This window comes from Kushneria pakistanensis, assembly GCF_014652795.1.
Lineage (GTDB): Bacteria > Pseudomonadota > Gammaproteobacteria > Pseudomonadales > Halomonadaceae > Kushneria > Kushneria pakistanensis.
In genome coordinates this window covers 114675-172345 of sequence record NZ_BMZM01000002.1, presented here as the reverse complement: position 1 = coordinate 172345, position 57671 = coordinate 114675, and the positions used below count along the sequence as shown (strand labels likewise).

Here is a 57671-nt window from a genome sequence, read left to right as displayed (position 1 = left end):
ATTGAGCATTCTGCCGAAGGGCGGTCGCAGGATGTGGCCCGTATACGCGGTACCACCGAATCGCAGGGTGCCAAGGCGATGCTGTGTAAAAGCCGGCACGATGATGAGTTTTTTATGCTGGCCGTGCTGCCGGGCAACAGGAAGCTGGATTTTCGACAGGTGGCTGACGCTGTCGGCATCAAAAAGGCGACGCTTGCCAGCGCCGAGGACGTCATGACCGAGACCGGCTGTGTCGTCGGTGCCGTTCCCCCCTTCGTATTTTCATCGCGGATTCGATTGCTGGCCGACCCGGCACTTGTCGAGGAACATGACGAGATTGCCTTCAATGCCGGCAGGCTTGATCGTTCGATCGTTTTAAGCAGTGAAGATTATCTGCGTATTGCCCAACCAGAGGTCCGAAGCCTTTGTATCTGAACGACGTGGCTGCCCTGTCGCTGGATCTGGACGATACGCTCTGGGATTTCGACGCTGCGGTACGCGGCGCTGAGACAATGCTTTATCACTGGCTTTTACAACATGCGCCATTGACGGCGGCAGTGCTGCCGGAGCCTGCGTCACTGCAACAGTATCGACAGCGCATGGCCATGCTCAGGCCCGATCTTGTCGACACACCGGCACGGCTTAGAAAAGCGTCGATTCATGAGGTGCTGCGTCTGGCCGGTGAGGATCCGGCGCTGAGCGAACGGGCCTATGCGGTATTTTATGCCGCACGTCAGCAGGTCACGTTTTTTGAAGATGCCCTGCCGGCGCTTGAATGGCTGAGTCAGCGCTACCCCATGGCGGCCATTTCAAACGGCAATGCCGATCTGGACATGATCGGCATCCGCCATTTTTTCAGTGTCATCCTGTTCTCCAGGGATTTGGGTATCGCCAAACCCGACCCGCAAATCTTCCACGTCGCTGCTACCGCGCTCGATGTTGCGCCAGCGCAGATACTGCATATAGGCGATGACTGGCAGCTGGATGTCCAGGGGGCCCTGTCAGCGGGGTTTCGGGCTGCCTGGCTGGTGCGAACGGCACAAGGCACCACGCCAGCCAGAATGGAAGGCGCCGCCGATGCATGGCTGACCCTCAACAACCTGCACGAACTCTGCCTGATGGCCGATGCTCATGAGCATCCGGTTTGCGGGCAAGGCTCGGCTTCGTTGTCATTGCCATCATATTTTTCCTAAAAGATCCGCCGATCGATGCCAAGCGTGTCCATCAAGCGCGTGGCGATCTCCTCGACCGAGTAGTTGGTGGTGTCCAGATAGGGAATGCGCAGGCGGCGATAGAGCGCCTCGACCTCGGACAGCTCCAGCCGGCACTGTCGCAGCGAGGCGTAGGTGCTGGCGTTGCGCCGTTCGTTGCGAATGTTGGACAGGCGTTCGGCGTTGATGGTCAGCCCGAACAGCTTGCCGCGCTGCTCGCGCAGGGCCGGCGGCAGCGCCAGGCGGTCCATGTCGTCGGCAATGAAGGGGTAGTTGGCAACCCGCAGGCCGAACTGCATGGCCAGATAGAGGCTGGTGGGTGTCTTGCCGCAGCGCGACACGCCAATCAGGATCACCTGGGCCTGTTCGAGATGGCGCAGCGACAGGCCGTCATCATGGGCCAGGGCGTAGTCGATCGCCGCGATGCGCTCGTCATAGCGGGCCACGTTGCGCTGATTGAGACCATGGGTGCGGTGCAGCGTCGGGTGCGGCGCCATCTGGAGTTCTTCACTGAGCGGGGCAATGACGGATTCGATCACGTCATGGCAGAAGCCGTGGCTCGACAGGATGATCTGGCGGATCTCGTCGCTGACGATCGAGTAAAAGACGATCGGGCGCTCGCCGGTCTCGGTAAAAATCCGGTCGATGCGCTCGCGAATCTCGACGGCGCGTTCCCGGGTGTCCACGAAGGGCCAGGTCCGCTGGGCAAATTCCGTATCAAACTGGGAGAGAACGGCGTGGCCCAGCACTTCCATGGTAATGGCCGTGCCATCGGAAATATAAAACACTGTTTTTGGCATAAAAGCCTCTCTGCCCGGCATAAAAGACACGATTTATCAGGCATTAAACCACGGTAATGGTCAAAATGTTGTGATGCCATTGCGACCTCATTTGTCAAATTTGCGCAGGCGCTACAAAACATGTAGTGATTTTTTGTGCCGAATTTTTTTTGGGTTTATCCATTTATTTCAAAAACATGCGTTGCCAATTTAATACTTTGTGTTAACGCCATGTCGTAGTCTTTCAAAATGTTCCTGGCCTTAAAACTTGTCATAAAGGCTATGGCGGACCGCGGAAAATGATTACGCTCTGCTCGACTGTCCAATGACAGGAAGGATTTTAAAAGCGTCGTTTTTATTCGGTCGTGCGATGGATCTACACGCCCTGAACGACGTTTTTTTACGTTGTTTATTTTTGGGTATGGCACTGCCGGGCACCTTCAAAGGGGCCGGCGGCGTAAAGGATTGCCGGGAGAGACGAGAAATGAGTGATCGCATGGTGACAGACGACAATCGCCTGAATGACGCTGACCCGGACGTGCTCTGGTACGACCAGGTCGGCATGCACGATGTCAATCGTGTCGGGGGCAAGAACGCCTCACTGGGCGAGATGATCAGCCACCTGGCGAGTCTGGGTGTCCAGGTGCCCAACGGCTTTGCGACCACCGCTGACGCATGGCGGCGTTTTCTGGAACAGAGCGGTCTGGATGAGCGTATCCATGCCCTGCTGGATGAAACCGATATTGACGATACCCGCGCCCTGGCAGCTGCCGGGACGCGCATTCGTCAGTGGGTCATCGATACGCCCTTTACGGCCGAACTCGATGATGCCATCGCCACGGCCTACGAGAAGCTGGCCGGCGATAATCCGAACGCTTCCTTTGCGGTGCGCTCCTCCGCCACGGCCGAGGACATGCCGGATGCCTCCTTTGCCGGCCAGCAGGAGACCTTCCTCAACGTGCAGGGGCTGGACGCCGTGCGCGAGGCGATCCACCACGTGTTTGCCTCACTGTTCAACGACCGCGCCATTTCCTACCGCGTCCACCAGGGCTACGACCACAAGGGCGTGGCCCTGTCTGCCGGCGTGCAGCGCATGGTGCGCTCGGATCTGGCCACCTCGGGTGTCATGTTCACCATCGACACCGAATCGGGCTTTGATCAGGTCGTGTTCGTCACTGCTGCCTGGGGACTGGGTGAGATGGTGGTGCAGGGCGCCGTCAACCCGGACGAGTACTACGTGCACAAGCCCACGCTGGCCGCCAACCGTCCGTCGGTCGTGCGTCGCAGCATGGGCACCAAGGCCGAGCGCATGGTGTACGCCGATGATCGCAGCCACGGCAAGCAGGTGCGCATCGAGCCGGTCGACGCCGCGGATCAGGACCGTTTCTGCCTGAGTGATGACGAGATCGAGGCGCTGGCCCGTCAGGCCATGCTGATCGAGCAGCACTACGGCCGCCCGATGGATATCGAGTGGGCGAAGGATGGTCATACCGGCGAGCTTCTGATCGTTCAGGCACGTCCGGAAACCGTACGCTCGCGCAAGCAGGTCATGGAGCGCTATCAGCTCAGCTCCCGCGGCCCGATTCTGGCCGAGGGCCGTGCCATCGGTCAGCGTATCGGCGCCGGTGCGGTGAAGATCATTGCCGACATCAGCCAGATGCATGATGTGGCACCGGGTGACGTTTTGGTCACCGACATGACCGACCCCGACTGGGAACCGATCATGAAGCGCGCCGCGGCGATCGTCACCAACCGCGGCGGGCGTACCTGCCACGCGGCGATCATCGCCCGTGAGCTGGGTATTCCGGCGGTGGTGGGCTGTGGTGATGCCACCGAGCGTCTGGCCTCCAACCAGCACGTTACCGTCTCCTGCGCCGAAGGCGATACCGGCTACATCTACGAGGGCGAGCTGGAGTTCGAGGTCAAGAGCGCTGCCATTGATGATCTGCCGGAGCTGCCGCTCAAACTGATGATGAACGTCGGCAACCCGGATCGCGCCTTTGACTTTGCCACGCTGCCCAACGAGGGCGTGGGTCTGGCGCGACTGGAATTCATCATCAACCGCATGATCGGCATTCACCCGCGCGCCCTGCTGGAGTTCGATCGCCAGACGCCGGCGCTGCAGGCCGAGATCACCAGCCGGATTGCCGGCTACTCTGACCCGGTCGAGTTCTACGTGGCCCGTCTGACCGAAGGGATGGCAACCTTGGCCTCTGCGTTCTGGCCCAAGCGCGTGATCGTGCGGCTGTCGGATTTCAAGACCAACGAATACGCCAACCTGGTGGGCGGTGAGCAGTACGAGCCGCACGAAGAGAACCCGATGCTGGGCTTCCGCGGCGCCGGTCGCTACGTGTCGCCGGACTTCCGCGACTGCTTCGCACTCGAGTGTCAGGCGGTCAAGCGGGTGCGTGATGTCATGGGGCTTGAGAACGTCGAGATCATGATTCCGTTCGTGCGCACCCTCAAGGACGCCGCCGCCGTAATCGAAACGCTGGAGTCCCACGGGCTCAAGCGCGGCGAGAACGGGCTCAAGGTCATCATGATGTGCGAGCTGCCCTCCAACGCGCTGCTGGCCGATCAGTTCCTTGAGTACTTCGACGGCTTCTCGATCGGCTCCAACGACATGACCCAGCTCACACTGGGGCTGGATCGTGACTCCGGTACCGTCTCCGAGCAGTTTGATGAGCGCAACGACGCGGTACTGGCGCTGCTGTCGATGGCCATTCGTGCCGCGAAGCGTCAGGGCAAGTATGTGGGTATCTGCGGGCAGGGCCCGTCTGATCACCCGGACTTCGCTGCCTGGCTGATGAGCGAGGGCATCGACAGCCTGTCGCTCAACCCGGATACGGTGATCAACACCTGGCTCTCGCTGGGCGAGCAGGCCGACAAGGGTGCGCCCCAGGAAGGCAACGGTGAGCCAGCGTCACTGATCAACAAGTAAAAGCGCCTCACGGCGTCATCGACCGTCCGGCCCGCAAGGGGCGGGCGGTTTTTTAATGCGCCCGGTATGGTCTTTTTCCTGCTTCAGCGCGTGAACGCGACCTATGTCCAATGTCGTTGTATTAGACACCGGCGGAAACTGCCCTCCGAACAATGACATTTGATCGGACGTTGGCGTCCTTCAGGCGCGGTCTGTTCCGATTCGGGAGACAGCATGAGTACTGCGATCTATCCCGACCTTTCCGGTCGGCGCGTCGTGATTACCGGTGGCGGCTCCGGCATCGGTGAAGGCATTGTGCGTGCTTTCGCCGAGCAGGGCGCCGAGGTGCATTTTCTCGACATTATTGCTGAGGCCGAGCAGCTTGCCGGGTCGCTTGGTGAGCACGTGCACTTTCACCGCTGTGACCTGACTGATCCCGGCGCGCTTGAGCAGGTGCTTTCTGATATCGGCACGGTGGATGTGCTGGTCAACAACGCGGCCAACGACGATCGCCATCGGCTTGAAGATGTGACCGCCGAATACTGGGACGATCGCATGGCGGTCAATCTGCGCCATCAGGCGCTGGCGGCGCGCGGTGTGGCGGACGGCATGCGCGCGCAGGGACGCGGTTCAATCATCAACATGGGGTCGATCAGCTGGCATCTGGGCCAGCCCGGTCTGGTGCTCTATGAAACCGCCAAGGCCGCCATCGAGGGGCTGACGCGGGCGCTGGCCGCCGAGCTGGGCGGTGATGGCATCCGGGTCAACTGTGTGATCCCCGGCAATGTGAAAACGCCGCGTCAGTCACGCTGGTATACCCCGGAAGATGAGGCGCAGATCGTTGACGAGCAGAAGCTCAAGGTGCGCCTGCACCCGCATCACGTTGCCAACATGGTGCTCTTTCTCGCCTCCGATGCCGCCGGTGGCTGCACTGCCCACAACTACTGGGTCGATGCCGGCTGGTTGTAACGCCGTCAGGCCCGGCTGCGGTCGGGCTTCACCAACGCGCTGATATTTTAAAAAGCTGGTCTCGATACAACGCCGGTTCCAATAAAACGTTCCAATAAAACAAGATCCCAGGAGACACCGCCATGTCATCAGCCACTTCGGTACAGGACGAGGACAGCCGCAAACAGCAGTTCTATGTCTTTGTTATCTGCTGCGTCGCCGCGCTGGGCGGCTTTCTGTTCGGCTTTGACAGCGGGGTCATCAACGGCACCGTGGATGGTCTGCAGGCCGCCTTCAATTCCGAAGCCGCCGGTACCGGCTTCAATGTGGCCTCGATGCTTTTGGGCTGTGCTGGCGGTGCCTTTTTTGCCGGCCGGCTGGCGGACCGTTTTGGGCGGCGGATGCTGCTGATCGTGGCCGCGATCTTTTTCATCGTCAGCGCCTGGGGCTCCGGCGTGGCTACCGGGTCCTTCGAGTTCGTGATCTATCGCATCCTTGGCGGTATCGCGGTGGGTGCGGCAAGTGTCATGACCCCGGCCTATATCAGTGAGGTGGCTCCGGCTGCCATTCGCGGGCGGCTGGCGACCATCCAGCAGATTGCCATCATCACTGGGCTTTTCATGGCCTTCGTCAGCAATTACATGCTGGCGCGGGTGGCCGGTGCCTCCACGACACCGCTGTGGTTCGACTTTGAGGCCTGGCGCTGGATGTTCTGGATGGAGCTGATTCCGGCGACCATCTTCTTTCTGGCGCTGCTGGGTATCCCTGAAAGCCCGCGCTTTCTGATCAGCAAGGGCGAGGGCAAAAGGGCGCTCAAGGTGCTCAAGACGTTGATGGCCCACCGCGAGGCGGAGCAGAAGGCCGGCGATATTCGCCACTCCCTGCACCGTGAACGCACGCCCGGCCTGTCCGATCTGCTCAATGGCGCCACCGGGCGCGTGCATCGCATCGTCTGGGTGGGTATCGGTCTTGCCGTCTTTCAGCAACTGGTCGGTATCAACGTGGTGTTCTATTACGGCGCGGTGCTGTGGCAGTCGGTGGGCTTTACCGAAAGCGATGCGCTGTTGATCAACATCATCAGCGGGGCGGTCAGCATCGCGGCGTGTCTGGTGACGATTGCGGTGATCGACAAGGTCGGGCGCAAGCCGATTCTCTGGGTCGGCTCGGTCGGCATGACGGTGACACTGGCCATTCTGGCGTATGCCTTCTCGACCGCGGCGATCGTCGACGGTGCGCTGCGCCTGTCCGACAGCATGGGCATCGTGGCGCTGCTGGCGGCCAATGTGTACGTCATGTTCTTCAACGCCTCCTGGGGTCCGGTCATGTGGGTCATGCTCGGCGAGATGTTCCCCAATCAGATGCGTGGTTCGGGGCTTGCCGTGGCGGGGCTTTTCCAGTGGCTGGCCAACTTCGGCATCACCATGACCTTCCCGATCATGCTGGCCGGTATCGGCCTGGGTGGGGCCTACGGCATCTACGCCTTCTTTGCGCTGCTCTCGGTCTTTTTCGTCTTCAGAATGGTCAGGGAAACGCGCGGTCGTGAGCTCGAAGATATGGCCTATGAGTAACGTTGGCTTCGAAAACTGAGGTCTGCTCCATGTCGCCCGGCCGGTTGTGCCGGGCGATTTTTTTGATGCCCGTTTTTAATATCAGCGCTGTTGCCACGCAGCGGGTTCATATCGAGTGTGCCGCCCGGGCGGTGGCTCGAGAACGGCGCGTAACTTTAGTCTCAGCGCCCGTGTCAGGCGCTGCGGCGACAGGTGCCATGCCTGCTGGCTCGACCTGTTACCGATAGCCATTCTGGTATCACTTCGCGTTACAGGACGCATTAGTCGTCGCTTAAGTCGCCCCGTATGTTGGCCCTGTGTGTCAGTGGTGGTGCCCGTGACTGCCGTTGACCACCCATGAATAACAAACTGCCCCACGAGGGCCCGGAGTCCATGATGCCCCTGCTACCTGTCTTTTCCCGCGTCATTGCCGCAACACTCATGGCCCTGGTGCCACTGGGCATGGCCCATGCCGGCGATGACAACGTCAAGATCGGCTTTATCGTCAAAAAACCCGAGCAGGCCTGGTTTATCAACGAACAGCGCGCGGCCAGCGAACTGGGGCAGGAGCAGGGCTTTAGCGTGGTGCGTCTGGCCGGTGAGGATGGGCAGCAGGTACTTAGCGCCATCGACAATCTCAACGCGCAGGGCGCGCAGGGCTTCGTGATCTGTCCGCCCGACGTGCGCTTGGGCATGGCGATCGCCAACCGCGCGAAGCAGTACGGCATGAAGGTCGTGACCGTGGATGATCAGTTCGTCGGCGGCGACGGCGAGCCGCTGGAAGGTGTGCCCCATCTGGGCATGTCGGGCTACAAGATCGGGCAGCAGGTTGGCAACGCCATCGCCGAGGAGATGCAGCGCCGCGGCTGGAAGATGGAAAACACCGGCGCGCTGCGGATCTCCAACAACGAGCTGCCCACCGCCCGCGAGCGCACCGACGGGGCGACCCAAGCGCTGCTTGATGCCGGTTTCAGCAAGGACAACGTGATCGACGCCCCGCAGCAGAACACCGATACCACCAGCGCCTTCTCGGCCGCCTCGCCGATGTTTTCCAAGTACGGCAAGTTCGATCATTGGGTGATCTATGCCCTCAACGAGGAGAGCGTGCTGGGCGGCGTGCGCGCCAGCGAGCAGTACGGCCTGTCACCGGATCAGGTCATCGGTGTCGGCATCAACGGCTCGGGCGCGGCCTTTGCCGAATTCTCGCGGGAAAAGCCCACCGGCTTCTACGGTACCGTGGCGGTCAGCTCGACCATGCACGGTCGCCAGAGCGCCGAGAATCTGTATCAGTGGATCGTCCAGCACAAGGAGCCTCCGGCCAATACCGAAACCACCGGCACCCTGATGACCCGGGACAACTGGGAAAGCGTGCGTGAGGAGCTGCAGCTGTGAGTTCGGCCACTGCCACGGCCATGTACGGGACAGCCGAGGCTGATCCCTGGCTGCGAGTGGAAAACGTCACCGTCGAATTTCCCGGCGTACGCGCGCTTGATGGGGTGAACTTCAGCGCCCGCGCCGGCGAAGTGCATGCCCTGATGGGCGAAAACGGCGCCGGCAAGTCGACCCTGCTCAAGGTATTGAGTGGCGTGAACCGCCTCACCGACGGTGCGCTTATGATCGGCGGCGAGCGCCACGTGTTTGCCAACGCCCGCGAGGCGCTGCGACTGGGCATCGCGATCATCTATCAGGAGCTGACGCTGTCACCCAATCTGTCGGTAGCGGAAAACCTGCTGCTGGGGCAACTGCCCCAGCACTACGGCATCGTGGACAGAAAGCAGCTTCGCGAGCGGGCACTTGCCATTCTCAAGGAGCTGGGCGAGGGCAACGTGCATCCGGCCACAAAGGTGCGCGATCTCTCGATCGGCCAGCAGCAGATGATCGAGATCGGCCGGGCGCTGCTGCGTGATGCCCGCATCATCGCCTTTGACGAGCCGACCAGCTCGCTGTCAGTGCAGGAAACCCGCCAGCTCAAGCGCATCGTCCAGCGTCTGCGTGATGAGGGTCGGGTGGTGCTGTATGTCACCCATCGCATGGAAGAAGTTTTCGAGATGTGCGACGCCGTGACGGTCTTTCGTGACGGACGCCACATCTGCACCCACGACACCATGGCAGGGCTCACCCAGGATCAGCTGGTCAGTGAAATGGTCGGGCGCGATATCGAGGACGTCTACGGCTATCGCGCCCGGGAATCCGGTGAAGTGATCCTGAAGGTCGACGCTTTGGAAGGCCACGGCCTGAAGGCGCCGGTGAGCTTCGAGGTTCGCCGCGGGGAAGTGTTCGGGCTGTTCGGGCTGGTCGGTGCCGGGCGCAGCGAGCTGATGCGCCTGGTCTGTGGAGTCGAAAAAACCAGCGGCGGTGAAATTCACTTCAACGGCCGCACCGGGCGGTTCAATTCACCGGGTGAGGCGATTCGTGCCGGCATCGCGATGTGCCCGGAGGATCGCAAATCCCAGGGCATCTTTCCGGTGGCCAGTGTCACCGACAATCTCAATATCAGCTGTCGGCGCTTTTTCAAGCGCATGGGCCTGTGGCGCCACCCGAAGCGCGAACTTGAAAATACCCGCGGCTACATCGAGAAGCTGCGCATTCGTACCCCGGGGCCGCGTACCCGCATCAATACGCTCTCCGGCGGCAATCAACAAAAGGTCATCCTGGCCCGCTGGCTGTCCGAGCAGATCGAGCTGTTCGTGATGGATGAGCCGACCCGCGGCATCGATGTCGGCGCCCGGCGCGATATCTACACCCTGCTTTATGACCTGGCCGAACAGGGCAAGGCCGTGGTGGTGATCTCGAGCGATCTGACCGAGGTCAGCGCGATCTGTGACCGTATCGGCGTGATGCGCAGCGGCGCGCTGGTCGACATCGTCGACCGTGATCAGGCCACACCCGAACGGCTTCTGGGGCTGGCACTGCCGGCCTGAGTTCTGGATATGCCAATAACAATGATGTCTGGAGACACCGAATCATGAGTACCGACAAGAGCGTTCATGCCGACGACAGCGGGCGGGCGATTGCCCCGCCGGGCAAGCGCCAGGGGTTGATCAAGCCGCTGCGCACCCTGCTGGATACCTCCGGGCTGATCGCCATCTTTTTGCTGCTGTTCGTGGCGCTTGCCGTGGCCATTCCCGATTTTCTGACCAGCCGCAACATGGTTGGTCTACTACTGTCGGTGACCATTATCGGCACCATTGCCACCACCATGATGATGGTGCTGGCGCTTGGGGAGGTGGATCTGTCGGTGGCCTCGATCGTCGCCTTTGCCGGCGTCAGTGCTGCGGTGATCACCAGCGCGTCAGGCAGCGTGCTGATCGGCGCGCTGGGCGGGGCGGGTGCAGGCGCACTGGTGGGTATTTTCAACGGGGTCGTGGTGGCCCGCTTTGGCATCAACTCACTGATTGCCACGCTTGCTGCCATGGAGTTCGTGCGTGGACTGGCCTACATCACCTCCGGCGGTGATGCGGTCATGATCACCGTACCGGGCTTTTTTGATCTGGGCAGCGCTTCCTTCCTGGGGCTGACCCTGCCGGTGTGGACCATGATCATCTGCTTTGTGATCTTTGGCTTCGTACTCAATCTGACGGCGTTCGGGCGCAACGTGCTGGCCACCGGTGGCAATCCGGAGGCGGCAGCACTGGCCGGGGTCAACGTGCGCCGGCTCAAGATCATCGTGTTCGGCCTGCAGGGGCTGGTCGCCGGCATTGCCGGGGTGCTGCTGGCCTCGCGCATGGGACTGGGTGACCCGAACACCTCGATGGGACTGGAGCTTGCCGTCATTTCGGCCTGCGTACTGGGCGGCGTAGCGCTCTCCGGTGGCGTGGCCTCGATCACCGGCGTGCTGGTGGGTGTGCTGATCATGGGCTGCGTGCAAAACGCCATGGGGCTTTTGAACGTGCCCACCTTCTATCAGTACCTGGTGCGTGGCGCCATCCTGCTGCTGGCCGTCATGTTTGACCGCTGGAAACAGCAAAAGCGTCAGCGGGCCTGATCGGGCCATCTCTTGAGTATCATTGTGAAAGGAGCGTGCCATGAAAGGACAGTCCCTGCGGTTTGCTCTGGGCCTGAGCGCCGGTCTGCTCTGCGCGAGCACCGGACAGTCGATGGCGGCGTCGGCACCGATGCCGCCGAACGTCGAGCAGTTCGTGTTCGGTACGCTGCCCGACGGGCGCACCGTGCATGGCTATCGCATCACGAATGATCAGCAGCTGCGCCTGGAGGTGATCGAGTACGGCGGCATCATTACCTCGCTGGAGACGCCGGATCGGGATGGCCAAATGGCCGATATCGTGCTCGGCTTCAACTCGCTTGAAGGCTATCTGTCGCCGGCCTATCAGAAGCTTAACCCCTACTTCGGGGCGCTGATCGGACGCTACGGCAACCGCATTGCGGGCGGACGCTTTACGCTGGATGGTCAGACGTATCAGCTGGCGACCAACGACGGCCCCAATCACCTGCACGGCGGCGATGAAGGCTTCAACAAGAAGCTCTGGCAGGCCACGCCATTTTCCTCAAGCGAGGGCAGCGGCGTGGTGATGCGCCACACCAGCGCCGACGGTGAAGAGGGCTACCCCGGTGAGCTGGCGGTCGAGGTCAAATACACCCTGACCCATGACGATACGCTTGCCATCGATTACAGCGCCCGCACCACGAAGGCCACGCCGGTCAACCTGACCCAGCACAGCTACTTCAATCTGGATGGCGAGGGCAGCGACAGCATTCTTGACCACGTCATGATGATTGCGGCTTCGGCCTATACGCCGGTCAACGAGACGCTGATTCCTACCGGCGAGATCGCCCCGATCGCCGGCACGCCGTTTGATTTCACCCGTCCCACGCCGATCGGGGAGCGCATCGAGGCTGATAACGAGCAGCTCACCCGGGGCAAGGGCTATGACCATAACTTCGTGCTTGCCCGGCAGCCTCGCGTCGCTCCCGAGCGCGCCGCACGGGTCGTGTCGCCCGACAGCGGTCGCGTGCTGGAAGTATCGACCACCGAGCCGGGACTTCAGTTCTATTCGGGGAATTTCCTGGATGGCAGCGTGAGCGGCAAGAGTGGGCGCGCCTATGGCCATCGTTCGGGGCTGGCGCTGGAAACGCAGCACTTCCCGGATTCGCCAAATCAAAGCGGCTTCCCGTCAACGATTCTTCAACCCGGCGAAACGCTTGAAAGTCATACGGTCTATCGTTTCACGACCGAAGACTAACCCTCGCTTCATGCCACAAGACAGCGCCCTGTGATCTCTTTCGCAGGGCGCTGTTTTAGCTACAGGTGTCGCGGGCTCGGGGTCAGGGCTTTTTATCGCCCAGACCGCACTGTCCCGATTCGCAGCTTTCACAGCGCTGCCGACCGGTCAGCCAGCCCGAAATGCGATAGCGACGCGGGGCAAACCAGAGATAGACCCGATCGGCGATGGGGCGAATCAGCGGCCAGCGCAGCGGCGCGGTGAGCCAGCCACGGCCGACCAGTGACTAGGCACGGTGGGTCACATCCAGCCCGCGAATCCGCCGGCCGTGAACGTCACCGAGCAGAATGGCGCTGGCTTCCTCGCGATCTACGTCCGGATAGCGGCTCGTAAAGCCCTCGGCGTGAATGTCCTCGAACGTGATGCGCTGCGCTCGATCGAGGCGCTTTAAATGGTTGATCTCGTTGACGCACAGCGGGCAGGTGCCGTCATAAAAAAGCGTCAGCTCGGCCATGTCAGCTCTCCCGAAAGTGGCGTTCCCCTCAGCATAGCGGATCACGGCCCGGCCGTTCAGGAGACGCCGAGCAGTTGCAGCATCACCGGCATGGTCAGCATCGCCAGCAGCGTCTGCCCCGTGATGATCGCTGCCATCAGCTCGGCATCACCGCCAAGCTGGCGGGCCAGGATATAGGCCGACGTTGCGGTGGGCAGCGCGGCAAAGAGCAGGGCGACGTGTCGATCCACCCCGTGCAGACCGGAAAGCCAGGCCAGACACAGCACCAGCATCGGCGTGATCACAAGCTTGAGAACGCTTGAGAGCCAGAACGCCCGGCCGCCGCGCCACAATGCCTTCGGGCGCAGCGCCACGCCTACCGCCACCAGCCCCAGCGGCAGGGCCGCCTGCCCGAGAAGCTCAAGGGCCGGCGCGCTGACCCCGGGCAGACCGATGCCACTGGCATTGAGGGCCACCCCCGCCAGACAGGCGAGAATCAGCGGGTTGCGCGCCAGCGCCAGCACACTGTTGACGATCCTTGCCTGGCCCTGGTTATCGGAGACAACAGTGCCGGAGACGACAAAGGCCAGCACGCACAGGATATTGGCCGTGGGCACCATCAGCGCAATCGCCACTGCCGCCACGGTGAGCCCCGCCTCGCCATACAGCGCTCCGGCACCGGCCACGCCGACATAGGTGTTGAAACGCACCACGCCCTGAAAGGCCGAGGTGAACACCGCCGGTGTTAACGCCAGACGCGCGCGCGCCAGCCACAGTCCGGCACCCAGCAGCAGCATGGCGCCCAGCAGGGTGACGGCCAGCGGCAGCACCGACACCTGACGAACGTCAGCGGTGGCCAGCGTTGCCACCAGCATGGCCGGAAACAGCAGGTAATAGATAAAGCGCTCGAGCCGCGGCCAGAAATCACCGCCGGGAAAGCGGGCCCAGCCCAGCACCGCGCCCAGCGCGATGAGGGCAAACAGCGGGGCCAGCGCATCGACGATGCTGCTCATGGCGTCATTCCTGAAAAGCGCTAGCGCGCCAGAAAATCGATTGCCGCAAGATAGCCGAAGCTGCCCATGCCCGCGATTACCGCCTCGGCCCGCGCCGAGACATATGAGTGGTGGCGAAAGGCCTCGCGGGTATGCACGTTGGACAGATGCACTTCGATCACGCGGCCCTCGAAGGCCTTGAGCGCATCCAGCAGCGCCACCGACGTGTGCGACCAGGCCGCCGGATTGATGATGATGGCATCAAAGCGCCCGCGCGCCTCATGAATGCGATCAAGCATCACGCCTTCGTGATTGGTCTGGAGAAAATCGGTACCTACGCCCTTGTCAAAGGCGCGGTGACGAATGGCGTTTTCAATATCGGCCAGTGTCTCATGGCCATAGATATCGGGCTCGCGCTTGCCCAGCAGGTTCAGATTGGGGCCGTTGAGGATCAAAACGTTCATTTCGATACCTCAGTGTCAGCGGTGGCGCCGGGCAAAAACCGCGGCTTGAGCACGCCTTTCAGATCGCTGTAGGGAATGGTCAGCGTCGGCTGTCCGATGGCATAGGGGCCCAGGTCATAGACGCCGTAGGTAACGGCCATGTTGTCCTCCAGCGGTGCAGCGTTATCGCTGGGCGAGAACGGCCAGTTGATGGGATCGAGCGTCTTGCCTACTTCGCTGTTGTCCTGCCAGTCCTGCCAGGCGTTTTTCAGCGCCGCCTCGAAGACCGGGTGCTGGCCCTCTTCCAGCATGTCGTCCAGCGACACGACCTGGCGGGTATGTTCGTCGATGACCATATATTCGGTGCCCGGCAGGCCATGGGCGCCGCCGGTCATGACGTAGCTTTGAAGCGCGAGAATCAGCAGATCATCGTGACGACTGACCTCCTTTGCTTCGAGACTGGCGTAGTAGTGGCTCGGGTGGTCCGTGTCTTCGTTGGCCTGAGCGCTTTGATTGAAGAAATTCTCGGCGTAGGCATCCACTGTCGAGGGCAGTCTGTCTTCATCCACCGCCGAATCGCTGATCGGACTGCCCATATGCACCAGACGACGCTCCAGCTCGCTTGAGAGTGTCGGGGCATTATCGAATTCGATCGTATGAATCTCGACGCTGGCACACTCATCGCCCTCACAGTCCGGCGCTGTAATCGTGCGGTTGACGAAGGTGGGCGAAAGCCCCTCCTGGCGGTGTTGCGTGTCGGTCGTATCGGCGGTGGACGAGACATTGTCCTGCGCCGTGCCCTCATTGTCGGTGTTCTGGTCGTCACCGTTCTGGTCGCAGGCGGTGAGGGCGAGCAGCAGGGCCGGTACGGCCAGCCATCGATAGCGAGTTGCGTTGATCATGGGAAATATCCTTTTTCGAAACAAAAAAATGCCGTGGATGGCCGTTCAGGGGGCCGGCGCCGCCGCGCCGCGATAGTGACTGCGCCAGTAGCGGTTATCCAGACCGGCCAGCGTGACCTGACGCCCGCTGCCAGGAGCGTGGATCATCTGATTGTTGCCCATGTAGATGCCCACGTGGCTGACACTGTTTCCTGAGCCGAAAAACATCAGATCGCCCGGGCGGGCGCGCTCGATGCGCTGGAGGCCATCGAACTGCTGCTGCGAGGTGCGGGGAATATCGATGCCGGCGGCCAGAAAGCTTGCCTGGGTCAGGCCGCTGCAATCCATGCCGGAAGGGGTCGTGCCACCGTATTTGTAGGGTGTGCCCAGTGCATCGCGGGCGTGGTTCATGACCAGCACCCGCTCGATCGACAGGTCCTGCTGCTCCGAGATCGGACCTGCCATGTCGCTGGTCTGCATCCTAGGGGTGCCGGCGCAGCCGGCCAGCCACATGACCATGATCAGTAGTGAAAACCCGTGCAGGCGCCGCATTGGACGCAGGGGAAAGCGATGAGTAACAGACAGGGGCATGGGCAGATTCCGGTGGACAGCAATGTCTCGATGGTAACGGCGAATATCTCGATAGTAACCGCGAATGTCATGCGTTTTCGAGTCCCGGCGTAAGGGGATGACACAGGAGATTCGAACGGTACGGATGTGCAGGGATGGCGGTGCGGACGGGGCTGATAAAAGCGCAAAAAAAACCCGACGGCAGGCCGAGACCGTCGGGTGTGCGCCGGTCGAGAAAGCGGCGCAAAAAAGGGTAGGGACTGTCTGATTAGAAGCGGTAGCTGATGCCGCTCATGATGACGACCGGGTCGATATCCAGATGCGTCTTGTAGGTCTCGCCACCGGCACTGGCCTTCACGTTGGAGTCGATGTCCAGATACCAGACGGCGGCGTTGACGGCCCAGTGCTCGTTGATCAACAGATCCACACCGGCCTGGCCGGCCCAGCCCCAGGAGTTTTTCATCTCCATGCTGGCGCCATCGATATTGACGTTTTCCGCCGAGAAGCGGGTGTAGTTCACACCGGCGCCGACATAGGGCTGTACGGGAGATTCGGTGCCGCCCAGCGGGTAGTACTGCAGCGTGAGCGTCGGGGGCAGGTGCTTGACCGAGCCGCCGTGGTCACCGTCCAGGTTGAAGTCATGCTTGAAGCGCTGCGCGGCCAGCAGTTCAACGCCCCACTGATCCAGAAAACGATAGCCGAAGGTGATCGCGAAGCCACGGCCATCCTTGACGTCGACCTTGTCCACGCCCAGTGAATCATAATTGCCGTTGTCGTCTTTCGGTGACACCTTGGCAAGACCGGCGCGGGTGAAGAAATCGCCCTGTCCGTAGGTGGATTCGGCATGGGCCGTGCCCACGGTGGCCCCGAGTGCCAGAGCAGCAATGGAAATAAGCGGCAGCGCGCGCATGTATCTGATTCCCTTGAACAGTTTTTTCTGTCGTGGTTCGGGTCCCCCTTCAGGCACGATGTACCTGACCCGATCCCCTGTGATTGCCTTGCAGCATTGTGCCAGGCGAACGCTGTTCATTTTTGACGCACGTCAAAACATCGGTGACAGATTGTTTCAGGACGCTGGACGCGCGCGTCCATTCGCGCCATGGTCAGGGCGTACGGATCGATCGATCCCTGAACACCGCATGAACAGGACAGACCATGAGTGACAGCACCTCGCTTTTGAACGACCAGTCGATGGAATTTCTCGAACGCTATCTCAACAATGCCTCGCCCACCGGCTATGAGTGGGAAGGCCAGAAACTGTGGATGGACTATCTGCGTCCGTGGGTGGACGAATTCTTTACCGATACCTACGGCACCGCGGTCGGAGTGATCAATCCCGATGCCAAATACAAGGTCGTGATCGAAGGGCACGCCGACGAGATCAGCTGGTATGTGAACTACATCTCTGATGAAGGCCTGCTCTACGTAATTCGCAACGGTGGCAGCGACCATCAGATCGCGCCCTCCAAGCGGGTCAACATCCATACGAAAAACGGCATCGTCGAAGGCGTGTTCGGCTGGCCGGCGATCCATACCCGCCGCAGCCCCGGCAGCGAGGAGCAGGTCCCCAAGCCGGACAACATCTTTATCGACGTGGGCTGTAACAACAAGGAAGAGGTCGAAAAGCTCGGCGTGCACGTGGGCTGCGTGATCACCTATCCGGACACCTTCAGCATCCTCAACGGCAACAGGTTCGTCTGCCGCGCGCTGGATAACCGCATGGGCGGCTTCATGATCGCCGAGGTGGCCCGCCTTCTGAAAGAGAACGGCAAGACACTCGATTTCGGTCTCTATATCGTCAACTCGGTACAGGAAGAAGTGGGCCTGCGCGGCGCGCAGATGATCGCCGAGCGCATCCAGCCGAACGTGGCAATCGTCACTGACGTGACCCATGACACCCACACGCCGATGATCGATCCCAAGAAGGAAGGCAGCAACAGGATGGGCGCCGGCCCCGTGATTGCCTGGGCGCCGGCAGTGCAGAATCGCCTGCGCGAGCGCATTCTGGACGTGGCCGAGAAGGGCAATATTCCGTTCCAGCGGGTCGCCAAGTCACGCGCCACCGGCACCGACACGGATTCGTTTGCCTACAGCAACACAGGTGTGGCCTCGGCCCTGATCTCGCTGCCGCTGCGCTACATGCACACCACGGTCGAGATGGTGCAGCGCGAGGACGTCGAAAACGTCATCCGCCTGATCTACGAGACGCTTTTGAACATCAAGTCAGGCGAGACGTTCAGCTATTTTGAATGACCGCCATTACTGAGAGATTCGGCGCCCCTGGCGCCGAATCCTTTCAGCTTGGTGTCCGCGTCAGGGCAAGTCGAATGCCCAGCGCCACGAACATGACACCGACGCCGCGCTCGAGCCACGCCTTGAGTCTGAGGCACGCTACGGGCGCTCAAAAAACAATACCACAGGCAGGAAGCCGGTATGTCCCTGGAGTTTCGCTGGTCGAGGTTTGATGCGCTCAGCACGCGCGAGTTTTATGAGATCGTGACCGCGCGTGAGGCGGTCTTTGTGGTAGAGCAGCAGTGTGCCTATCAGGAGGTGGACGCCCTTGATCCGCTCGCCTGGCACCTGCTGGCAACCGTGAATGATCAGTTGGCCGCCTACGTTCGCCTTGTAGGCCCCGGCGAGAAGTTTGCCGAACCCTCGATTGGTCGGGTGATGACGCTTGAGGCCTTTCGCGGCCGTCAATACGGTCGAGCGCTGATGAGTGAAGCCATTCGTTTCACCGAGGAGATCTATCCGGGCCTGGGCATCAAAATTGGCGCGCAGGTCTATCTGACGACCTTCTACGCGTCTTTCGGGTTTGTCGCGGTCAGCGCGCCTTACGATGACGATGGCATCCTCCATATTGATATGCGCAAGCCCGCCGTGGTGTAACAAAAACCGCGCCATTCATGAATTGCCAGCATTGCCTGTTCTCTCCTTGAACATTCGCTCGCCCGTGACAGAGCAGCCGGGCATGGTCGACACTGGCAGGCACACGTTTTACAGGAGAGACACATGACCACCTTTACCGAGAAGGCCCCGGGCGTGGCCGAAGAGATCCCCACGGCCGCCGCCGGCTTTACCCTCAACCACTCGATGGTGCGCATCAAGGACCCGGAGCGTGCGCTGCATTTCTATACCCACGTGTTCGGCATGCGCCTGCTGCGCAAGCTCGACTTTCCCGAGATGCAGTTCACGCTCTATTTCCTGACCCAGCTCTCGCCGGAAGACAGCGTGCCGGAAGATCCGGACGAGCGCACGATCTGGACCTTCAGCCAGCGCGGGCTGCTGGAGCTGACTCACAACTGGGGCACCGAGGACGACCCGGAATTTGCCTATCACAACGGCAACTCGGACCCGCAGGGCTACGGGCACATCTGCTTCAACGTGCCCAACCTGGAAAGTGCCGAGACGTGGTTTGAGGACATGGGAGTCGAGTTCATCAAGCGCGCCAATGATGGCAGGATGAAAAACGTGATCTTCGTGAAGGACCCGGATGGCTACTGGATCGAGGTGATCCAGGCCGATCTGATGGCGGGCGCCGGGCAGTAACGCCCGGCGCCGGTTCGGGTCCTGGTGCTATCAGCCGGGGCCCGGGCCGTTGGGCACCCGGTCCTCGGCGGGAACATCCTCCGGGGTCTGGGTCAGCGCTGTCTCCTCAGCCGGGGCGGGGCTTTCTTCCTGGCTGTCATCTTCCTGCCCGCCATGCAGGCTGTTGCGATCCGGCATCATGATGCGCATGCGCGGGAAGGCGTCCGGGTATTCGCGGGCAATGAAGCGGATCAGTCCCTCGCGCATCTCACAGCGCAGATCAAACGTATCGCCACCGCCACGGGCACTGACCAGCACGCGCAGCTGCATGTTGTACTCGGTCATCTCCAATAGCTGCACCTTGCATACCACACCGCTCCACAGCGGTGAGTTCTGCGCAATGCGGGTGGCTTCTTCCTGCAGCGCGTCCAGCGGCAGGGAGAAATCGGCGTAGAGAATCACGCTGCCGATCAGATCGTTGGTACGCCGTGTCCAGTTCTCGAACGGGTTGTCGATGAACCAGTTGATCGGCAGCACCAGCCGCCGCCAGTCCCACAGCCTGACCACCACATAGGTCAGCGTCAGCTCCTCGATCCAGCCCCACTCGCCCTGAACCACCACCGCATCATCGAGCTGAATCGGCTGGGTCATCGCGATCTGCACACCCGCCAGCAGGTTGCCGAATACCTTTTGCGCGGCAAACCCCAGCACCACGCCCATGATGCCGGCCGAAGCCAGGATGCTGGTGCCGAGCTGGCGGACCTTGTCAAAGAGCATCAGCATCGAGGCCACCGCGATCAGCACGATAATGAAGTTGATCAGCTTGCGCAGCACGGCGATCTGGGTATGTACCTTGCGGGCGGCCAGGTTATCGGCCACATCGACCCGGTAGTGCTCGCGCAGTGCCCGTTCAACGATGTTGACGCCGTGTACCAGCACGCCCGCAATGCTGCCAATCAGCAACATGCTGAGTACATTGTGGATAGCGTTATCAAAGCGCTCGGAGGTCACAAACAGCGGAAAGAGCGAGAAAAGCAGAAAGATCGGGAACAGTGCGGCAGCGGCCCGGGCCAGAAAGGGCGCCAGAAAGCGCTCGAAGTAGCCCTGACGTGTGACCGACCAGCGGTCCATGACGGCAATCACGCGCCGCGAGACCCGCACGAACAGCCAGAACCCCAGAAAAACGCCAATCACATTGGCCAGCGTCATGATCGTCGGCTGCCAGCCCAGCGCGGGCGGCACCAGATAATAAAGGGCCACCATGACGCCATAGCACCACACCAGACACACCAGCGGTGGGTGCACGGCAAGCGCCGCGACGTTAAGAAGATGCCAGCGCCCGTGCGCCAGCCCGCGCAGGTGCATGTGTAGAACCTTCAAAAGGCCGTGAAGGCCCATGGCAATGGCGATGGCGGCGACGGCCAGACTCCAGCGAGGGAGTGCGTCAAACCAGGAAACCAGCGTTTCTTGCATGACAACATCCTGTTGTGAATCAGAAAACGGGTGTCAAAAAGCACCTTTTGACCCTAGTACAGGATAAAGACCTTCGTATCATCATAATGATTCCCATAATATGGGAGTCATGTCTGCATGTTGGGATCCAGGGGTTTCAGGCGTACACTCAGGCCATGACAACTTCTCTCTCGGCACAACCTGTTGGCGCACAGGCGCTGCTACGCGGTCTGGCCGTCATTGATGCCGTGGCCGCAGGACATCATGGTCTGGCGGCCATCGGTGAGCACATCAACTGTACGCGCAGCACCACGCATCGACTGGTGTCGGCGCTGGTACATGCGGGCTATCTGCGCCACGGCGCGCAGGGCTATCAGCTTGGCCTGAAACTGGCCACGCTCGGCGCGCTCGCCCGCGAGCAGACACCGCTGGCCGCGCTGGCGCGTCCGATCATCGAGGCGCTGGCCCAGACATGCGGCGACAGCGTGCACCTGGGCGTTCGCGAGGGCGATGACGTGGTGTATCTGGACAAGGTTGCCGGTTCCCGCGGCCTTGAGATGCGTTCGCGCCCCGGGCTTCGTCTGCCGCTGGCGCTGACCGGCGTGGGCCGTGCGCTGATGCTCGATCTCCAAGAGCCTCAATGGCAGCGCCTGTACACGCAGGCCCGTGATCATCAAGCGCGCCAGAGTGATGCGCCCGTGGCAGGGCTTTCACCGCTGGAACCGCCGGCCTGGCCGGAATACCGGAACCGCCTTCTCGATTATCAAAGGACGAGTGTGGTGCTGGATCTGGAGGACAACGAACGCGGCATCCGCTGTGTGGCCGCCCCTGTACGTGATGAGCACGGCATGATCGTGGCGGCCATCAGCATCGCCAGCGCCACGCCCTGGATGTCGGATGCGCGCCTCGCCGAGCTTGCCCCCAGGGTGCGTGACGCCGCCGCGCAGTTGTCACACCGAATCGCCCGGCCTGACCTTCACCCCGACGCTGACTTTTCTCCACCTGCGGGAGCTTCCCATGAATGACGCCTCTCCCTGTCTGATCGCGCTGGACTGGGGCACCTCCTCACTGCGCGCCTGGCTGCTCGATGACCAGGGGCGGGTGCTGGACAGCCGCCACGAGCCCTGGGGCATTCTGCATACGCCGGACAATGACTTCGCCCGCGCCTATCAAAGGGTCGTGGGACAGTGGCGTGACGCACACCCGGACCTGCCGGCGCTGGCCTGCGGCATGATCGGCAGTCGCGGCGGCTGGCACGAAGTGCCCTACGTGGCAGCCCCGGCCGATGCCGACGCCATCGCCGCCGGGCTGGTCGCGATCGACACCGGCATTGATCAACTGTCGCTGGTCCCTGGCGTCATGCAGCATGACAATGTCGAGACCGGCACCCTGCCCAACGTCATGCGTGGCGAGGAAACCCAGCTGCTGGGTGTCATGGCACGCTACCCGGCGCTCGCTCGGGAGGCGCTTTTGATCATGCCCGGCACCCACAGCAAGTGGGCGCTGATCGAGCGCGAACGCCTGGTTGAATTCACCACCCACATGACCGGCGAGCTTTACGCCGTGCTGCGTGAGCACTCGATCCTGGGTCGCCCGGCGCTTGAATGTCAGGAAGATGCCACGGACGCGGCCAGCCAACAGGCCTTTGACGAAGGGCTTGAAAATGCCCGTGATGCCGGCAGTGCCGGACTGTCCGGACAGCTTTTCAGCGTGCGCAGCCGCGTACTGGCCGGTGAGCTTTCCCCGGCGGCAAGCCTTGCCTATCTCTCGGGGCTTTTGATCGGTGAGGAAGTGCGCAGTGCGACCGCTGCACTGGGAGATCGCCCCTGCCCACCGCTTGCCCTGATCGGTGATGAGGCCCTGTGCCGACGCTACGTCCGAGCGCTGTCGTATTTTGAATGTCGTGATGTCGAGACCATTAATGACGCCAGTATCAGCGGATTGATGAATATTGCCCGCCGTGCCGGCCTGATTGACCCGGCCTGATGGCTTCGATTCCCCAGGCTCACAAGGAGCAGACCATGTTGGATCAGTACCTGCAGACTTTGCCGTTGATCGCGATTTTGCGCGGTGTCACGCAAGACGAGATCGAACCCATCGGCCAGGCCCTTTATGACGCCGGTTTTCGCGTCATGGAGATTCCGCTCAACTCGCCCGAGCCGCTGGAAAGCATTGTGCGTCTGGATCGCGCGCTGGGTGACAGGTGCCTGATCGGCGCCGGCACCGTCACCCGCGTGCAGCAGGTGCGCGATGTGGCCCACGCCGGCGGCAAGCTGATCGTGTCACCGCATGGTGATACCCGCGTCATACAGTCCACCAAGGCGGCCGGGCTTGTCAGCGCCCCGGGCGTGGCCACGCCGACCGAGGCCTTTGCCGCACTCAATGCCGGTGCCGATGCACTCAAGATGTTTCCGGCCGAACAGCTGGGAGCAAAGGTCATCAAGGCCTGGCGCGCCGTGCTGCCGCCCGAGGTGTCACTGCTGCCGGTGGGCGGTATCACGCCGGACAACATGCAGGAATTTGTCGATGCCGGCGCCGGCGGCTTCGGACTGGGCTCGGCGCTCTACAAGCCCGGCATGAGCGCAGAAGAGGTCGGCCGTAACGCCCGCGCCTTTCGTGACGCCTGGCAGGCGCTCAAGCGCTGAGAGCTTTCTCATCGATTTCTGGCTGATCCACTTCTGACGACGAACTGCCGAGTACCTTTATGAAAATTACCCGACTGGAAACCTTCATCGTACCGCCGCGCTGGTGCTTTCTGAAAATCGAGACCGACGAGGGTTTTGTCGGCTGGGGCGAGCCGGTAGTGGAAGGGCGCGCCCACAGTGTGGCTGCAGCGGTGGACGAGCTTGCCGACTACCTGATCGGCAAGGACCCGCGCCATATCGAGGATCACTGGACGGTGATGTATCGCGGCGGCTTCTACCGCGGCGGCGCCATTCACATGAGCGCGCTGGCCGGCATCGACCAGGCACTGTGGGACATCAAGGGCAAGGTACTGGGTGTGCCGGTGCATGAGCTGCTGGGCGGCGCGGTGCGCGATCGCATCCGCGTCTACTCCTGGATCGGCGGCGACCGCCCGGCCGATACCGCGCGCATGGCGAAGGAGCGCATGGACGGTGGCTTCACCGCCATCAAGATGAACGCCAGTGAAGAGATGCAGTTCATCGACACCTTCGACAAGGTTGATGCGGTGCTGGCCAACGTGGCCGCCATTCGCGACGCGGTTGGCCCGCATTTCGGTATCGGCGTGGACTTCCACGGCCGGGTGCACAAGCCGATGGCCAAGGTATTGATGAAGGAGCTTGAACCCTATCGTCTGATGTTTGTCGAAGAGCCGGTGCTCAGCGAAAACGCCGAGGCGCTCAAGGAAATTGCGCCGCTGTCCAACATCCCGATTGCCCTGGGCGAGCGGCTTTTCTCGCGCTGGGACTTCAAGCAGATTCTGGCCGGCGGCTACGTGGATATCGTTCAGCCCGACCCGTCTCACTCCGGCGGCATTACCGAGACGCGCAAGATCGCCAACATGGCCGAGGCATACGATGTAGCGCTGGCATTGCACTGTCCGCTGGGGCCGATTGCACTGGCCGCCAACCTGCAGCTCGATGCCAACTGCTACAACGCCTTCATCCAGGAGCAGAGCCTGGGCATTCACTACAATCAGGGCAATGACCTGCTGGACTATGTCAAAAACCCTGAAGTGTTTGCCTACGAAGACGGCTACGTGAAGATCCCCCAGGGGCCGGGGCTGGGCGTTGAGGTCAACGAGGAATACGTGCGCGAGCGCGCCGAAATCGGCCACCGCTGGCGCAACCCCATCTGGCGCCACGCCGATGGCAGCTTCGCCGAGTGGTAGAAAGCGCAGGGAAGCGTTTGACTGATAACGCGTCTGAAAGCGCGTTACCATGGGCCAGCCTTGCGCTGGCCCTGCTGTTTAAAAGACGTTGTAAAGTGATGAAAAGTAGCGTTTGTGCCAAGCATGGTAGATGACAGGACGCGTATGATGCGCGGGAACAGCGTCGACCGCTGCTCTGAAAGATGCCACGCCCCACGGCCCTGCGCAGCTCAATAACGGTCGATAAAGCACATTTTTGACGAAAGGACGGTTCAAGTGAAAATTGCAGTTGCAGGCACAGGCTATGTGGGCCTTTCCAACGCCATGCTGCTGGCGCAGCATCACGAAGTGGTGGCGGTCGATATCCTGCCCGAGAAGGTCGAGCGCCTGAACAACGGGGTATCGCCCATCGAGGATGCGGAAATCTCGGACTTTCTGGCCAATCGTGCGCTGAATTTCACTGCCACCCTGGACAAGGAGGCGGCTTATCGCGATGCGGCGTTTGTCATTATCGCCACGCCCACCGATTACGACCCCCAGACCAACTACTTCAACACCAAAAGTGTCGAGTCGGTCATCAATGACGTCATGGCGATCAACCCCGAGGCCGTGATGGTGATCAAGTCGACCGTACCGGTGGGCTATACCCGTGAGGCCTGCGAGCGCTTCAACACGCCCAATCTGATGTTCTCGCCGGAGTTTCTGCGTGAAGGCAAGGCGCTGTACGACAACCTGCATCCCTCGCGCATCATCGTCGGCGAGCGCTCCGAGCGCGCCGAGCAGTTCGCCAATATGCTCAAGCAAGGCGCGGTCAAGGAAGAGATTCCCACGCTGCTGGTCGACAGCACCGAAGCCGAGGCGATCAAGCTCTTTTCCAACACGTATCTGGCCATGCGTGTGGCCTATTTCAACGAGCTGGACACCTACGCCGAGACCCACGGGCTTAACGCGCGCCAGATCATTGATGGCGTGGGCCTTGATCCACGCATCGGCAGCCACTACAACAACCCGAGCTTTGGCTACGGCGGTTACTGTCTGCCCAAGGATACCCGCCAGCTGCTGGCCAACTATCAGAACGTGCCCAACAACCTGATTCAGGCGATCGTTGAAGCCAACCGCACCCGCAAGGACTTCGTCGCCGAAGCCATCCTGCGTCGCAAGCCGAAGGTCGTCGGCGTCTATCGCCTGGTCATGAAAAGCGGCTCCGACAACTTCCGCGCCAGCGCCATGCAGGGCGTCATGAAGCGCATCAAGGCCAAGGGCGTGGAAGTCATCGTCTATGAACCGAGCCTGTCGGAAACCGAGTTCTTCAACTCCCGCGTGATCACCGACTTCGAGGCGTTCAAGGCCGAGGCCGATGTCATTATCGCCAACCGCATGTTGCCCGAACTCGAGGACGTGAAGGACAAGGTCTATACCCGCGACCTGTTCCATACCGACTGAGCATTGTTAAAAAAGCCACCTGCAAGGGTGGCTTTTTTCATGAAGGTATTAACACGACCGATGTTAAAGAAATCTTTTCATTTGTAGCCACCTTTTCTGCTGTTTGAAAAGCTTGTCGATACCCGAATAATATTTAAGTACATCCTTCAGGGAGCCAGGTTCTGGATAGAGATCGGCCCACGGCGACTGTTTCAGGTAATCAAGATAAACTTTCTTCAAAGGATGGATACACCCATAGCGCCAGGGTTTTCTGCGTGCCAGAAAATGAATGATAGCTGGATTTTTTAACGCCTTTTTATAATCTGATGACGTGGTGCCGACTGGGCCATACTGCTTTTTTTCGGATCGACGCCAGATGCCAGGCTGAAAGTTCCATTCCAGCGGCAAGCGTTGCCATCGGGACTGGAAAACAATATTCAGTGCGTCCTGGTCAGGATATTTGATATTACCTGCATGCGTCTGCATGACGCTAAAGAGCTGCTGTTCAATTCCTTCTTCTCGCCATCTGGTTAGATCCATGACAATGCTCCCCGAGTTAAAATACTCATGAGGGGCAAAGCCAAGTTCGAGTCTTGGGGCGCTGATATCTTCGACAGCTCCGATAATATGGTGGCCTAAATCCTTTTGATACAAGGTGGCAATGTCTCGAGTAGCCATCATGTCGCAATCAAGATAAATAACCCTGGAGATATCAGAAGGTAATATGGTTCCAAGGCTCATTCGATAATATGATGCCAGACCATAACGCTCTATAGGTAATCCTTCATAACGATTAGCATCAGGTTGATACCAGCAAAACTCTATGCTCTGGCTGTCCGATAGAGACGTTATCTTGTTGCGATTCGTTTCACTGATGCCGCCGTCAATGATATGAAAACGAAGCTGTTTGTCATGGCTTTTATTGATAATCGACATGATTAGTATGCCTAACCAGGGGGCATATTTATTATCTGACGCCATGGCAATATCTGTTTTATATAACTGCATAATCGTTTTACCGGCACAATAAATAACGAAGCATGCCTGTTCATGAAGGTTTTCGCAAAAATAACGTGACTGCGAGAGCAGTTATGGAAACCTTCTTTTAGTCAGTCCGTTGATATAAAAACGTGGACCTTGCGTCGTGTAAGGATCGTTTTGGAATTCACAGCAATGACTACGATAAAAGAGCAGGAGCTCGGGTGTTTGTGCCAGGTATTGCTGCAAGCATTGGGGCGAGTGCTCGTCAACGATGCAGAGCAAGTTAGCAGGGAAAAGGGTGCGCACCAGTGATGCAGGACGAAACAATGGTAGTGACCGGGATGGCGCTGAAGGTCATGGAGCGCGATCAGCCTCGGTTATCAACGACGATGAAAACGGCGGCATGCGGTCATGCAATACAATTAGACGCTTAACCAGCTTGCCAAGGCGGTCGCGCTAGCTTCTGGCCAACTATCAGAACGTGCCCAACGACCTGATTCAGGCGTTCGTTGGAGCCAACCGCATGCTGCCCGAACTCGAGGACGTGAAGGACAAGGTCTATACCCGCGACCTGTTCCATACCGACTGAGCGCTGCCTGCAAGCGATCCGGTGTTCAAAAAAACCATCCTTCGGGATGGTTTTTTGTGTCCTGACACCAGTACTACAGCCGCCCCTCGAGGCGCTCGGCCAAAAAGTCGAGAAAGACGCGTATACGCAGGGAGAGCTGGGTATTGCGGTAATAGACCGCCTGAATGCTCTGCTGACGTTCCAGACGCTGGTTGGGGAGCACCTCGGCAAGACGACCGGCTTCCAGATCCCGCCGGGTAATGAAATCGGCCAGACAGACAATCCCCTGGCCATCGAGAGCCAGGGTACGCAGGGTGTCACCGCTGGAGGCCGCCAGCACCGGGGTGATCTCAAGCTCTTCCCCGTGGGCATCATGCAGTGGCCAGCGGTTGAGCTGCGGCAGCTGACTGAACCCCATCAGGGTATGACGACTCAGGTCACCGACACTGGCAGGGGCCCCGTGGCGGGCCAGATAGTCGGGGCTGGCGACCAGCCGCAGCCGGCTGACACCCAGGGGGCGGGCGTGCAGCGAGGAGTCCCTGAGCGTGCCGATGCGAATGGCCAGATCGGTGCGCTGCTCGAGCAGGTCGATGATGCGGTCATTGGTATCCAGCTCCAGCGTGATGGCTGGATACCTCTGTCGAAACTCGCCAATCAGCGGGGTAATGACATGACGCATGAAGGAAGGGGCGGCATTGATGCGAAGCCGCCCGGCCGGGCGCTGACGGCTCAGGGCCATGGTCTCTTCGGCCTCGTCGACGGCCGCCAGGATCGCACGGGCATGACGCAGGAAGGTGCGCCCCTCGTCACTGAGCTCATGGCGTCGGGTGGTGCGGCGCAAAAGGGTGGTGCCCAGCTTCTGTTCCAGCCGGTGCAGGGCGCGACTGACGCCCGAAGTCGTCTGTCCGAGCTGTTCGGCCGCCGCGGTAATCGAACCGGTATCCACCACTGCAATAAAGGCGGACAGCTCTTCAAGGGTCACGTTCATGACGATATCGGCTCTAAAGACGGGCGTGGATTGTTGACTGCAGCGCAAGGATGATTCCCGGTTTCTCCCATTTTTCGCAGGAGTGTGCAAGGTGATAATGGTGGCATCGTTTTCATCTGAACTGTTTGTTATCTGACTTGAACGGAACACACCATGCGCAAGGTTTTACTCATTGATGGCGGGCGAGAGTACGCCCATTCCAGCGGTCGTTTGAACACGACCCTGCATGAGCTCGCCCGGGGCGAGCTTGCCGAACTCGGCTGCGAGGTAAACACCACCACGATCGAAGCCGGCTACGATCCGGCCGAAGAGGTCGAGAAGTTTCTGTGGGCCGATGTCATCGTCTATCAGATGCCCGGCTGGTGGATGGGCGCGCCCTGGACGCTCAAGCGCTATATCGATGAAGTGTTCACCACCGGTCATGGCTCGATGTATGCCAGTGACGGGCGCTCCAGACAGGATGCCAGCAAGCGCTATGGCAGCGGCGGGCTGCTGCAGGGTCGGCACTACATGCTGTCGCTGACCTGGAACGCGCCGCAGGAAGCCTTTGACGATCCGGCTGACTTCTTTGAAGGGCGCGGCGTGGACGACGTTTATTTCCCTTTCCACAAGTCGCAGCAGTTTGTCGGGCTTGAAGCGCTGCCGACCTTTCTGGCCACCGACGTGATCAAGAACCCGGAGATCGAGCGCTACCAGAGCGAGTATCGAGCGCACCTGCGCCGGGTATTCGGCCAGAACGCGTAAGTCCCGCACGCCACCCCTTCTCACTGTTGCCATCGCCGCCCTGATCCAGGCAACCCGAATCCGGGCGACCCTGGTCCGGGCGACAATGTCGTCACCATTACCTTTCTGTTATGTTCGCGCTGTCGCAGGGCGTCCGGTACGCCCTGCCTTCCCATCACCCGTGGATGCCAGCGCCATGTTCGATCGCCTGACTCATTCACTGCGCCGTCTCTGGGCGCTGGATGCCTTTGCCTACAGCCTGCGCGTCTTTATCGCGCTGACCGGCGTCATGCTCTGGAGCGGGCTGTTGGGTCACATCGAACAGATGATTCCGCTGTTTCTGGGCGTCATTGCCAGCGCCCTGGCCGAGACCGACGACAGCTGGCAGGGTCGGCTGCGCGCGCTGATCGTGACGCTGGTCTGTTTTGCCATCGCCTCGTTTGCCGTGGAGCTGACCTTTGCCCATCCGTGGCTCTTTGGCATCGGGCTGGGGCTGGCGACCTTTTTGATGATCATGCTTGGCGCCATCGGTCAGCGTTATGCCACGATCACCTCGGCCACGCTGATTCTGTCGATCTACACCATGATCAACATCGAGCAGCGCGGTGGCGTGACGATGGAAGACATCTGGCACGGGCCGCTGCTGCTGATCGCCGGCGCCGGCTGGTATGGAGTGCTGTCGATTGTCTGGCAGGCGCTCTTTACCCATCAGCCGGTGCGCCAGAGCCTGGCGGCTCTGATGACGGCGCTGGGAGAGTATCTGGCCATCAAGGCCTCGCTGTTCGAGCCGCTGCGCGGGGTGGATCGCAGCGCCCGGCGGCTGGCGCTGGCCCGGCAGAACGGGCGGGTAGTGAACGCGCTCAACGAGGCCAAGGAGATGATTTTTTCGCGGCTGCAGGGCCAGCAAAACAGCGCGCGCATTGACCGCTACCTGCGCCTTTACCTGATCGCCCAGGACATTCACGAGCGTGCCAGCTCCACCCACTACGACTACGACGCGTTGGCCGAGCACTTCTTTCACAGCGACGTGCTGTTTCGCTGTCAGCGGCTTTTATATCAGCAGGGCCAGGCCTGCCGGGCGCTGGGGCGTGCGCTGCTGTTGCGCCAGTCGTTTGATCACGGGGAAAGTGAGCAGGCGCTCAGTGACCTGCGCGCCTCCATCGAGTATCTCAAGGGGCATCCGCCCGGCGAGGACGTGCGCCAGAATCACCGGCTGCTGCGCTCGCTGACCTCACTGGCCATCAACCTGGGGGAGCTGGAACGCCAGCTGACGCGCGCGGACAATCCGGAACTGGCCCTTGATGAGCATGACCGCAAGCTGCTGGACCGCTCGCCCGGCAGTCTGTACGAGGGCTGGCAGCGTCTGCGCGGGCATCTACGTGCCTCCTCACCGATCTTTCGTCACGCTCTGCGCCTCTCCTCGGCGCTGGTGGCGGGCTATCTGCTGCTGCGCCTGATTCACCCCACCCAGGGCTACTGGATTTTGCTGACCACGCTCTTTGTCTGTCGGCCGAGCTTTGGCGCCACGCACCGCTTTCTGCGCCAGCGTATCGTCGGCACCGTGGTGGGGCTGGTGGCCGGCTGGGCGCTGATCACGCTCTTCCCCTGGGATGCAGCGCAGGCGTTGATCGCGGTGCTGGCCGGGGTTCTTTTCTTTGCCACCCGTATTCGTCACTACATGGTGGCCACAGCGGCCATCACGCTGATGGTGCTGGCCTGCTTCAACCAGGTCGGGGACGGGTTCGACCTGATCTGGCCGCGGCTCTTTGATACGTTGCTTGGCGCCGGACTTGCTGCATTGGCGGTGCTTTTGATCCTGCCGGACTGGCAGGGACGGCGGCTCAGCCGCGAGGCGGCAGCGGTGGTGACGGCAAGCGAGGCCTACTTTCGTGAAATCGTGCGTCAGTATCGCAGCGGCAAGCGTGATGATCTGGCTTATCGGCTGGCGCGGCGCAACGCTCACAATGCCGATGCCGCGCTCTCCAACCGTCTGGCCAGCGTCATGCAGGAGCCCGGGCAGTATCGCCACGACGCCGATGAGGGCTATCGGCTGCTGGTGATCACCCACAGTATTCTCGGTCATCTGTCGGCGCTGGGCGCGCATCGGCGCAGTGTCAGCGAGCGGCTGGAGGTTCAGGAGCTGGAAGTGGTCTTTGAGGCCATCAGCGGCTATCTCTCGACTATTGCCCAGGCGTTGACTCAGCGTCAGGCACCCGGTGCGCTGTCACCACCGCCCGAGACAATGATTGCCTTTCTCGAGCAGCTGCCGGAGGAGGTCGAGGATGCCCGGCGGCTGGTGCATTCCCAGCTGGCCATGATCTGTCATCAGATGACCCCGCTGGCCGATGTGGCCGGTCAGCTGCTGGATCATCAGCAGGGCCAGCGGCGCAGTCCGGTCAAATGGCGGCGCGCGGCGTCGTAGACGCTGCCACCGTCTGATGGTCCTCGGCGGATGCAATACTCGTCGGGCGCCCCGGCTGGCCGAGCAGAAAGCCCTGCAGGTGTGAACAGCCTTCCTGCTGCAAAAGGGCCATCTGCTCGGGACGTTCGACCCCTTCGGCCGTCACCTCCATGTCCAGACTTCTGCCCATGCCGGTCACGGCGCGCACAATCGCCAGCGCCTCGCGGCTGTCGCACATCTCGCGGATAAAGCTCTGATCGATCTTGAGCCGGTCAAACGGAAAGGCGCGCAGGTAGTGCAGCGACGAGTAGCCGGTGCCGAAGTCATCCAGCACGATGCGCACGCCCAGCCGCTTGAGCTGGTGAAGGATGTCGACATTGCGCTGACTGGCATCGAGCAGGATCGACTCGGTGATCTCAAGCTCCAGTCGGGAAGGCGCCAGCCCGGTGGTCTCAAGGGCATGGGTGACTTCCTCGACCAGCGCCTGGCGGCCAAACTGTGCCGGTGACAGGTTGACCGAGATGCGCTGATGGGCCGGCCAGCGACTGGCCTCGCGACATGCCTGGGTGATGGCCCAGGCGCCGATTTCCAGAATGATGCCGCTGTTTTCGGCAATCGGGATGAATTCCAGCGGGGACACGATCCCCCTGACCGGATGGCGCCAGCGCATCAGCGCTTCAAAGCCGGTGGTCTGCGTGCCGGTAATGTCATAGATGGGTTGGTAGAGCAGAAAGAGCGCGTTCCGGGCCAGGGCACCGCGCAGGTCGTTTTCAAGGTCAAGGCGCTCACGCGCCAGCTGTGCCAGCTCCGGACGAAAGGTGGTATAGCGCCCCTTGCCCTGGCGCTTGGATTCATAAAGGGCGAGATCGGCGCAGCGCATCAGTTGCTCGAAGCTGTCAATCTCCTGATCGGCGCGCACACCGCCCAGGCTGATGCCGGTCTGCACCCGGTGTTCGCTGAGCTGAAAGGGCGCGCGTGCGCTGGCGGCCAGGGTATAGGCCAGATCGGAGAGCGCGATATCGGAATGGGCCTCGGGTACCAGCAAAGCGAATTCATCACCGCCGATGCGGGCCAGGGTTTCACCGTGATGCAGATGCTTTTGAAGCCGTGCGGCCAGCTGGCACAGCAGCTCGTCGCCGACATGATGGCCCAGTACATCGTTGATGTTCTTGAAGTTGTCCATGTCCAGCAGCAGCATGCCCACACGTGGGCTGCCGGCATCCGTTGCTGCCAGCAGCGCCTGGGTACGCTCACCAAACAATAGTCGGTTGGGCAGGTTGGTTAGGGCATCGTGATGGGCCATGTGGCGAATGGTGGCCTGGGCGGTGTGCTCCTCGGTAATGTCATCGACCAGATACAGGCGCTGCCTGGTGGCCTCACCGTTTTCAAGGATGGCAAGGGTGCGACACTTGAGACGGCAGGTGCCTTCGGGCGTTTCCAGCTTGAGTTTGATCTCGCATGATTGCCCGGCATGCTCGCGGGGCAGTTCGGACCTGATCCGTTGCAGCAGCGTATCGGTGGGTAGCTGCGACAGCAGCGTACGCCCGGCGATGCCGGGCATCTGTTCATCGTGGTTGCACAGCAGCAGCCGGCCACTGGTCTCGTCTTCGACCATCACCCGGGTGGGGATATTGTGCATGACGGTATGCAGGAACGCGTAGAGGCCGCTCAGTTCGCGTGACTGCTGCTCGGCGGCATCGCGCGCCTCGAGGATCTCCTGCTGATGGGCGCGCTTTTCGGTAATATCACGGGTGATCTTGGCAAATCCGATCAGCTCGCCCTGATCGACAATGGCATCGATCACCACGCTGGCCCAGAAGGCGCTGCCATCCTTGCGAAGGCGCCAGCCTTCCGCTTCATGCCGGCCATGCTCGCGCGCGGCCGCCAGTCCCTGCATGGGCAGCCCCGAGTGCCGTGCCTCGGAGGTATAGAAACGGCTGAAATGCTGGCCCACGATTTCTTCTGCGCAATAGCCCTTGAAGGCCCGGGCCCCTTCGTTCCAGCTCAGAACAATGCCATCAGGATCGAGCATGTAGATGGCATAGTCGGTGATTTTTTGCACCAGCTGACGATAAAGGGCGTCACTGCCCATCCTGATGGCGCTGCTGTGCGCCCGCGGTTCGGCCATGGCAATATCTGACTGGAAAAGTGAAAAAGAACGCTCGCACGCCGTTATCACAGGGTATGCAGGCGCCGTCTAAAAACTAATCCAGATTATGAAACAGTCCTGTATAAACAAAGCCGCAATTAAGGCCTTTTTTAAGCCTTGATTGCGGCGATGGGGTACATCAAACAGTACCCGTTCGGTCTTTTAGCCCAGCAGCTTTTTGACCAGCGCCTGCCACCAGGCCACCCCCAGCGGGGCAAGGTCGTCATTGAAGTCGTAGGCGGGATTATGCAGGGCGGCGCTGTCGCCGTTGCCCATCCAGATATAGGCGCCCGGACACTGTTCCAGCATGAAGGCAAAGTCCTCCGAAGCCATGCAGGGCGGCAGATCGTAATGGACCTTTTGAATCTCCGGCATGGCTTCCAGAACTTCAGCGCAGCGGGCCGCGTGCTCGGCGTCGTTGATGGTGGCCGGATAGCGCGACTGATAGTCGAGCTCGACCTCGAGGCCGTGGAAATCGGCGCAGGCCTTTATCGCCTCGCGAAAGCGCTTTTCCAGGTGCTCGCGAAGGGCCGGGTCAAAGCAGCGCAGGGTACCGCGCAGTTCGACCGTGGCCGGCATGACGTTGAAGGCATCACCGCCGTGAAACTGCGTGACGCTCAGCACCGCCGGCTGGTGTGCTGGGCGTTCACGACTGATGAGCCCCTGCAGCTGTGTCACCAGCTCACAGCCCGCCAGGATCACGTCATCGCCCATGTGCGGCATGGCGGCGTGGCACCCCCGGCCGGCCAGGCGCAGGGTGAATACATCAAAGGCTGCCATGGAAGGGCCGCTGTGCACCGCGGCGTCGCCCACCGCCATGCCCGGCCAGTTGTGCAGGCCGTAGACGGCGTCCATCGGGAAAAGGTCAAAAAGCCCCTCCTCGATCATCACGCGCGCGCCGCCTTCGTTTTCTTCTGCCGGTTGAAAGATGAAGTGGACCCGCCCGGCAAAGTCGGGATTTTTCGCCAGCGCCCAGGCCGCGCCCAGCAGCATGGTGGTATGGCCATCATGGCCGCAGGCGTGCATGCGCCCGGGAATGGTGGAGGCCCACTCAAGGCCTGTGGCTTCCTCGATGGCGAGCGCGTCGATATCGGCGCGCAGGCCGATGGACCGCCCCGGGCCGCGGGCGCCGTCGAGCGTGGCGACCACGCCGGTGCCGGCCAGACCGGTATGCACGTCGAGACCGGCCTCGCGCAACAGCTCGGCAATGCGGGCGCTGGTGCGCTGCTCTTCAAAGGCGATTTCGGGGTGGCGATGAAAATCGTGGCGCCACTGGCGCAGCCGGTCGGCGCTGGGGTAGGGCTCAAGCGCGGTCATGGGGCTTTCCTGATCAGAAGGGTGATTGAAATACGGCCATGGCGTGGGATACGCCAAACGGCTCGCATGGGGTGATGAAAACCTTATGCTGATCGCGCCCGGGTGTCGATGCACCCCAGCGCTTCTTCACGGCGTCGGGACATGACAGAGCATGAAAAAGCCCCCTGACAGGGCACTGTCAGGGGGCTTTCGTGTCGCAGGCGAGCAATCGGTCAGTGCTGGCGCCTTGCCTTGAGCTCGGTGGCGCGGCGGGCGGCGTAGTAGTAGGTCTCGTTTTTCATCAGGTGCATGCCCAGCACCGGCTTGTTCAGATGACGACGCTTGCCCAGCAGCGTGGCCGCCATTTCCTTCAGGCTCCCCTTGAGTGTGCCGTCACAGGGCACGCCCATGAGGGTGCGAGTCAGTTTGGGCTGAATATACTTTTGATAGATGGCAGTGCTCATCTCGTCATAGCGGCGCTGATAGTCCTCATGCAGCAGGGCGTCCAGCCGCGCGAGATCCGTGCGGTCATTTTCGGGTGACGGGCACACGACATCGTTTTCGGTGTGGTGAAAGACCGGGGTAAAGCGTACCGGTTCACCCTTTTCAAAGCCGAGCTTCACCGCATAGGAGTAGTTTTTCTTCGCCGCCGGATTGGGGCGATTGCTGAAGTAGAAGTTGCCCAGGCTGTAGAAGATCAGTGAACCGTTATACGCCTCATGGCCCTGGGGCACGTGCGGGTGCGCGCCCACGATCACATCGGCGCCCAGATCACACAGGTGCTGATAGCGCAGACGCCACTCCTTCTGTGGAATGTCGTAATACTCAAGGCCCGCGTGGGCGAAGACGATCACGAAATCACATTCGTGCTTGAGCTCGATCACCATCCGGTCGATGGCGGGGTGATTGAGCCATGCGTAGCCGGCCTGATCGGGTTCGGCGTTGTGATCCAGCACGCCGAACTGCGCTTCACAGGCATTGATCATGCCGATACGCACACCCTGAATCTCGCGGATCAACGGCATGTAGGCCCGCTCGACGGTCATGCCGGCGCCGATCATGTCGACATCAAGACGCTCGCCTTCACGCAGCGTGGCTTCAAGCGCCTCGTCCCCGAAGTCCATGATGTGATTGTTGGCCAGCAACATCATGTCAAAGCCGTGGCTTTTGAGTACCGACATGATCTCGGTTTGCTGGTTGATGTGCGGCCCATCCTTGGGCTGCTCGCGACCAAAGCCGCGAACCGGTGCCTCGAAGTTGCACACGGCGTAATCACAGGCAGCGATAATTTCGCTCATCGCGTCATTGCAGACAGGGCCACCGTTGTACTGGCGGTTGACCACATCCCCACAGACAAACATTTCAATCATGGTATCGGTTTCCGATGTATCGACAGGGCCGGCCGGATCAGCCGGCCTGCGCCGGGGCAGATCTGGCACCCATGAAGGCGGTCAGCTGAAGCTTCAGGACACGGCCCCGGCGGTAGAAAAGGTTGAGCACCACGGCTGACAGAATTTCGGCAATCAGCGTCGAAAGCGCCGCGCCCGCCAGGCCGAACTGTGGAATCAGCAGGTAGTTCAGGACAATGTTGAGCGCGCTGACGAACAGCATCTTCTTGAGCAGGAAGCTATAGCCGCCCATCACGGTAATCACGTTGAACGCCGAGGTACCCAGTACCGAGAACACTGACGAGATGACCGTAATGCCCAGCACCGTGGCGGCCGGCGCGTACTCATCGCCGTAGAGCAGATCGATCAGCTCGGCCCGGAAAATGCCCATCAGGGTGGCAGGAATCACGGCCACCACGAACACGGCCAGAAACAGGCGGCGAATGCGGTGCTCGAACACGGCCGGATCGCTGTTGCGTGCGGCATGGTTGATGCCGACCATCCAGGAGGTCATCAGCGCCATGGGGAACATCATCCAGCCCTGGGAGAGCGTCAGCGCGGCGCTGTACCAGCCCACGTGGGTTTCATCGAGCATGCTGCCCAGCATGATCTGGTCGGTACGGGTATAAAGCGCAATGGACAGACTCGAGATCGCCAGCGGAATGCCAACCTGCACGATATGGCGGGAGTGGCGTCGGCTGCGGGCCCGGAAGGTATGGGCAATCTCGCGGGTCTTTTTGCGAAACAGATGCTGCTTGATGAAATACGACACCGCCCACTGAATGATGTTGGCGGCGGCGAAAAAGCCGACCGTGGCACCCAGCTTGATAAAGGCCAGCTTCAGCGCCACGCCCACGCCAAGAGCAATGTTCTGTGCCACGGTGTTGAACTTGGAATCCAGCGACGAGTTGAAAAAGACGCTGTAGATTTCATTGGTGGTAAAAAAGCTGCCCCAGATGATGATGGAGAACACCAGCATCTGTTTGGGGGTATCAAAATAAAACCAGGCACCCACGGTCAACAGCGTACAGATGATCACGAAATTGATCATTCGTACCCGTGTCGAGGCTGCCATTAACCGCAGCCCACTCGCGCGGTTTCGCGCCAGTCGGTTAAAGACCACGTTATCGCCGCCCATTTTTACCATGGGGGTAATCAGGGCCACGATCGCCAGCGCCAGGCTGATCAGGCCGAACTCGTTCGGGCCCAGATAGCGAGCGACATAGACCGTGATAAAAATACCGGCCAGCGCCAACATGACCTTTTCGCCAAGGATCCAGGCGGTATTGATGAGTGCCTTGTTCATGAGCTGCTTTTTTGAGGGTGGGTCGCCGATGGGTGGCCGATCGGCAGGGGAGGCCGATCATGCCACCTGAAACGGTTACCGTGTGTGCAGAGTTGTGCGATGTCTCAACATGTAGCAGGGCGCAACATCAGGTCAGGGCAGGAAAAACAGGGCAGGATGGGAAAATCAAAGCCCCTCCAGCAGATGTCCCAGCGAGGTGTTGCGGAGCATGTCACGCAGAGCATCCGGCGCACTGTGCCAGGCCCTGCGCAGGTGCTCCTGCTGGGTGATCAAACTTGAGTACCTTTCTTCGAGCTGCTGACAGGGGGATATCGCATGGTGCAGGAACGCATGAGTGTCGTCCTGCAGGGCGGCTTCCTGTTCATTGGCCTGTGCGTAAAAGCGGTCCAGTTTCATGATGGCAAGGATCCAGAAGGTGTGTCCCCGCCTTTATCGGCCTGAGTGTTACCTACTTAAGTCCTTCGTTACACCATGTTACCAAGGTATTAGCCCTTCACTGACTGTTCAGTGAAGGGCGCCGACCGACAGGATCGGTCATGGAGAAGTGACGGGCGTCAGGTGGCGCTCCACCAGATCGAGCCGGGCTCGCCACGGGTCCTGACGGGCGACCGGACCTTCATCCCGAGTGAAGTCCATCATGAGATGGGACAGCGGCGTATGCAGCGGCCAGGCGGGCGCACCGCCGCCGTTGGGATTGCCATGGCGGGCGAAGTTCACCACGTAGCGATGCAGCTGCCAGGCCATGGCACGGTCGCTGTCATCCAGCTGATCGTATCGCGTTTCAAGCGTGCGAAAGAGATAGGGCAGCTCACTGGCATGAACGGCGCCCGGCAGTGTGTCACGCACCTGACGAGCCACATGAGAGAAGCGATAGCGCCACACCGGCTCGCCACTGGCTGCGACCTGATCGGCAATAAAGCGCGCCGGCTCGGTCATCATGCGATCCATCCCAAGCGCCATGCCCGCACGCTTGACGTCGTTGCTGCCCTCGGGGTCATACAGCGCGCGGGCGCGCTCGGCATCCTCGCCAAAGGGTGTGAGCAGGGCATCCATGCTGTCAGCGGCGCTGAAGCCCAGATCGGCATCAGTGGTGCCGATCAGCATCGGCACACGCTGCTGAAGGCCGGCCTGATAGATCCTTTCAGGCGGCCCCGGAATCAGTTCGCCATCGCGGATCGGGCCGCCGGTCCAGGTGGGCGGTCCCTCATGGGATGACATGAGGGTGCCCATATTGAGGCCGTCGACAATCTGTTCGGCGGGCAGCTGTCTGAGGTTGGCCAGTGCCTCGGCGCCCTGACCCTGGATGCCGTGACGATGGGCAAAGTGCTCACCGATGGTCTCGGCAGAGGGGCGCTCTGGCCGGTCCTGATCGAGTTCGGCCATCGGGCCCATCAGCGCCCGGCCGCCGCCGGACATCACCACGGCGCGCTGGAACAGCCCGCGCGCGGCCGGTGAGCCGGTCAGATCCAGCACCGAGGCGCCACCGGCGGATTCGCCCATGATCGTGACATTATCCGGGTCGCCACCGAAGGCGCCGATATTGCGCTGTACCCAGCCAAGAGCGGCCAGCTGGTCCATGACGGCGTAGTTGCCAGGCACTGTCTGACTCTGCTGTTCCTGACGCAGGGCCGGATGGGCAAAAAAGCCGAAGCGCCCCAGCCGGTAGTTGAAGCTGACCAGAATCACGTCATCACGGGCAAAGGCGCTGCCATCGTAGAGCGGCGTTGAGGCACCACCGTTGACGTACCCCCCGCCGTGGATCCAGACCAGCACCGGGCGGCGGGTCGGCGCCCGCTCGACATCCGGTTCGGGAATGGCGTCAGACGGCGCCCAGACATTGAGATAGAGACAGTCCTCGGCCGGCGCAGCGCCTGGTGGGGCAGCATCACCGGCAAAGGGCAGCTGCATGCAGTCCGGGCCGAAGGCGTGGGCATCACGCACGCCCTGCCACGGCGGCACCGGCTGCGGCGCACGCCAGCGGTTGTCGCCGACCGGGGGCGCCGCATAGGGGATACCCTTGAAAGCGGTCACGTTAAGGGCACTGCTGCCCCTGAGCGCGCCGGTATCGATGTCCACCCGGGTAACGGGCGAATCGGCGAGGGAGGCCTGGGCGAAGACCCACAGGGGTATGGTCAGCAGTCCCAGCGTCAGCAGTCCTTTCAACCAGCGTTGCATGAGGCGTTTTGCATCCTTGTTTGATCGTGCGCTCAGGGTAGACCACCCAGGAGGGATGATTGCGCTGAACATCTATTCTTCGTCCTGATCCTGATCCTGCGGTTGCTGGCGTGCGGACTCGGGCGGGGCCACCCAGCGACCCTCGATCATGTCCAGGCGCTCCCACCAGGGGTCGCGCATCACCTGCGGGCCGTCGTTCTGGGTGAACTCCAGAATCCGCTCCTGCTGTGGGTCATGCTGTGGCCACTGCGGCAGCCCCTCGCCATTGGGATTGCCGGTCAGGGCAAAATTGACCACGTAGCGATGAAAGGCCGTGGCGGTGGTGCGGTCAGTGTCATCGATCGCGCTGCCGTAGGCCTCCTCCAGGCGATCAAAGAGATAGGGGATATCGGTGGCATGGGGGGCGCCGTCCCAGTCGGCGCGTTTTGGCGCGGCAACGTGCGAGAAGCGATAGCGCCACACCGGCTGGCCGGCGGCCCGCATCTCGTCGGCGATAAAGCGTGCGGGCTCGGTCATGGTGCGATCGCGCCCGATCTCCTTGGTCAGCGTTTTCAGGTTGGTGTTGCCGTTGGGGTCATACAGCGCGCGCATGCGATCGGCATGGTCACCGAAGGTCTCAAACAGCTCGGTTTTTGACGTGGCACTGGTACGCCCGAGATCCATGCTGGTCGAGCCGATCAACAGCGGTATTTTTCGCTGCTGCTGCTGTTTGAAGCGGTTCTGGGTTTCATCGACCAGCAGCCGGCCATCGCGTATCGGCCCACCCACGTAGGTCTCACGCTCGCGGTTTTGTGTGTACATCATGCTCATGTTGAGATCACCGGTAACCGCGTCGGCCGACAGCGCGCGCAGCGCCTCACGGGCCTGGTCATCCTCGCCCTCAATGCCGTGGCGACTGGCAAAGCGCTTGCCAAAGGTGTCGGCCGAGGGCATGTCGAGGGTGTCCTCATGAAGGCCATGGCGTACGGCGCGAAGGCCGCGCCCGCCGCCGGACATCACCACGGCGCGCTGAAAAAGCCCTTCAGTAGCAGGGCTTGCCATCAGGTTGAGGATCGAATTGCCCCCGGCGGACTCACCCACCAGAGTGATGTCGTCGGGGTCGCCGCCAAAACGATCAATATTGTGCCTGATCCATTCAAGCGCCTTGATCTGATCCATGACGGCGTAGTTGCCCTGCGCGGTGTCATCGCCGTCGGTCAGGGAGGGGTGGGAGAAAAAGCCAAAGCGGCCCAGCCGGTAGTTGAAGCTGACATAGACCACGCCGTCACGGGCAAAGCTCTCGCCGTCATAGGCCGGCGATGACGCGCCACCGTTGACGTAGGCGCCACCATAGAGCCAGACCACGACCGGTCTGGCGCTGTCGTCGTTGGATACGGGTTCACCGGATGAGGGCCCGTCGGCCGTGAGGGCAGCACCCTCGGGCTGCCAGATATTGAGATAAAGACAGTCTTCATCGGGGCGCTCATCGCCGGGCGAGGTGCTGCTGGACAGGGGCTTTTGCATGCAGTCGCGGCCAAAACGTGTGGCCTCGCGGATGCCCTGCCAGGCATTGACCGGCTGCGGCGCGCGCCAGCGGTTGTCCCCCACTGGCGCCGCCGCAAAGGGGATGCCGCGATAGACCGAGAAGCCCTGGTCCTGCTCACCACGCAGCGCCCCGTTATCCAGCCGCACGATCGGGGCGCTGTCGTGTTCCAGGGCGGCGGCGACTTCAAGGGCGACTGCTTCATTGACCGTCGCATGCAACGCGACCGGGGCGCTGTCCTCTCCCGGCGCTGCGGTGACTTCAAGCGCCGCTGCTTCATTGACCGCCTCGAACACCGGGCCGGGAGCCATCGGCGCGTCGGCCATGGCGGCGCCTGTCGACAGGCTCAGTACCGCCCATGTCATCAGGGTGACACCCCTTCTGCCTGCTACTGCCTGCATATCCCTTCCCCGTTGCGCGGACCCTTCACGTCTGACGACACCTTCGGGTCTGACTATAGTCGCTCACGGTCGTTCGCTCAGGGACGATCGGGATCAGATCAACAACATGGCGATGCCCAGCACTACGCCAGTCACCAGCATGATGACTGAGGTATAACCCATGATGTCGCGAATCTGTAGCCCGGCAATCGCCAGCAGCGGCAGTGTCCAGAAGGGCTGGACCATGTTGGTCCAGGCATCACCCCACGCCACGGCCATGGCAACGCTGGCCATGCTGGCATCCAGCTGGCGTGCGGCATCAATCACGATCGGACCCTGCATGATCCACTGGCCGCCCCCGGCCGGAATGAAAAAATTGATCAGCCCGGCGCTTAAAAACGAATAAAACGCCAGCGTCTCGCTGGAGGCGACCGAGACCAGCGCACTGCCGATATCGGTGGCCATGCCGGTGCCGCCGATCACCCCCATCATGGCGGCGTAGAAGGGAAACTGCATGATGATGCCGTAGGCCGTACGCGACCCGCCGGTACAAAAGGCGATGTATTCGCGGGTATGACGGGAAAACACCAGCCCCAGTGCAAAAAAGCCCAGAATGACGGTGTTGATGTTGACGCCGCCGCCGGTGGCGAAATGATCCAGCAGCCAGAGCAGCGCAATCACCCCCAGTGTCAGCGGGATCAGCCGCGAGTATTCCAGGCGCTGGGCCGGGGTCATGTCCGCGCGTTCAGGATCCTGATGGGCGGCCATGTCGTCGCTTTGCTCGCTGTCCGGCAGACTGGTGCGAGGCTCCTGGCCACGCGGACGCATCGACACCAGCACGGCCGGTACCACCAGCACCATGGCCGCCAGCATGGCCAGATTACCGATCGAAAAGACCGTCTGAGACACCGGAATGATGCCCATCTCGGCTTCCAGAAAGTGGCCCGGGTTGGCGATGACGGTCGGGATCGAGCCGCCGTAGCCGCCATGCCAGACGATAAACCCGGAGTAGGCCGCCGCCACCACCAGCGGATAGTGCACGCGCCCACGGTGGACAATCCCCATCTCGCGGGCCACCAGCCCCCCGGCCACCAGCCCGAACCCCCAGGAGATCCAGCTGCAGAGCATGGCCACCAGGGTGGTGGCAATGATGACCTGCACCTCGGTGCGCGGCAGACGGGTAAAGGCGATCAGGGCGCGGCGCACCGGGCGGGTATGGGCCAGCGCGTAGCCGCTGACCAGCACCAGAATGATCTGACAGGTGAATTCATAGATGCTGAAAAAGCCGGTACCCCAGTAGTCCAGCACCTGACGGGGGGAGTGGCCGTCATCCCAGACGATGCCCAGCCCCAGCACCACCAGGGTGAGAAAGAACAGAAAGACAAAGGCATCCGGCAGGTAACGTTCGGCGATATGAGTAAACAGGCGACCAATGATACGCATGCAGGGTGAGACTCCCGGTTGTTGTAATGCGTGCAGCGACAGGCAGCCCCGGACATCGGCGATGTCCGGACATACCACGCAAGCTAGACGTTGACGGGAAGCCACTGCCCTGGCAGAAGTGCTCATGGCGTGCTTGAGAAGGAGGTCTTCAGCTTGAAGCGGGTTTGATGAATCCTTTGGCGCGCCCCGGCATGAGGCGGCTGGCAGGCACCTGTCAGCAAGCTGGTAATGGCAGGCTCCTCACGCCCAGGCTTTCGTGATACTCGTGAGGAAGGTGGCCTAATTAATGCGCTCTTTCTGATCAAGTCATGACGAAAGGGTGCGCCGACAAAGGGAATCGGGTCAGTCCGGTTTGCCTTTCTGCGCCGCTGGCTGATAGCCCTCGACCTGCTCGATGCGGGCCTGCACGCTCTCATCAATCAGGGCATCCGGGGGGTAGTGTCGTCTTTGGGTGCCTAAAAGCCGCCATAACACCGAGGATTTTTGGTGCAGAGCGCCCGTCGGGTCGCCCTTGATCCGTGACAGGGCACCTTCCTCGAGCATCAGCCCGTGCTCGGTGGCGCGTTCCAGCATCCAGCGCAGGGTAATATCGGAAAGTCCGCGTTCGGGATAGCCGCCACCCACGCCGCTGTGGTCGCCGGCAAACCAGCGCTGCTCGATGTGCTGCTCGGCACCGGCCCTGCTCTCATCCCATGGGGTAGGGGAAAAGGGGCGGCGTGTTTCATCCAGCGCCAGGGCGTGATAGGCGTAGCGTACGCCCGGGCTCAGGCGACGGTTGTGAAACTTGCGCAGCGAGATCAGACATCCCAGCGCGCCGACGGTATCCCATACGCCGACCAGCCACGGCTTGCAGGGGCGGGCGAAGGTCTCGCGAAAGGTCCTCAGCGAGGTGGCATCATCACCGCGCAGAAAGCGCCGGGTGATCTCGTGCACCATGTTGTCGTGGTGCGGGTAGAGAATGCCGCAGCGGTCGATCATCGATGCCAGCGAACGGGCGGCAAAGGCGCCACGACTGAAGCCGAACAGAAAGACCCGATCGCCGGGTTCGTACTCGCTCATCAAAAAGCGGTAGGCATCTTCCATGTTCTGCTCGATGCCGTAGCCAAAGGCGGTGCCCAGCGCGCGCCCCAGCGTCTGTCCTACGCCGAAGCCAAAAAAGGAGGCCGCAAAGGTCCCCACGCCCGGGCTGTAGAAGGCCTTTTGCTGATCACCATGACGCACGATCGAGCGGAAAAGATGCACCACGTTGGTGTTGACGCGACTGAACTGCTGATTGGTGCCATCGCAGCACACCACAAGATTCTTGCCCATTTCCGCCGCTCTCCGCCTGGCTACACAAGTCATGTCAGGTTATTCAGGGTAGCGGCTGGTAACGCCTGCGCCAGGTCGCTTTCAAGCAGGGCTCAGCCGGGCGGGCGATAAAACTCGAACTCGCCGGTTTCGGCGGTACGCACAAAGCTTGCGGCCCAGCTGGGGGTGATGCCGCGATGATGGAAAAAGAGCGCCCCGTGAGTGCGATCCACCAGGCTGCCGTTGAGGGCGCGTCGGGCGATCTCGCGGGCGGCGGCATATTCTTCCAGCTCTCTGGCCTCATCCGGGCGACCGTTGCACCACCAGGAAAACTGACAACTGCCGGTGCGTGAGCCCTGCTTGATTACCCCACACAGCGAGGTCGGAAACTGGCTGTCACCCAGGCGGTTCATCATGACGCTGGCCACGGCCTCCATTTCCGCCTGATCGGTGCCCTTGGCCTCCCAGTAGATGGAGCGGGCCAGACAGGTCACGGCGTCATCCAGCGGCGCCTGGCCACGCGGATCGATCGCGCGGGCGCCTTCAGGGGTCAGGCGAACGTCGGCGGGCGGGGGCTGAACGCCACCCTCGTTGGAGGCGTGCTGCTCGAGCACCTGCGCCTTTTGCTGGGCAATGGTGCGCTGGGTGGTATCCGCGGCATGCAGGGGCGAGGCGCCCAGACAGACCACAAGGCCGGCAACAAGCATCAGGGAGTAGCGCATGGCAGCTCTCTTGGCGAAGGAGTCCTTATCCTACGCATCCTCATGAGCGTCGTGAAACCGTCTATAAGGCCAGGTTGACCGTGGCACAGACAAAAAAGCGCCCGGGCGGGCGCTTTGGGCAAGGGCGTCAGTCGGTTTTCCAGCCCTTTTCAAACAGCATCTTGCCGGGCCATGTGTAGGCCATCACGCCACCGTCGGCGAGGATGGTTTCGCCGGTGACAAACGAGCTGTCGTCGCTGGCCAGAAAGAGCGCCACCTTCGCCATTTCTTCAGGCTTGCCGAGACGGCCCATCGGCGTGACCCACTTCTGCGCCTCGCGAAACTGCCGGCCACTGTCATCTTCCGGGCTGCCGGCCAGGTCGCTGACCAGCGGGGTCTCGATGGTACCGGGGGCCAGCGCATTGACGCGGATGCCGCTGCGGCCGTAATCAATCGCCATCGTTTTGGTCATGTTGGCCACACCGCCCTTGGCCGCGTTATAGCCCGAACGGTCAAGATCGCCGGCGCTGGCCGACATCGAGGTGGTATTGATGATCGATCCGCCACCTTCGAGCATCAGCGGGATCAGGTACTTGCTGACCAGAAAGGTCCCGCGCAGATCGGTGGCAATGATGCGATCAAAGAGCTCGGTGGGGTATTCGTGCAGCTTGCCGCCTTCCTGATCGATGCCGGCATTGTTGAACAGGATATCCAGCCGACCGTGATCGGCCTTTACCTGTTCGGCAAAGCGCTTCACGTCCTCTTCGCTGGAGACATCAAGCGTGTGGCCTTCGGCCTGAAAGCCTGCATCAACAATGGCGCTGACCGTGCGCGCGACCTCGTCTTCCTTCACATCGGCGCAGATGACGGTGGCGCCTTCCTCGGCAAACATCTTCGCCGTGGCGGCCCCGATGCCGGTCGCGGCACCGGTAATAACGGCAATGCGCTGATCGATTCTGCCCATGATGAACTCTCCCTCTGGTTGGCAGGTGGCGTCACTCCATGACGCCTCAAAGGGCCCTCAATAAAGCAGTCGAGCGGCGCCTTTGCCAGTACAGCGGCCGGGGCGTCATGTCGCAGGGGACCGTGCTGGCTCGAGAGACGGCGCTATTCGGTGCGCCATTCGGCGCCGGTCAGTTCACACGAGACCTGCCACAGCCGCTCACCCTGCACCTGATCGCGGGCGGCATCGGAGAGGCGGACACGCTTTGGCGCCCCGCGCGTCTCGCCCAGACCATCGGGGCCGAAATAGTCGCCCGGGCGGATATCGCTGGCGGTCGCAGCATGGATCGTGGGTCGGGCACCCTCAGTGGCGTTCTGGCTTAACAGCGGCATGGCCAGTCGAAAAAACGTCCCTACCAGCGGACGACTTTTGACGCCATGGTTGAAAAGCGCCGTGCGCGACAGCCCCGGGTGCGCCGCCAGGCTATCCAGCCCCCACAGCTCACTGTTGCTGTGGCGCTGCAGGGTCTGACTGAACATCAGCATGGCGAGTTTTGACTGACGATAGGCGCGCCACGGGTCGTAATGGCGGCTGGCCTGCAGGTCATCAAAATCAATGCGCCCGCCGCGGTGAGCAAGGCTTGAAAGCTGCACTACCCTGGGGGCCGCGGCGTGCATCAGCTGCGGCAGCAAAAGGCTGGTCAGCAGGAAGTGTCCCAGATAATTGACGCCGAACTGGCGCTCAAAGCCATCCTCGGTCAGCTCACGTCGGGGCAGCGCCATGACCCCGGCATTGTTGATCAGAAGATCCAGCGATGTTTCGCGCGCCTGCAGGCGTTCGGCAAATTCGCGCACTGAGCTCAGCCGATTGAGATCAAGCGGCTCAAGGCGCACATCAGCCTTGGGCGCCTCGGCCTGCAGCGCCCTGACGGCCGCCTGCCCCTTGTGCTGGTTCCGGGCCGCCACAATGACCCGGTAGTGCTGATGCATCAGTGCGCGCGCGGTTTCAAACCCCAGCCCTGCATTGGCGCCGGTCACCACGGCCAGCGGTCGTCTATCAGCGTGATCATTCATGGCAATGCTCCGCAGTGGACAGGCGCTCGGTCACGCGATCAGGCGTGGCCCTGCTCGCTGATGGTCTGGATGACCTCAAAACCTTCAAACTTCGGCGGTCCCAGATAAAGCCCCTCGCGGCGGCTCTGGCCGGCGTTGGCATGGGCGGCGCGAAAGGCCTCGGAGCGGGTCCAGGCATCGAAGTCCTCGCGCGAACGCCAGATCGTGTGCGAGGCGTAGAGCACGTGATCTTCTTCCGCCGGGCCGCGCAGCATATGAAACTCGACGAACCCGGGCAGGCCCTGCAGATGGGTTTCACGCTCCAGCCAGAGCTTTTCGAACTCTTCCACGCGCTCGGGATTGACCCGAAAACGGTTCATGGCAATAAACACTGCAGATTCTCCCGTCATCGACAACATGCGGCCACATTGCGTGCCGCTCATGGCATGACGATGGCACCTTGCAGGCATCGGGGCAAGATGCACATCGCTTATAAAGAGTGTGCTGTGCCATCGGCGTCGAGCAGGGCATCGCAGCGCTGCCCCGCCCGAATTCCTTGCTCGGTCCCGGAGGTGAACAGCCAGGCATCCTGATCGCCGAGCAGCTCAAGGCGTGCGCCTTCGCGTCGCAGCGCCGTGCCTTCCGGCAGGGCCACCACCCGGCCTGGCGGGTTGAGTACCAGATACTCTGTCAGACGCTCTTCCCGGCTTTCACCGTGGTGGCCGGCGCTCTTGCCGGAGATAAAATGCGGATTGATCTGAAAGGGCACCAGTTCCAGCGTGCGCGCTCAGAAAGTCCTCGATCAGAGGGCGGGTATATTCCAGATAGCCGGTGTCGCCGGCCATGGCGCTGCTCAGCAGTAGCAGTCGTGACATGTCATTCTCCCGGTGGTGGTTTTTCTAATGTACCAGACGGGAGCGGCAGGACTGCCGCGGCCATGGGATCCATGACGAGGCGCCACAGGCGTTGACGCAGGGCGAGATGAACCTCTCTGCTCAGGCCTGGGTGGCGTCCACGCTCATGGCCGCTGCCCGCGCCTGACGCATCTGTTCATTGAGTGCCGCTTCATGGGTGTCATCGCTCACGTCGTGGCGCGTTTCCGGGTAAAGCCCCAGGCGCTCGAACAGCCGCTTGTCGTGAGCCGCCTGCGGGTTCTGGGCGGTCAACAGCCGCTCGCCGTAAAAGATCGAGTTGGCGCCGGCGAAAAAGGCCAGCGCCTGGGTCTCATCGCTCATCAGCTCGCGTCCGGCGGCCAGGCGCACGTGAGAGGCGGGCATCAGGATGCGGGCGACCGCGATGGTGCGAATGAACTCGATCGGGTCAAGATCCTCGACGTGTGCCAGCGGCGTGCCCTCGATGCGGATCAGCATGTTGATCGGCACGCTTTCCGGATGCGTGGGCAGGTTGGCGAGCTGCTGCAACAGTCCCGCGCGGTCGCTGATGCTCTCGCCCATGCCCAGAATGCCGCCGGAGCAGATCTTCATGCCGGCCCGGCGCACGTGATCGAGCGTTTCCAGCCGGTCGGCGTAGGTGCGGGTGGTGATGATCTCGCCGTAGTACTCCGGCGAGGTGTCCAGGTTGTGGTTGTAGTAATCAAGGCCGGCGTCTTCGAGTGCTTCGGCCTGATCCCGGGTCAGCATGCCCAGCGTCATGCAGGTCTCAAGCCCCATGGCACGCACGCCGCGCACCATCTCCAGCACATAGGGCATGTCCTTCGCCCGCGGGTTTTTCCACGCCGCGCCCATGCAGAAGCGGCTGGCGCCCACTTCCTTGGCTCTACGCGCCTCTTCCAGCACCGCCTCGACCTGCATCAGCTTTTCGCGCTCAAGGCCGGTGTTGTAGTGACCGGACTGCGGGCAGTATTTGCAGTCCTCCGGACAGGCGCCGGTCTTGATCGACAACAGCGTTGAGATCTGTACCGCGTTGGGGTCGAAGTGCTTTTGATGCACGCCCTGCGCCCGAAACAGCAGGTCGTTGAAGGGCAGGGCAAGCAGCGTCTCGATCTCGTGGCGCTGCCAGTCGTGACGAAAGGGCTCGGCGTTGAAGGCATCGGATCGAACGGCAGGCATGGCGCTGTTAACCTTTTTCAAAATAAAAGATAACAGAGACTCTGCCAGCCCCTTTGGTTAACTTCAAATTTTTTAAAAGTTGACAAATGAGAGTCTTTATTAAGCGGGCATCAGCGTCGGTACAGGAAATGAGATATATTTTCTGATGAGAATAAGAATAATTGTTATCGGCGTTGACTTTGCTAGGGCGATTTCATCAAAATCGCCGAGCCATAACACCGATAACCGGCGCGCTCGACGTGCCAGCAAGGGACACCATGAAAAAGCCATCCTGCGGTCGTCACGCCCTGACGATTGTGACCACCGGCGCCTGTCTGATCACCCCCGTCATGGCTCAGGCCGATGACGCCATCGATACCCTCACCGTCACGGCCACCAGTCTTTACGACAACGTCGGCTACACCCGACGCACCACCGGTGCCGGCACCCGCATGGATCTGACCCCAAAGGAGATCCCGCAGACGGTCAGCATCATGACCGAGCAGCGCATTCGGGATCAGCACCTTGAAACGATCGAGGATGCGCTGGTCAACACCACCGGCGTCTCGGCGCAGCGCCTCGACAGTGATCGTGTTCGCTTTTCTGCCCGCGGCTTTGATATCAGCAGCTACCAATACGATGGCATCCCGACGCTGAACACCGACAGCCGCTGGTATTTTGGCGAAGGGGCACAGAACACGGCCATTTATGACCGGATCGAGGTAGTGCGCGGTGCCAATGGTCTGATGACCGGCGCCGGCAACCCGGGCGCCTCGGTCAACTTCGTGCGCAAGCACGCCGACAGCCGTGAACTGACCGGCTCCGTGTCCGGCACGCTGGGCAGCTGGGACAAGCAGCGCGGCGTGGTGGATGTCACCACCCCACTGACCGAGTCAGGTGACGTTCGTGCGCGCTTTATCGGCGGCCATGAGGACGGCGACGGCCATCTGGACCGTTACTCCAACCGAAAGAAGTTCGGCTACGGCATCATCGATGCCGATGTCACCGAGAACACCACCGTCTCGGTCGGTTACGACTATCAGAACACCCATACCGGCTCGCCCACCTGGGGCGGCTTTCCGCTGTGGTACAGCGACGGCAGTCGGACCGACTACACCCGCTCGTTCAGCGTGGCGCCGGACTGGTCCTATTACGATTTCGAATCCGAAAAGGTCTTTGCCGGGCTGGAACACCGCTTCGCCAATGATTGGGCGCTGCACGGTAACGCAACGCATGAAAAGACCAATATGGATGGCAAGCTGGCCTATCCCTACACCGAGGGGACATGGCCCGACCCCGTGACCGGCGATGGAACTTACTTCTTTACCGGCTGGAACCGCGGCGAGCGCAAGGTGGATTCGGTCGATGTCTATGCCAACGGACCGTTCGAGCTGATGGGTCGCCAACATGAGCTGGTGATTGGCGGCAGCTATGCGGATCAGAGCAACGAGTACGAGAACCGCTTCATAGATGGCTTCCCCGTTAACGATCTCGACAACTGGAATGGATCGGCGCCCAATACCGGCTGGGGCAGCTTCTCTCCGCTTGAGCGCGCCAGCACGCAGCAAAAATCTGTCTATACCGCGGCCAGACTCTCGCTGACCGACCCGCTGACGCTGATCGTGGGTGCGCGCTATACCGACTGGCGCAGCAGAACCTGGTCGAACGGGCTGGGCAACGACTCGCAGAGCGAAAGCGATGTCACCCCCTATGGCGGCCTGATCTACGACATCAACGATGTGTGGTCGGTCTACGCCAGCTATACCGAAATCTTCCAGCCACAGAGCTATCGCCTGGAAGGCGGCAACGGCTATCTCGATCCACTCAAGGGCAAAAACTACGAAACCGGCGTCAAGGCTGCCTGGTTTGATGGCCTGCTTAACGCCTCCTTCGCGGTATTCCGACTCGAGCAGGACAACGTGGCCGATATCGTCAGTACGCCGGGCTCGCTGATCACTGCCGCAAATCCGGTGAGCGATGTGGTCAGCGAAGGGTTCGAAGCCGAAGTGACCGGCGCGGTGACCGATAACCTGGACATGACCGCCGGCCTGACCCACTACACGGCGACTTCGGCGCAGGGCGATTTCAATTCGGACCGGCCGCGCACTCAGGCGAACCTGTTTGCCAGCTACCGCGTACCGCAGTGGGAAGCACTGACCGTCGGCGGCGGGTTCAACTGGCAGAGTCACACCTTCGAGCGCGATGTGGCCGGTCCGCAGGGTAACGAGAAGGTCGAGCAGGGCAGCTATACGCTGGTTAACCTGTTTGGTCGCTACGCCTTCACCGAGGATCTCTCGTTGCAGGTTAACGTGCGTAATCTCTTCGACAAGAAGTACTACAGCCACCTCGACGGCTACGGCGTTTACGGCGAGCCGATGAACATCACCTCCACGCTGACGTACTCGTTCTAGGCCTACCGGCGCCCGATTATCTCGATACCATGATGAAAGGGCGTCATGACATCACTCTGTCATGACGATGCCGAAATGCTCGCGCAGGGCGGCCGCATACGCTTTCTCGTCCGCCAGGGTTCGCTCCCGCTTTCCGCCCTCCAGAAAGGTGGTAATAAGGCGCCTCTCACTCAACGTGATACGCCCGCCCTCTGTCGCCCTTGTGCAGAGCCGGGCGCCGGTGAAAGGCGACTGGGGCGATGTCTGGTGATAGCGGCACATCCCGGCGTAGTCGCCATACTCATGCGGCTTGAGAGTGAAGCGATACTGCGCCTTCCAGTTTTCATCGCCCTTTTGTTGCATCAAGACTCGGTAAGGGCCGTCGTGGTCGATCCGGTAGGCGCGGCCGTGCTGTCCTTGTTCTCCCGGTTCATCAAGGCGCAGCGGCTCGCGAAAGGAATCACCAAAGCCCACGTCCACGAGCCAGCGTTGTTCCAGCGTGACCATCAGCGTCATGTGATCGAAGGGCGCACCGAAGTCGTTGTCCTGCTGGGCGACTTCGGCCGAGAGCATCGCGACCTCAAAACCGAGCGTCCGCAAAAGCGCAGCAAACAGCCCGTTGGCCTCGTAGCAGAAGCCGCCACGCCGGTGCTCGACGATCTTGGTAAACAGCGCCTCATCATCAAGGACAATCGGTTCACCGGCATGAACGCTCAGGTTCTCAAACGGCACGGCCATCAGATGCGCAAGCTGCAGCGCCTTTAACGTCTCCGCGGTGGGCGCCAGCGAGCCGTGGTAGTTCATCCGCGCCAGATATCTTTTAATGTCCAAGGGCATGTCTCCTTAAGCTCTCCATACCTGCAGGAATCCGGCTTGAAAATGGGGGGCAGTATGACGTCGGCGGTGGCACGCCGTCACCGCGGCCGACCGTTTCATGCGTATCACCTGACATTGCCGCACTACACTGGAAGCCACCGCCACGCTCGTGGAGCCCTGTGATGTCCACCGGTCCGCTCGTGACCCTTGCTCGTTTCACCTTTCCCCATGAAGCCCATCTGCTCAGGGGGCTGCTGGCATCTCGTAATGTACCGGCCTTCATCATGGACGAGCATCTGATCACGATGCAGTGGATGTGGGAGACCGCGCTGGGCGGCGTGAAGGTGCAGGTGGCCCCGAGCGATTTTGATACAGCATGCGAAGTGCTCATCGATTATCGGGCGCATCGGCTGGCCGAATCCGTCACTCAACCGGAGGGTCCGCCGCCGCGCAGCGCGGTGCGTTTTTACGGCTGGCGGGCGCTGGTGATCATGAGTTGGGCGGCAACCGGGGTGGTGTTTCCATTGCCGTCGTTGAGCGATAGAAACAGATGACTGTGGCATAACACCGCTGATTCATGGCTTATATAGCCCGGGATCGACACAAGCGAGGCATCGACATGACAGGCAGCACCCACGACATCACCATCGCTCTGGCGCAGCTGCCGGTCATCAGGGGCGCTATTGCCGACAATCTGGCCGCCCATCTGCGCTATATCGAGCAGGCCGCTCGGCACGGTGCCGATGTGGTGATGTTTCCCGAGCTTTCTCTGATCGGCTACGAGCCTGATCTGCTGACGTCGCTTGCCATGTCTTCCGATGATGACGTGTTCGACACGTTGTCTGCCGCTGCCGCGACCAACAATCTGGTCGTGATCGCGGGCTGTCCGCTGATCAATGATGGCAGCAGGCCGCACATCGGGGCGGTGCTCTGCTTTCCCAGTGGTGAGCGCATGCTGTATGCCAAACAGCACCTGCATGACGGGGAAGCCGCGTATTGCGCACCCGGGCATGCGGACTGTCTCTTCACCGTCAACGGCGTGCGCATCGCGCTGGCGGTCTGCGCCGATTTTGCCCATCCCGCTCACGCGGAAGCTGCCGCTGCCCGGAACGCACAGGTGTATCTGGTCAGTGCGCTGATCTCGCAGTCCGGCTATGACGTGGATGTCGAGTTGCTTGCCGGCATCGCCCGGCGCCATCAGCTGCTGGTGCTGCTCTCCAACCATATTTCCAACACGGGCGGCTGGCAGACCTGCGGCAGAAGCGGCGGATGGAACGCCAGCGGCGAACGCGTCACTGGCGCTGAAGGAAGTGATGCCTGCCTGGTGCTGTGCACGATTCGCGACGGCGTGCTGGAGGGCACATCAGTGTGTTATTGCGATGGAAGGCGCATCCTGACGGACATTCTGGTAGCAGCATCAAAAAGCCCACCAAACGGTGGGCTTTTTCGTGATGCGCTATTTGAGATCAGAGCAGCAGCTGGGCAACAGCAGCCGAGCCGAGATAGGTGCCGGTAAACACCAGCAGCGACACGATCACCAGCTTCCAGCCGGTACGGCGGAACATGATGAACTCGTGCCGGCTCAGGGCCAGACCAGCATAGCCCAGCGCCGGGGTCACGATGGCCAGAAAGTTGACGGCCGAGAGCTGCTCGACCAGCCACGCACTGCCGGGGGAAAACGGCAACGTCACGAGAATGCTGATCAGGGAGACCCACGCCACTGCCGGCAGATAGAAGGGCATGAGGCGGGTCACGGCCAGCCCGGCCAGCGTCATGAGATACAGCATCACCATGCCCGGCAGCGCGCCCCAGAGCTCACCACTGCTGATGGTGTTGCTCAGCCAGCCCACCACGCACACGGCGGCCAGCGTCAGCGCCGTCCGGCCCAGCTGCTGTTCAGGGCGAACGGCGTCACCGCCCTGTTCGGCGCCGCTTGCCTGCTCGGTTGAACCCTGTGAAGCGTTTTTCTTCAGGCGTCTGGCATTCAGGCGGCGATAGAGCCTCTCGGCAACCGGCAGGGCAATAAACAGCGACACATAAAGGCCGGTGGCATAGGTCAGCAGATTACTGGCGCCGGAGAAGGCCAGCAGCTCTTCACGCAGCGCCGGTACCGCCTCGGTCAAGGCGCCGGAGCAGGCCGCCACCATGCTGGCGCTGCCCACCCCGCAGGCCATGGCCAGCGCACGCGGATCAAACAGATCCATCGATGCCAGAAAGCCCGCCATCAGCGCAAACCAGAGAGTGCCAAACATGGTGCCAACCACATAGACGCCCATTACGCCGATACCCTCGAGGCCCTTGAGACCGTAGCGGTCCGAGATGATCGCGATGTTGGGCTCGCGCGCCACCGAATAGGTCGCCCCGATCGCCTCGCGCCCCATGTTCAGCACCAGCACGGCAAAGGGTAGAGCAATCAGCATGGTGCCCAGATTGCCCAGCTCCTGAAGGATCAGTGCAGGACCGGCACTGACGATCTGATCGGTCGCCGGCCCGATGGTGGAGCCAAAGCGAGCGATGAACGGCATGATCGCGATCAGGGTAATCGGCGCGGCCGCAGCGCTCAGACGCGGCGGCACCAGCTTGTGACATCGGGTGGTCAGGTGCGGGTTCAGCATGATGGCCAGCGCAAAGGTATAAAAAAGCGGCAGCAGCAGTAGCGTCCCGACCCCGGCCGGTATTTTGATAATGCCGATCCACTCGGCCAGCAGCGAGAGGATGACGACCAGCCCGTGCAGGCGCAGAAAATCGAGCGGTGACGCCCGGTTGGCAGCATTCATGAAGCGTTCCCATTGTTATGTGGCAGATGGCAGGTCGTGACCGGCCAGCGCCTATTGTATGGGAGTCGTGATCATCATGAAGATTGCCGGGCTCAGCGGATGGCGGAATGTAGGGAGGCGCGGCTTCATTGCTCGGGCAATTGCCACCAGGATTTAATGCCTGCGCCTGCAGGTGTCGTACTCAGAGATCGGCGGCGTTAACGGTGTGGTGGTAACTGGCCGGTCGAGTAGAGCTAACCCTCTATGGATCTATCTGCAGTGCGAAACGCATATGGCCCGTCGTAGGTACCCATCACGCCGGTGTGGGTGATCAGCGCACCATCCTTCCAGAGATGGAGCTGATAGCCCGGCGGTTCCATGACGAAGGCGGCGGAGGCGTGCCCGGCGAGATTGAGTTCGGACTGGTGCGCGGTACTCGGGCAGCAGCTGGCAATGGTGCCGCCAAAGCGCCGGAAGATGGGGCGGTGCACGTGGCCGCAGAGAATGCGCTCAATGTTGGGATAGTCGCGTACCAGAGCCTCCAGCTTATGGGCGCCCGTCAGGCCTTTGGCATCCATGTGGTCGATGCCGGTGACAAAGGGCGGGTGGTGCATGAACAAAAGCGTCGGGCGCGTCGGCTGTTCGGCAAGGCGTGCGGCCAGCCAGATCAGCCGCTTGGTGCACAGCTCGCCGTGGCCTTCACCGGACACCAGCGTGTCCAGTCCGATCAGGCGCACCGGATATGCTTCCAGGGTGTACTGGATAAAGCCCTCGCGGCCCAGATAGTCATGGCTCGGCAAGCGCGGCGTACTCCTGTGGATGGCCGAGGTCGGTGGCATCACCGGTGATCAGGACCACGTCGGGGCGTGGGTCGAGCGCGTTGAGCGCGTTGAGCGCGTTGAGCGCGGCGACTACCGGCGGCAAAAGGCGATGGGTCTCGACCACGCCATAGGCGCGCTCGCCGGGGCAACGAATGTGCAGGTCAGTGATCTGGGCGATCAGCATGGCGGAGCTCCGGACGCGGGGAAGGTCATGAGCCCTTCCTCTCTGATGACAATGTTTTCATCATGGCGGGATTGTTTGACGGGCAGATGACGGCCCGGTATCGGTAACTGGAGGCAGGCAGGACAGTGAGTGATGAAAGACGGGCCATATGGCTACTGGATTCCGGCATTGGCGGGCTGACCATTGCGCGTGCCATTCGCCGTCGCCTGCCGGGGCTTGTACAGCACTACATTGCCGACCATGCGGCCTTTCCCTATGGGGGGCTCGACGCCGAGACGCTGATCACACGGGTATGTGACCTGATGACCCGCGCCGTGGCGGCCCGGCCGGTGGATGCGGTGGTGATCGCCTGCAATACCGCCTCGACCGTGGTGCTGCCGGCGCTCAGGGCGCGGCTGTCGATCCCGGTCGTTGGTGTGGTCCCAGCCATTCGCCCGGCGGCCGCGGCAAGCTTGAGCGGTGTGATCGGCGTGCTGGCCACGCCCGGCACGGTGAAAAGCGCGCATGTCGCCACCCTGATCGAGCGCTTTGCCGGTCACTGTCGGGTATTGAAAATCGGCGCCCCCAATCTTGCCGCGCTGGCCGAGCAGCACTGGCGCGACGGTACGCTTGATCAGAAGGCTCTGGCCCGAGAGCTTGCCCCGCTGCGTGCCCCTGAGTGGCGCTCGCTTGATCAGCTGGTGCTGGGCTGCACCCACTATCCGCTGCTGCGCGAGGCGATTGCCGCGCAGCTGGGCGGCCGTGTCCAGCTGGTGGATTCCGGTGATGCCGTCGCCCGGCGGTTGGAGGCGGTGCTGGGCAACCCATCGCTAGAACAGGGGGAAAATGTCGGCGGGTGCCTTCATGTCACCGGCAAGGCCGCAGAAAGTAGCGCGTTTGTCGCGCGAGTCAGGGCCGAGGGCTTTCGGGAAATACTGGTCGATAAGCATACGGCGGTATTACGGTAGACGAGGGGTATCGGGTTCAACACGGTAACAGGGTGATAGGGAGGCAGCGTGACACGAGCCGATCAGGCGTTTCGGAGCCTGCATGACGAGGGGCTGTTACTACTGGCCAACGCTACCGATGCCGGCAGTGCCCGCATCGTGGAGGCCCGGGGAGGCAGGGCGGTTGCCACCAGCAGCGCGGCGCTGGCCTGGTCATGGGGGTATCGGGATGGCAACCAGCTGCCGC

Annotated in this window: 52 protein-coding genes and 1 pseudogene (2 of these 53 cut by a window edge); 24 read left to right on the top strand and 29 right to left on the bottom strand. The window is 61.4% G+C overall.

Annotated elements, in window-relative coordinates; all coding sequences use genetic code 11:
* On the top strand, positions 1 to 414 hold the 3' portion of the coding sequence (locus IE123_RS06235; RefSeq protein WP_189516232.1) for a YbaK/prolyl-tRNA synthetase associated domain-containing protein. 54 nt of this gene lie to the left of the window's left edge; the window shows 414 of its 468 coding nt (coding positions 55-468); its start codon lies beyond the left edge, outside the window; its stop codon occupies positions 412 to 414.
* Positions 405 to 1172 carry an HAD family hydrolase gene (locus IE123_RS06230; RefSeq protein ID WP_189516230.1) on the top strand — a complete coding sequence of 256 codons (768 nt, stop codon included), beginning with the start codon at positions 405 to 407 and terminating at the stop codon, positions 1170 to 1172. Before IE123_RS06235 ends, IE123_RS06230 begins: the two co-directional genes overlap by 10 nt.
* On the opposite strand, the gene ppsR is transcribed toward IE123_RS06230, so the two are convergent.
* Positions 1169 to 1990 (bottom strand): posphoenolpyruvate synthetase regulatory kinase/phosphorylase PpsR, encoded by an 822-nt coding sequence (gene ppsR / locus IE123_RS06225; protein ID WP_189516227.1) that lies wholly within the window; start codon positions 1988 to 1990, stop codon positions 1169 to 1171. The genes IE123_RS06230 and ppsR overlap by 4 nt on opposite strands.
* 463 nt (positions 1991 to 2453) lie before the next feature.
* Here ppsR and ppsA point away from each other — a divergent pair, with 463 nt between their 5' ends.
* The 7 genes from ppsA (at position 2454) to IE123_RS06190 (ending at position 12585) form a co-directional block, all read left to right on the top strand.
* The gene (gene ppsA, locus IE123_RS06220) at positions 2454 to 4910 is read left to right on the top strand and encodes a phosphoenolpyruvate synthase (protein WP_229819637.1); all 2457 of its coding nucleotides are present in this window, start codon (positions 2454 to 2456) and stop codon (positions 4908 to 4910) included.
* A gap of 213 nt (positions 4911 to 5123) precedes the next feature.
* A complete protein-coding gene (xylB, locus tag IE123_RS06215) occupies positions 5124 to 5858 on the top strand; it encodes a D-xylose 1-dehydrogenase (protein WP_189516225.1) in 735 nt (244 codons plus the stop codon).
* A 122-nt stretch (positions 5859 to 5980) separates the two neighbouring features.
* Positions 5981 to 7405 (top strand): sugar porter family MFS transporter, encoded by a 1425-nt coding sequence (locus IE123_RS06210; protein ID WP_189516223.1) that lies wholly within the window; start codon positions 5981 to 5983, stop codon positions 7403 to 7405.
* A 375-nt stretch (positions 7406 to 7780) separates the two neighbouring features.
* Positions 7781 to 8776, top strand: a complete 996-nt coding sequence (locus IE123_RS06205) for an arabinose ABC transporter substrate-binding protein (RefSeq protein WP_189517831.1) — start codon at positions 7781 to 7783, stop codon at positions 8774 to 8776.
* Between the two features lie 20 nt (positions 8777 to 8796).
* The gene (gene araG, locus IE123_RS06200; protein ID WP_189517829.1) at positions 8797 to 10305 is read left to right on the top strand and encodes an L-arabinose ABC transporter ATP-binding protein AraG; all 1509 of its coding nucleotides are present in this window, start codon (positions 8797 to 8799) and stop codon (positions 10303 to 10305) included.
* Positions 10306 to 10349: 44 nt separating this feature from the next.
* Positions 10350 to 11369, top strand: coding sequence for an L-arabinose ABC transporter permease AraH (araH, locus tag IE123_RS06195; RefSeq protein ID WP_189516221.1), 1020 nt, complete (start codon positions 10350 to 10352; stop codon positions 11367 to 11369).
* A 40-nt stretch (positions 11370 to 11409) separates the two neighbouring features.
* Positions 11410 to 12585 carry an aldose epimerase family protein gene (locus tag IE123_RS06190; RefSeq protein ID WP_189516219.1) on the top strand — a complete coding sequence of 392 codons (1176 nt, stop codon included), beginning with the start codon at positions 11410 to 11412 and terminating at the stop codon, positions 12583 to 12585.
* Positions 12586 to 12667: 82 nt separating this feature from the next.
* Here the strand turns inward: IE123_RS06190 and IE123_RS16315 are convergent.
* From IE123_RS16315 to IE123_RS06160, 6 genes and pseudogenes are all read right to left on the bottom strand, one after another.
* Positions 12668 to 13078 (bottom strand): annotated as a pseudogene (locus tag IE123_RS16315) (thiol-disulfide oxidoreductase DCC family protein).
* Positions 13079 to 13134: 56 nt separating this feature from the next.
* On the bottom strand, positions 13135 to 14070 hold the full coding sequence (locus IE123_RS06180; protein ID WP_189516217.1) for an AEC family transporter: 936 nt from the start codon (positions 14068 to 14070) through the stop codon (positions 13135 to 13137).
* Between the two features lie 20 nt (positions 14071 to 14090).
* On the bottom strand, positions 14091 to 14513 hold the full coding sequence (gene aroQ, locus IE123_RS06175; RefSeq protein ID WP_189516215.1) for a type II 3-dehydroquinate dehydratase: 423 nt from the start codon (positions 14511 to 14513) through the stop codon (positions 14091 to 14093).
* Complete coding sequence (locus IE123_RS06170; RefSeq protein ID WP_189516213.1) at positions 14510 to 15394, bottom strand: RsiV family protein; 885 nt, start codon at positions 15392 to 15394, stop codon at positions 14510 to 14512. Before IE123_RS06170 ends, aroQ begins: the two co-directional genes overlap by 4 nt.
* 45 nt (positions 15395 to 15439) lie before the next feature.
* Positions 15440 to 15964: a C40 family peptidase gene (locus IE123_RS06165; RefSeq protein ID WP_229819635.1), complete on the bottom strand. Its 525-nt coding sequence runs from the start codon at positions 15962 to 15964 to the stop codon at positions 15440 to 15442.
* Positions 15965 to 16211: 247 nt separating this feature from the next.
* The gene (locus tag IE123_RS06160) at positions 16212 to 16853 is read right to left on the bottom strand and encodes an OmpW/AlkL family protein (RefSeq protein ID WP_189516211.1); all 642 of its coding nucleotides are present in this window, start codon (positions 16851 to 16853) and stop codon (positions 16212 to 16214) included.
* 245 nt (positions 16854 to 17098) lie between these two features.
* Between IE123_RS06160 and IE123_RS06155 the strand changes: the two genes are divergently transcribed.
* The 3 genes from IE123_RS06155 to gloA all read left to right on the top strand — a co-directional run bounded on the left by IE123_RS06155 (position 17099) and on the right by gloA (position 19492).
* A complete protein-coding gene (locus IE123_RS06155) occupies positions 17099 to 18196 on the top strand; it encodes a M42 family metallopeptidase (protein WP_189516209.1) in 1098 nt (365 codons plus the stop codon).
* A 180-nt stretch (positions 18197 to 18376) separates the two neighbouring features.
* Positions 18377 to 18832: a GNAT family N-acetyltransferase gene (locus IE123_RS06150; RefSeq protein ID WP_189516207.1), complete on the top strand. Its 456-nt coding sequence runs from the start codon at positions 18377 to 18379 to the stop codon at positions 18830 to 18832.
* A 123-nt stretch (positions 18833 to 18955) separates the two neighbouring features.
* Entirely contained in the window at positions 18956 to 19492 is a 537-nt protein-coding gene (gene gloA / locus IE123_RS06145) for a lactoylglutathione lyase (RefSeq protein ID WP_189516205.1), read from the top strand.
* A 30-nt stretch (positions 19493 to 19522) separates the two neighbouring features.
* On the opposite strand, the gene IE123_RS06140 is transcribed toward gloA, so the two are convergent.
* On the bottom strand, positions 19523 to 20944 hold the full coding sequence (locus tag IE123_RS06140) for a mechanosensitive ion channel family protein (RefSeq protein WP_189516203.1): 1422 nt from the start codon (positions 20942 to 20944) through the stop codon (positions 19523 to 19525).
* 155 nt (positions 20945 to 21099) lie between these two features.
* Between IE123_RS06140 and IE123_RS06135 the strand changes: the two genes are divergently transcribed.
* The 5 genes from IE123_RS06135 to IE123_RS06115 all read left to right on the top strand — a co-directional run bounded on the left by IE123_RS06135 (position 21100) and on the right by IE123_RS06115 (position 26198).
* Entirely contained in the window at positions 21100 to 21948 is an 849-nt protein-coding gene (locus IE123_RS06135; protein WP_189516200.1) for an IclR family transcriptional regulator, read from the top strand.
* A complete protein-coding gene (locus tag IE123_RS06130; RefSeq protein ID WP_189516199.1) occupies positions 21941 to 22909 on the top strand; it encodes a 2-dehydro-3-deoxygalactonokinase in 969 nt (322 codons plus the stop codon). Before IE123_RS06135 ends, IE123_RS06130 begins: the two co-directional genes overlap by 8 nt.
* A gap of 35 nt (positions 22910 to 22944) precedes the next feature.
* Positions 22945 to 23568 carry a 2-dehydro-3-deoxy-6-phosphogalactonate aldolase gene (locus IE123_RS06125; protein ID WP_189516197.1) on the top strand — a complete coding sequence of 208 codons (624 nt, stop codon included), beginning with the start codon at positions 22945 to 22947 and terminating at the stop codon, positions 23566 to 23568.
* A gap of 59 nt (positions 23569 to 23627) precedes the next feature.
* A complete protein-coding gene (dgoD, locus tag IE123_RS06120) occupies positions 23628 to 24776 on the top strand; it encodes a galactonate dehydratase (RefSeq protein WP_189516195.1) in 1149 nt (382 codons plus the stop codon).
* A 255-nt stretch (positions 24777 to 25031) separates the two neighbouring features.
* A complete protein-coding gene (locus tag IE123_RS06115) occupies positions 25032 to 26198 on the top strand; it encodes a nucleotide sugar dehydrogenase (protein WP_189516192.1) in 1167 nt (388 codons plus the stop codon).
* Positions 26199 to 26261: 63 nt separating this feature from the next.
* On the opposite strand, the gene IE123_RS06110 is transcribed toward IE123_RS06115, so the two are convergent.
* On the bottom strand, positions 26262 to 27158 hold the full coding sequence (locus IE123_RS06110; RefSeq protein ID WP_268246947.1) for a glycosyltransferase family 8 protein: 897 nt from the start codon (positions 27156 to 27158) through the stop codon (positions 26262 to 26264).
* Positions 27159 to 27820: 662 nt separating this feature from the next.
* Entirely contained in the window at positions 27821 to 28762 is a 942-nt protein-coding gene (locus IE123_RS06105; protein ID WP_308430197.1) for a LysR substrate-binding domain-containing protein, read from the bottom strand.
* Positions 28763 to 28867: 105 nt separating this feature from the next.
* Here IE123_RS06105 and IE123_RS06100 point away from each other — a divergent pair, with 105 nt between their 5' ends.
* Positions 28868 to 29458, top strand: a complete 591-nt coding sequence (locus IE123_RS06100; protein ID WP_189516188.1) for an NAD(P)H-dependent oxidoreductase — start codon at positions 28868 to 28870, stop codon at positions 29456 to 29458.
* A 175-nt stretch (positions 29459 to 29633) separates the two neighbouring features.
* Positions 29634 to 31859: a YccS family putative transporter gene (gene yccS, locus IE123_RS06095; protein WP_189516186.1), complete on the top strand. Its 2226-nt coding sequence runs from the start codon at positions 29634 to 29636 to the stop codon at positions 31857 to 31859.
* On the opposite strand, the gene IE123_RS06090 is transcribed toward yccS, so the two are convergent.
* From IE123_RS06090 to bioB, 15 genes are all read right to left on the bottom strand, one after another.
* Complete coding sequence (locus IE123_RS06090; RefSeq protein WP_229819633.1) at positions 31834 to 33966, bottom strand: putative bifunctional diguanylate cyclase/phosphodiesterase; 2133 nt, start codon at positions 33964 to 33966, stop codon at positions 31834 to 31836. The genes yccS and IE123_RS06090 overlap by 26 nt on opposite strands.
* 183 nt (positions 33967 to 34149) lie before the next feature.
* Positions 34150 to 35304: a M20 aminoacylase family protein gene (locus IE123_RS06085; RefSeq protein WP_189516184.1), complete on the bottom strand. Its 1155-nt coding sequence runs from the start codon at positions 35302 to 35304 to the stop codon at positions 34150 to 34152.
* Positions 35305 to 35516: 212 nt separating this feature from the next.
* Positions 35517 to 36653, bottom strand: a complete 1137-nt coding sequence (locus IE123_RS06080; protein ID WP_189516182.1) for a CapA family protein — start codon at positions 36651 to 36653, stop codon at positions 35517 to 35519.
* A gap of 37 nt (positions 36654 to 36690) precedes the next feature.
* Positions 36691 to 37977 carry a flippase gene (locus IE123_RS06075; protein WP_189516181.1) on the bottom strand — a complete coding sequence of 429 codons (1287 nt, stop codon included), beginning with the start codon at positions 37975 to 37977 and terminating at the stop codon, positions 36691 to 36693.
* A gap of 165 nt (positions 37978 to 38142) precedes the next feature.
* Positions 38143 to 38373 carry a hypothetical protein gene (locus tag IE123_RS06070; RefSeq protein ID WP_189516179.1) on the bottom strand — a complete coding sequence of 77 codons (231 nt, stop codon included), beginning with the start codon at positions 38371 to 38373 and terminating at the stop codon, positions 38143 to 38145.
* 138 nt (positions 38374 to 38511) lie between these two features.
* Positions 38512 to 40152 carry a carboxylesterase/lipase family protein gene (locus IE123_RS06065; RefSeq protein WP_189516177.1) on the bottom strand — a complete coding sequence of 547 codons (1641 nt, stop codon included), beginning with the start codon at positions 40150 to 40152 and terminating at the stop codon, positions 38512 to 38514.
* Positions 40153 to 40224: 72 nt separating this feature from the next.
* On the bottom strand, positions 40225 to 42075 hold the full coding sequence (locus tag IE123_RS06060) for a carboxylesterase/lipase family protein (RefSeq protein ID WP_189516175.1): 1851 nt from the start codon (positions 42073 to 42075) through the stop codon (positions 40225 to 40227).
* A 93-nt stretch (positions 42076 to 42168) separates the two neighbouring features.
* The gene (locus IE123_RS06055; protein WP_189516173.1) at positions 42169 to 43497 is read right to left on the bottom strand and encodes a short-chain fatty acid transporter; all 1329 of its coding nucleotides are present in this window, start codon (positions 43495 to 43497) and stop codon (positions 42169 to 42171) included.
* A gap of 342 nt (positions 43498 to 43839) precedes the next feature.
* On the bottom strand, positions 43840 to 44808 hold the full coding sequence (locus IE123_RS06050) for a T6SS phospholipase effector Tle1-like catalytic domain-containing protein (RefSeq protein ID WP_189516171.1): 969 nt from the start codon (positions 44806 to 44808) through the stop codon (positions 43840 to 43842).
* Between the two features lie 92 nt (positions 44809 to 44900).
* Positions 44901 to 45509 (bottom strand): cell wall hydrolase, encoded by a 609-nt coding sequence (locus IE123_RS06045; RefSeq protein ID WP_189516169.1) that lies wholly within the window; start codon positions 45507 to 45509, stop codon positions 44901 to 44903.
* Positions 45510 to 45636: 127 nt separating this feature from the next.
* Entirely contained in the window at positions 45637 to 46452 is an 816-nt protein-coding gene (locus tag IE123_RS06040; RefSeq protein WP_189516167.1) for an SDR family oxidoreductase, read from the bottom strand.
* Positions 46453 to 46595: 143 nt separating this feature from the next.
* On the bottom strand, positions 46596 to 47504 hold the full coding sequence (locus tag IE123_RS06035) for an oxidoreductase (protein WP_189516165.1): 909 nt from the start codon (positions 47502 to 47504) through the stop codon (positions 46596 to 46598).
* A gap of 38 nt (positions 47505 to 47542) precedes the next feature.
* A complete protein-coding gene (gene hmuQ, locus IE123_RS06030; protein ID WP_189516163.1) occupies positions 47543 to 47875 on the bottom strand; it encodes a heme-degrading protein HmuQ in 333 nt (110 codons plus the stop codon).
* 98 nt (positions 47876 to 47973) lie between these two features.
* A complete protein-coding gene (locus IE123_RS06025; RefSeq protein WP_229819632.1) occupies positions 47974 to 48252 on the bottom strand; it encodes a Type 1 glutamine amidotransferase-like domain-containing protein in 279 nt (92 codons plus the stop codon).
* Between the two features lie 226 nt (positions 48253 to 48478).
* Positions 48479 to 49552, bottom strand: a complete 1074-nt coding sequence (bioB, locus tag IE123_RS06020; protein ID WP_189516161.1) for a biotin synthase BioB — start codon at positions 49550 to 49552, stop codon at positions 48479 to 48481.
* A gap of 257 nt (positions 49553 to 49809) precedes the next feature.
* Here bioB and fhuE point away from each other — a divergent pair, with 257 nt between their 5' ends.
* A complete protein-coding gene (gene fhuE / locus IE123_RS06015; protein WP_189516160.1) occupies positions 49810 to 51942 on the top strand; it encodes a ferric-rhodotorulic acid/ferric-coprogen receptor FhuE in 2133 nt (710 codons plus the stop codon).
* 51 nt (positions 51943 to 51993) lie between these two features.
* Here fhuE and IE123_RS06010 read toward each other — a convergent pair whose 3' ends face one another.
* Positions 51994 to 52752, bottom strand: a complete 759-nt coding sequence (locus IE123_RS06010) for an arylamine N-acetyltransferase family protein (RefSeq protein WP_189516158.1) — start codon at positions 52750 to 52752, stop codon at positions 51994 to 51996.
* 167 nt (positions 52753 to 52919) lie between these two features.
* Here IE123_RS06010 and IE123_RS06005 point away from each other — a divergent pair, with 167 nt between their 5' ends.
* Entirely contained in the window at positions 52920 to 53291 is a 372-nt protein-coding gene (locus IE123_RS06005) for a putative signal transducing protein (protein WP_189516156.1), read from the top strand.
* A 65-nt stretch (positions 53292 to 53356) separates the two neighbouring features.
* A complete protein-coding gene (locus IE123_RS06000) occupies positions 53357 to 54253 on the top strand; it encodes a carbon-nitrogen hydrolase family protein (protein WP_189516154.1) in 897 nt (298 codons plus the stop codon).
* On the opposite strand, the gene IE123_RS05995 is transcribed toward IE123_RS06000, so the two are convergent.
* The 3 genes from IE123_RS05995 to IE123_RS16140 all read right to left on the bottom strand — a co-directional run bounded on the left by IE123_RS05995 (position 54204) and on the right by IE123_RS16140 (position 56498).
* The gene (locus IE123_RS05995) at positions 54204 to 55514 is read right to left on the bottom strand and encodes a DUF3100 domain-containing protein (protein ID WP_189516151.1); all 1311 of its coding nucleotides are present in this window, start codon (positions 55512 to 55514) and stop codon (positions 54204 to 54206) included. The genes IE123_RS06000 and IE123_RS05995 overlap by 50 nt on opposite strands.
* Before the next feature lie 233 nt (positions 55515 to 55747).
* Positions 55748 to 56293 (bottom strand): metallophosphoesterase family protein, encoded by a 546-nt coding sequence (locus IE123_RS05990; RefSeq protein ID WP_229819631.1) that lies wholly within the window; start codon positions 56291 to 56293, stop codon positions 55748 to 55750.
* Entirely contained in the window at positions 56280 to 56498 is a 219-nt protein-coding gene (locus tag IE123_RS16140; RefSeq protein ID WP_229819630.1) for a metallophosphoesterase, read from the bottom strand. Before IE123_RS16140 ends, IE123_RS05990 begins: the two co-directional genes overlap by 14 nt.
* A gap of 125 nt (positions 56499 to 56623) precedes the next feature.
* On the opposite strand from IE123_RS16140, the gene murI reads away from it, so the two are divergent.
* Entirely contained in the window at positions 56624 to 57445 is an 822-nt protein-coding gene (gene murI / locus IE123_RS05985; protein ID WP_189516149.1) for a glutamate racemase, read from the top strand.
* A gap of 48 nt (positions 57446 to 57493) precedes the next feature.
* Positions 57494 to 57671: the 5' portion of an isocitrate lyase/PEP mutase family protein gene (locus IE123_RS05980; RefSeq protein WP_189516146.1), read on the top strand. Its footprint extends 626 nt past the window's final position; only the first 178 of its 804 coding nucleotides appear in the window; its start codon is at positions 57494 to 57496; its stop codon lies beyond the right edge, outside the window.

Excerpts from the sequence above, each read along its gene's own strand:
- ppsR (WP_189516227.1), bottom strand. The coding sequence starts at position 1,990 with ATGCCAAAAACAGTGTTTTATATTTCCGATGGCACGGCCATTACCATG.
- ppsA (WP_229819637.1), top strand. The coding sequence starts at position 2,454 with ATGAGTGATCGCATGGTGACAGACGACAATCGCCTGAATGACGCTGAC.
- xylB (WP_189516225.1), top strand. The coding sequence starts at position 5,124 with ATGAGTACTGCGATCTATCCCGACCTTTCCGGTCGGCGCGTCGTGATT.
- IE123_RS06210 (WP_189516223.1), top strand. The coding sequence starts at position 5,981 with ATGTCATCAGCCACTTCGGTACAGGACGAGGACAGCCGCAAACAGCAG.
- IE123_RS06205 (WP_189517831.1), top strand. The coding sequence starts at position 7,781 with ATGCCCCTGCTACCTGTCTTTTCCCGCGTCATTGCCGCAACACTCATG.
- araG (WP_189517829.1), top strand. The coding sequence starts at position 8,797 with ATGTACGGGACAGCCGAGGCTGATCCCTGGCTGCGAGTGGAAAACGTC.
- araH (WP_189516221.1), top strand. The coding sequence starts at position 10,350 with ATGAGTACCGACAAGAGCGTTCATGCCGACGACAGCGGGCGGGCGATT.
- IE123_RS06190 (WP_189516219.1), top strand. The coding sequence starts at position 11,410 with ATGAAAGGACAGTCCCTGCGGTTTGCTCTGGGCCTGAGCGCCGGTCTG.
- IE123_RS06180 (WP_189516217.1), bottom strand. The coding sequence starts at position 14,070 with ATGAGCAGCATCGTCGATGCGCTGGCCCCGCTGTTTGCCCTCATCGCG.
- aroQ (WP_189516215.1), bottom strand. The coding sequence starts at position 14,513 with ATGAACGTTTTGATCCTCAACGGCCCCAATCTGAACCTGCTGGGCAAG.
- IE123_RS06170 (WP_189516213.1), bottom strand. The coding sequence starts at position 15,394 with ATGATCAACGCAACTCGCTATCGATGGCTGGCCGTACCGGCCCTGCTG.
- IE123_RS06165 (WP_229819635.1), bottom strand. The coding sequence starts at position 15,964 with ATGCCCCTGTCTGTTACTCATCGCTTTCCCCTGCGTCCAATGCGGCGC.
- IE123_RS06160 (WP_189516211.1), bottom strand. The coding sequence starts at position 16,853 with ATGCGCGCGCTGCCGCTTATTTCCATTGCTGCTCTGGCACTCGGGGCC.
- IE123_RS06155 (WP_189516209.1), top strand. The coding sequence starts at position 17,099 with ATGAGTGACAGCACCTCGCTTTTGAACGACCAGTCGATGGAATTTCTC.
- IE123_RS06150 (WP_189516207.1), top strand. The coding sequence starts at position 18,377 with ATGTCCCTGGAGTTTCGCTGGTCGAGGTTTGATGCGCTCAGCACGCGC.
- gloA (WP_189516205.1), top strand. The coding sequence starts at position 18,956 with ATGACCACCTTTACCGAGAAGGCCCCGGGCGTGGCCGAAGAGATCCCC.
- IE123_RS06140 (WP_189516203.1), bottom strand. The coding sequence starts at position 20,944 with ATGCAAGAAACGCTGGTTTCCTGGTTTGACGCACTCCCTCGCTGGAGT.
- IE123_RS06135 (WP_189516200.1), top strand. The coding sequence starts at position 21,100 with ATGACAACTTCTCTCTCGGCACAACCTGTTGGCGCACAGGCGCTGCTA.
- IE123_RS06130 (WP_189516199.1), top strand. The coding sequence starts at position 21,941 with ATGAATGACGCCTCTCCCTGTCTGATCGCGCTGGACTGGGGCACCTCC.
- IE123_RS06125 (WP_189516197.1), top strand. The coding sequence starts at position 22,945 with ATGTTGGATCAGTACCTGCAGACTTTGCCGTTGATCGCGATTTTGCGC.
- dgoD (WP_189516195.1), top strand. The coding sequence starts at position 23,628 with ATGAAAATTACCCGACTGGAAACCTTCATCGTACCGCCGCGCTGGTGC.
- IE123_RS06110 (WP_268246947.1), bottom strand. The coding sequence starts at position 27,158 with ATGGCGTCAGATAATAAATATGCCCCCTGGTTAGGCATACTAATCATG.
- IE123_RS06100 (WP_189516188.1), top strand. The coding sequence starts at position 28,868 with ATGCGCAAGGTTTTACTCATTGATGGCGGGCGAGAGTACGCCCATTCC.
- yccS (WP_189516186.1), top strand. The coding sequence starts at position 29,634 with ATGTTCGATCGCCTGACTCATTCACTGCGCCGTCTCTGGGCGCTGGAT.
- IE123_RS06090 (WP_229819633.1), bottom strand. The coding sequence starts at position 33,966 with ATGGCCGAACCGCGGGCGCACAGCAGCGCCATCAGGATGGGCAGTGAC.
- IE123_RS06085 (WP_189516184.1), bottom strand. The coding sequence starts at position 35,304 with ATGACCGCGCTTGAGCCCTACCCCAGCGCCGACCGGCTGCGCCAGTGG.
- IE123_RS06080 (WP_189516182.1), bottom strand. The coding sequence starts at position 36,653 with ATGATTGAAATGTTTGTCTGTGGGGATGTGGTCAACCGCCAGTACAAC.
- IE123_RS06075 (WP_189516181.1), bottom strand. The coding sequence starts at position 37,977 with ATGAACAAGGCACTCATCAATACCGCCTGGATCCTTGGCGAAAAGGTC.
- IE123_RS06070 (WP_189516179.1), bottom strand. The coding sequence starts at position 38,373 with ATGAAACTGGACCGCTTTTACGCACAGGCCAATGAACAGGAAGCCGCC.
- IE123_RS06065 (WP_189516177.1), bottom strand. The coding sequence starts at position 40,152 with ATGCAACGCTGGTTGAAAGGACTGCTGACGCTGGGACTGCTGACCATA.
- IE123_RS06060 (WP_189516175.1), bottom strand. The coding sequence starts at position 42,075 with ATGCAGGCAGTAGCAGGCAGAAGGGGTGTCACCCTGATGACATGGGCG.
- IE123_RS06055 (WP_189516173.1), bottom strand. The coding sequence starts at position 43,497 with ATGCGTATCATTGGTCGCCTGTTTACTCATATCGCCGAACGTTACCTG.
- IE123_RS06050 (WP_189516171.1), bottom strand. The coding sequence starts at position 44,808 with ATGGGCAAGAATCTTGTGGTGTGCTGCGATGGCACCAATCAGCAGTTC.
- IE123_RS06045 (WP_189516169.1), bottom strand. The coding sequence starts at position 45,509 with ATGCGCTACTCCCTGATGCTTGTTGCCGGCCTTGTGGTCTGTCTGGGC.
- IE123_RS06040 (WP_189516167.1), bottom strand. The coding sequence starts at position 46,452 with ATGGGCAGAATCGATCAGCGCATTGCCGTTATTACCGGTGCCGCGACC.
- IE123_RS06035 (WP_189516165.1), bottom strand. The coding sequence starts at position 47,504 with ATGAATGATCACGCTGATAGACGACCGCTGGCCGTGGTGACCGGCGCC.
- bioB (WP_189516161.1), bottom strand. The coding sequence starts at position 49,552 with ATGCCTGCCGTTCGATCCGATGCCTTCAACGCCGAGCCCTTTCGTCAC.
- fhuE (WP_189516160.1), top strand. The coding sequence starts at position 49,810 with ATGAAAAAGCCATCCTGCGGTCGTCACGCCCTGACGATTGTGACCACC.
- IE123_RS06005 (WP_189516156.1), top strand. The coding sequence starts at position 52,920 with ATGTCCACCGGTCCGCTCGTGACCCTTGCTCGTTTCACCTTTCCCCAT.
- IE123_RS06000 (WP_189516154.1), top strand. The coding sequence starts at position 53,357 with ATGACAGGCAGCACCCACGACATCACCATCGCTCTGGCGCAGCTGCCG.
- IE123_RS05995 (WP_189516151.1), bottom strand. The coding sequence starts at position 55,514 with ATGAATGCTGCCAACCGGGCGTCACCGCTCGATTTTCTGCGCCTGCAC.
- IE123_RS16140 (WP_229819630.1), bottom strand. The coding sequence starts at position 56,498 with ATGCTGATCGCCCAGATCACTGACCTGCACATTCGTTGCCCCGGCGAG.